The 57671-nt window shown below is 49.8% G+C and carries 53 protein-coding genes and 1 pseudogene (1 of these 54 only partly in view); 30 read left to right on the top strand and 24 right to left on the bottom strand.

The features are described 5' to 3' along the window. Positions 1–519: 519 nt before the first annotated feature. Positions 520–1533, bottom strand: a pseudogene (locus H6F93_RS33865) (TIR domain-containing protein); the annotation flags it as partial. A 527-nt stretch (positions 1534–2060) separates the two neighbouring features. Here H6F93_RS33865 and H6F93_RS34550 point away from each other — a divergent pair. Next, complete coding sequence (locus tag H6F93_RS34550) at positions 2061–2189, top strand: hypothetical protein (protein ID WP_277882827.1); 129 nt, start codon at positions 2061–2063, stop codon at positions 2187–2189. A 31-nt stretch (positions 2190–2220) separates the two neighbouring features. Here H6F93_RS34550 and H6F93_RS05815 read toward each other — a convergent pair whose 3' ends face one another. Beyond that, positions 2221–2694, bottom strand: a complete 474-nt coding sequence (locus H6F93_RS05815) for a hypothetical protein (protein WP_190679671.1) — start codon at positions 2692–2694, stop codon at positions 2221–2223. Between the two features lie 80 nt (positions 2695–2774). Here H6F93_RS05815 and H6F93_RS05810 point away from each other — a divergent pair, with 80 nt between their 5' ends. Next, positions 2775–3188: an acyl-CoA thioesterase gene (locus tag H6F93_RS05810; RefSeq protein ID WP_190646663.1), complete on the top strand. Its 414-nt coding sequence runs from the start codon at positions 2775–2777 to the stop codon at positions 3186–3188. A 73-nt stretch (positions 3189–3261) separates the two neighbouring features. Here H6F93_RS05810 and H6F93_RS05805 read toward each other — a convergent pair whose 3' ends face one another. From H6F93_RS05805 to H6F93_RS05795, 3 genes are all read right to left on the bottom strand, one after another. Continuing rightward, positions 3262–4113, bottom strand: a complete 852-nt coding sequence (locus tag H6F93_RS05805; protein WP_190679670.1) for a YwqG family protein — start codon at positions 4111–4113, stop codon at positions 3262–3264. Positions 4114–4261: 148 nt separating this feature from the next. Next, positions 4262–6142: an ATP-dependent zinc metalloprotease FtsH4 gene (gene ftsH4 / locus H6F93_RS05800; RefSeq protein WP_190679669.1), complete on the bottom strand. Its 1881-nt coding sequence runs from the start codon at positions 6140–6142 to the stop codon at positions 4262–4264. Between the two features lie 440 nt (positions 6143–6582). Further along, complete coding sequence (locus H6F93_RS05795; protein ID WP_190679668.1) at positions 6583–6774, bottom strand: DUF2949 domain-containing protein; 192 nt, start codon at positions 6772–6774, stop codon at positions 6583–6585. A 520-nt stretch (positions 6775–7294) separates the two neighbouring features. On the opposite strand from H6F93_RS05795, the gene H6F93_RS05790 reads away from it, so the two are divergent. Further along, a complete protein-coding gene (locus H6F93_RS05790) occupies positions 7295–7780 on the top strand; it encodes an orange carotenoid protein N-terminal domain-containing protein (RefSeq protein ID WP_190646667.1) in 486 nt (161 codons plus the stop codon). Between the two features lie 141 nt (positions 7781–7921). Here H6F93_RS05790 and H6F93_RS05785 read toward each other — a convergent pair whose 3' ends face one another. Continuing rightward, positions 7922–9124, bottom strand: coding sequence for a sensor histidine kinase (locus H6F93_RS05785; protein ID WP_190646668.1), 1203 nt, complete (start codon positions 9122–9124; stop codon positions 7922–7924). 436 nt (positions 9125–9560) lie between these two features. On the opposite strand from H6F93_RS05785, the gene hbs reads away from it, so the two are divergent. The 3 genes from hbs to H6F93_RS05770 all read left to right on the top strand — a co-directional run bounded on the left by hbs (position 9561) and on the right by H6F93_RS05770 (position 12579). After that, a complete protein-coding gene (gene hbs, locus H6F93_RS05780) occupies positions 9561–9842 on the top strand; it encodes a non-specific DNA-binding protein Hbs (RefSeq protein ID WP_190646669.1) in 282 nt (93 codons plus the stop codon). 49 nt (positions 9843–9891) lie between these two features. After that, entirely contained in the window at positions 9892–11028 is a 1137-nt protein-coding gene (gene cobD, locus H6F93_RS05775) for a threonine-phosphate decarboxylase CobD (RefSeq protein ID WP_524537902.1), read from the top strand. 123 nt (positions 11029–11151) lie between these two features. After that, the gene (locus H6F93_RS05770) at positions 11152–12579 is read left to right on the top strand and encodes a dihydrolipoyl dehydrogenase family protein (protein ID WP_190679666.1); all 1428 of its coding nucleotides are present in this window, start codon (positions 11152–11154) and stop codon (positions 12577–12579) included. Here H6F93_RS05770 and dcd read toward each other — a convergent pair. Further along, positions 12576–13172 (bottom strand): dCTP deaminase, encoded by a 597-nt coding sequence (gene dcd / locus H6F93_RS05765; protein ID WP_190679665.1) that lies wholly within the window; start codon positions 13170–13172, stop codon positions 12576–12578. The genes H6F93_RS05770 and dcd overlap by 4 nt on opposite strands. 45 nt (positions 13173–13217) lie before the next feature. Continuing rightward, entirely contained in the window at positions 13218–13751 is a 534-nt protein-coding gene (locus tag H6F93_RS05760; RefSeq protein WP_190679664.1) for a P-loop NTPase family protein, read from the bottom strand. A gap of 306 nt (positions 13752–14057) precedes the next feature. On the opposite strand from H6F93_RS05760, the gene rph reads away from it, so the two are divergent. Continuing rightward, the gene (gene rph / locus H6F93_RS05755; protein ID WP_524537901.1) at positions 14058–14870 is read left to right on the top strand and encodes a ribonuclease PH; all 813 of its coding nucleotides are present in this window, start codon (positions 14058–14060) and stop codon (positions 14868–14870) included. A 5-nt stretch (positions 14871–14875) separates the two neighbouring features. Here rph and H6F93_RS05750 read toward each other — a convergent pair whose 3' ends face one another. The 3 genes from H6F93_RS05750 to H6F93_RS05740 all read right to left on the bottom strand — a co-directional run bounded on the left by H6F93_RS05750 (position 14876) and on the right by H6F93_RS05740 (position 16912). Next, a complete protein-coding gene (locus H6F93_RS05750) occupies positions 14876–16084 on the bottom strand; it encodes an AI-2E family transporter (protein ID WP_190679662.1) in 1209 nt (402 codons plus the stop codon). Positions 16085–16114: 30 nt separating this feature from the next. Next, positions 16115–16468, bottom strand: coding sequence for a DUF3593 domain-containing protein (locus H6F93_RS05745; protein WP_190679661.1), 354 nt, complete (start codon positions 16466–16468; stop codon positions 16115–16117). Between the two features lie 105 nt (positions 16469–16573). After that, the gene (locus H6F93_RS05740; RefSeq protein ID WP_190679660.1) at positions 16574–16912 is read right to left on the bottom strand and encodes a DUF2499 domain-containing protein; all 339 of its coding nucleotides are present in this window, start codon (positions 16910–16912) and stop codon (positions 16574–16576) included. A 117-nt stretch (positions 16913–17029) separates the two neighbouring features. Between H6F93_RS05740 and csaB the strand changes: the two genes are divergently transcribed. Further along, on the top strand, positions 17030–18067 hold the full coding sequence (gene csaB, locus H6F93_RS05735) for a polysaccharide pyruvyl transferase CsaB (RefSeq protein ID WP_190679659.1): 1038 nt from the start codon (positions 17030–17032) through the stop codon (positions 18065–18067). 6 nt (positions 18068–18073) lie between these two features. Here csaB and H6F93_RS05730 read toward each other — a convergent pair whose 3' ends face one another. Genes H6F93_RS05730 through H6F93_RS05725 form a run of 3 tightly spaced genes read right to left on the bottom strand, consistent with a single transcriptional unit; the run spans position 18074 to position 22773 of the window. Then, complete coding sequence (locus H6F93_RS05730; protein ID WP_347277248.1) at positions 18074–18715, bottom strand: Uma2 family endonuclease; 642 nt, start codon at positions 18713–18715, stop codon at positions 18074–18076. Continuing rightward, positions 18643–19059 (bottom strand): Uma2 family endonuclease, encoded by a 417-nt coding sequence (locus H6F93_RS35045; RefSeq protein WP_347277247.1) that lies wholly within the window; start codon positions 19057–19059, stop codon positions 18643–18645. The genes H6F93_RS05730 and H6F93_RS35045 overlap by 73 nt, the downstream gene beginning before the upstream one ends. Positions 19060–19110: 51 nt before the next feature. Beyond that, the gene (locus H6F93_RS05725; protein ID WP_190679658.1) at positions 19111–22773 is read right to left on the bottom strand and encodes a WD40 domain-containing protein; all 3663 of its coding nucleotides are present in this window, start codon (positions 22771–22773) and stop codon (positions 19111–19113) included. A gap of 388 nt (positions 22774–23161) precedes the next feature. Here H6F93_RS05725 and H6F93_RS05720 point away from each other — a divergent pair, with 388 nt between their 5' ends. Further along, positions 23162–23866, top strand: coding sequence for a hypothetical protein (locus tag H6F93_RS05720; protein WP_190679657.1), 705 nt, complete (start codon positions 23162–23164; stop codon positions 23864–23866). Between the two features lie 341 nt (positions 23867–24207). Here the strand turns inward: H6F93_RS05720 and H6F93_RS05715 are convergent, their stop codons facing one another. Both H6F93_RS05715 and psbN read right to left on the bottom strand, forming a co-directional pair. Continuing rightward, a complete protein-coding gene (locus tag H6F93_RS05715; RefSeq protein WP_190679656.1) occupies positions 24208–24447 on the bottom strand; it encodes a type II toxin-antitoxin system RelN family antitoxin in 240 nt (79 codons plus the stop codon). Between the two features lie 618 nt (positions 24448–25065). Continuing rightward, positions 25066–25197: a photosystem II reaction center protein PsbN gene (gene psbN, locus H6F93_RS05710; RefSeq protein ID WP_190646682.1), complete on the bottom strand. Its 132-nt coding sequence runs from the start codon at positions 25195–25197 to the stop codon at positions 25066–25068. A 75-nt stretch (positions 25198–25272) separates the two neighbouring features. On the opposite strand from psbN, the gene psbH reads away from it, so the two are divergent. From psbH to H6F93_RS05685, 5 genes are all read left to right on the top strand, one after another. Next, a complete protein-coding gene (gene psbH, locus H6F93_RS05705) occupies positions 25273–25476 on the top strand; it encodes a photosystem II reaction center phosphoprotein PsbH (protein ID WP_190646683.1) in 204 nt (67 codons plus the stop codon). Positions 25477–25631: 155 nt separating this feature from the next. Further along, the gene (locus H6F93_RS05700) at positions 25632–25982 is read left to right on the top strand and encodes a TatA/E family twin arginine-targeting protein translocase (protein ID WP_190679655.1); all 351 of its coding nucleotides are present in this window, start codon (positions 25632–25634) and stop codon (positions 25980–25982) included. 57 nt (positions 25983–26039) lie between these two features. Beyond that, the gene (pth, locus tag H6F93_RS05695) at positions 26040–26684 is read left to right on the top strand and encodes an aminoacyl-tRNA hydrolase (RefSeq protein WP_190679654.1); all 645 of its coding nucleotides are present in this window, start codon (positions 26040–26042) and stop codon (positions 26682–26684) included. Between the two features lie 182 nt (positions 26685–26866). Then, positions 26867–27178 (top strand): hypothetical protein, encoded by a 312-nt coding sequence (locus H6F93_RS05690; RefSeq protein ID WP_190646686.1) that lies wholly within the window; start codon positions 26867–26869, stop codon positions 27176–27178. 31 nt (positions 27179–27209) lie between these two features. After that, complete coding sequence (locus H6F93_RS05685; protein ID WP_190646687.1) at positions 27210–27473, top strand: DUF3146 family protein; 264 nt, start codon at positions 27210–27212, stop codon at positions 27471–27473. A gap of 4 nt (positions 27474–27477) precedes the next feature. Here the strand turns inward: H6F93_RS05685 and H6F93_RS05680 are convergent, their stop codons facing one another. The 3 genes from H6F93_RS05680 to ntcA form a co-directional block, all read right to left on the bottom strand. Then, positions 27478–27912: a pre-16S rRNA-processing nuclease YqgF gene (locus tag H6F93_RS05680; RefSeq protein ID WP_190679653.1), complete on the bottom strand. Its 435-nt coding sequence runs from the start codon at positions 27910–27912 to the stop codon at positions 27478–27480. A gap of 48 nt (positions 27913–27960) precedes the next feature. After that, positions 27961–29442, bottom strand: a complete 1482-nt coding sequence (locus tag H6F93_RS05675) for a DUF3084 family protein (protein ID WP_190679652.1) — start codon at positions 29440–29442, stop codon at positions 27961–27963. Positions 29443–29511: 69 nt separating this feature from the next. After that, complete coding sequence (gene ntcA, locus H6F93_RS05670) at positions 29512–30186, bottom strand: global nitrogen regulator NtcA (protein ID WP_190646690.1); 675 nt, start codon at positions 30184–30186, stop codon at positions 29512–29514. Between the two features lie 379 nt (positions 30187–30565). Between ntcA and fabI the strand changes: the two genes are divergently transcribed. The 5 genes from fabI to nei all read left to right on the top strand — a co-directional run bounded on the left by fabI (position 30566) and on the right by nei (position 34189). Continuing rightward, positions 30566–31342, top strand: coding sequence for an enoyl-ACP reductase FabI (gene fabI / locus H6F93_RS05665; RefSeq protein WP_190679651.1), 777 nt, complete (start codon positions 30566–30568; stop codon positions 31340–31342). Between the two features lie 176 nt (positions 31343–31518). Continuing rightward, positions 31519–32520: a PspA/IM30 family protein gene (locus H6F93_RS33860; protein WP_242043319.1), complete on the top strand. Its 1002-nt coding sequence runs from the start codon at positions 31519–31521 to the stop codon at positions 32518–32520. A gap of 3 nt (positions 32521–32523) precedes the next feature. Further along, a complete protein-coding gene (locus tag H6F93_RS34545; protein WP_277882826.1) occupies positions 32524–32646 on the top strand; it encodes a hypothetical protein in 123 nt (40 codons plus the stop codon). A gap of 67 nt (positions 32647–32713) precedes the next feature. Further along, complete coding sequence (hisB, locus tag H6F93_RS05655) at positions 32714–33364, top strand: imidazoleglycerol-phosphate dehydratase HisB (RefSeq protein ID WP_190679650.1); 651 nt, start codon at positions 32714–32716, stop codon at positions 33362–33364. Continuing rightward, on the top strand, positions 33365–34189 hold the full coding sequence (nei, locus tag H6F93_RS05650) for an endonuclease VIII (protein ID WP_190679649.1): 825 nt from the start codon (positions 33365–33367) through the stop codon (positions 34187–34189). A 5-nt stretch (positions 34190–34194) separates the two neighbouring features. Here the strand turns inward: nei and H6F93_RS05645 are convergent, their stop codons facing one another. Beyond that, positions 34195–35079: a M48 family metalloprotease gene (locus tag H6F93_RS05645; RefSeq protein ID WP_190679648.1), complete on the bottom strand. Its 885-nt coding sequence runs from the start codon at positions 35077–35079 to the stop codon at positions 34195–34197. 193 nt (positions 35080–35272) lie between these two features. Here H6F93_RS05645 and H6F93_RS05640 point away from each other — a divergent pair, with 193 nt between their 5' ends. From H6F93_RS05640 to H6F93_RS05630, 3 genes are all read left to right on the top strand, one after another. Further along, positions 35273–35911 (top strand): DUF1294 domain-containing protein, encoded by a 639-nt coding sequence (locus H6F93_RS05640; RefSeq protein ID WP_190679647.1) that lies wholly within the window; start codon positions 35273–35275, stop codon positions 35909–35911. A 22-nt stretch (positions 35912–35933) separates the two neighbouring features. Then, positions 35934–37364 carry a cobyrinic acid a,c-diamide synthase CobB gene (locus tag H6F93_RS05635; protein WP_190679646.1) on the top strand — a complete coding sequence of 477 codons (1431 nt, stop codon included), beginning with the start codon at positions 35934–35936 and terminating at the stop codon, positions 37362–37364. A gap of 271 nt (positions 37365–37635) precedes the next feature. Further along, positions 37636–37806, top strand: coding sequence for a QAALIT motif small membrane protein (locus tag H6F93_RS05630; RefSeq protein WP_190646697.1), 171 nt, complete (start codon positions 37636–37638; stop codon positions 37804–37806). A 187-nt stretch (positions 37807–37993) separates the two neighbouring features. Here the strand turns inward: H6F93_RS05630 and H6F93_RS05625 are convergent, their stop codons facing one another. Continuing rightward, entirely contained in the window at positions 37994–39340 is a 1347-nt protein-coding gene (locus tag H6F93_RS05625) for a tetratricopeptide repeat protein (RefSeq protein WP_190679645.1), read from the bottom strand. A gap of 286 nt (positions 39341–39626) precedes the next feature. Between H6F93_RS05625 and purD the strand changes: the two genes are divergently transcribed. The 5 genes from purD to H6F93_RS05600 all read left to right on the top strand — a co-directional run bounded on the left by purD (position 39627) and on the right by H6F93_RS05600 (position 48276). Continuing rightward, positions 39627–40916, top strand: a complete 1290-nt coding sequence (gene purD / locus H6F93_RS05620) for a phosphoribosylamine--glycine ligase (RefSeq protein ID WP_190646699.1) — start codon at positions 39627–39629, stop codon at positions 40914–40916. A 69-nt stretch (positions 40917–40985) separates the two neighbouring features. Continuing rightward, positions 40986–42986, top strand: coding sequence for a two-component system sensor histidine kinase NblS (gene nblS / locus H6F93_RS05615; protein ID WP_524537900.1), 2001 nt, complete (start codon positions 40986–40988; stop codon positions 42984–42986). Positions 42987–43084: 98 nt separating this feature from the next. After that, positions 43085–45556, top strand: coding sequence for a PAS domain-containing sensor histidine kinase (locus tag H6F93_RS05610; protein ID WP_199313502.1), 2472 nt, complete (start codon positions 43085–43087; stop codon positions 45554–45556). After that, positions 45553–45990, top strand: a complete 438-nt coding sequence (locus H6F93_RS05605) for a response regulator (RefSeq protein ID WP_190679644.1) — start codon at positions 45553–45555, stop codon at positions 45988–45990. Before H6F93_RS05610 ends, H6F93_RS05605 begins: the two co-directional genes overlap by 4 nt. 84 nt (positions 45991–46074) lie before the next feature. Next, positions 46075–48276 carry a response regulator gene (locus tag H6F93_RS05600; RefSeq protein ID WP_190679643.1) on the top strand — a complete coding sequence of 734 codons (2202 nt, stop codon included), beginning with the start codon at positions 46075–46077 and terminating at the stop codon, positions 48274–48276. Between the two features lie 29 nt (positions 48277–48305). Here the strand turns inward: H6F93_RS05600 and H6F93_RS05595 are convergent, their stop codons facing one another. Next, positions 48306–48719: a hypothetical protein gene (locus tag H6F93_RS05595; protein WP_190679642.1), complete on the bottom strand. Its 414-nt coding sequence runs from the start codon at positions 48717–48719 to the stop codon at positions 48306–48308. Between the two features lie 504 nt (positions 48720–49223). Here H6F93_RS05595 and H6F93_RS05590 point away from each other — a divergent pair. The 3 genes from H6F93_RS05590 to H6F93_RS05580 all read left to right on the top strand — a co-directional run bounded on the left by H6F93_RS05590 (position 49224) and on the right by H6F93_RS05580 (position 54945). Next, on the top strand, positions 49224–52646 hold the full coding sequence (locus H6F93_RS05590) for a M14 family zinc carboxypeptidase (RefSeq protein ID WP_190679641.1): 3423 nt from the start codon (positions 49224–49226) through the stop codon (positions 52644–52646). Positions 52647–52869: 223 nt separating this feature from the next. Next, complete coding sequence (locus H6F93_RS05585) at positions 52870–53841, top strand: LysR family transcriptional regulator (RefSeq protein ID WP_190679640.1); 972 nt, start codon at positions 52870–52872, stop codon at positions 53839–53841. A gap of 39 nt (positions 53842–53880) precedes the next feature. After that, entirely contained in the window at positions 53881–54945 is a 1065-nt protein-coding gene (locus H6F93_RS05580) for an anthranilate phosphoribosyltransferase family protein (RefSeq protein ID WP_190679639.1), read from the top strand. Between the two features lie 136 nt (positions 54946–55081). On the opposite strand, the gene H6F93_RS05575 is transcribed toward H6F93_RS05580, so the two are convergent. Further along, positions 55082–57199, bottom strand: coding sequence for a cation:proton antiporter domain-containing protein (locus H6F93_RS05575; RefSeq protein WP_190679638.1), 2118 nt, complete (start codon positions 57197–57199; stop codon positions 55082–55084). A 95-nt stretch (positions 57200–57294) separates the two neighbouring features. Next, positions 57295–57671 carry the 3' portion of an HAS-barrel domain-containing protein gene (locus H6F93_RS05570; RefSeq protein ID WP_190679637.1) on the bottom strand. It continues 301 nt past the right edge of the window, so 377 of the gene's 678 nt are visible here — the last part of the coding sequence; its start codon lies beyond the right edge, outside the window; its stop codon occupies positions 57295–57297.

The raw sequence follows: 57671 nt of genomic DNA, 5'->3' as shown, positions 1-57671 counted from the left end.
GGTTTGTTTCATCTCGTCTGCCTCTGTCCGCTGCTCTCGCTTTGCCGCAAAAAACTCGCGCAGCAGTTGGTGTAGCTGGTAGGTGCCCTGCCCGATTCGCTCCAGCAGATGCAGGTTGAGCAGCGACCCATCCCGCCAATCTTCCACGTCCTCGGCATCTTCCTCCGGGTAACACGCTTCTACTAACGTCCAGGGAATTTCTGCCAGGGCAAATAGACTCAGTAACTTGGCTAACCGTCGGGCTGGCTCGTCCAAAACCTCCCAACTCAACTCAAAGGCAGCGGTTACACCTAGAGATGCGGTCATTTCTGGGGCAGTATCTTTCAGTGCCTTCGCCTCCAGCCGTTTATCCTGCAAGCGTTGCCATAAGGTTTCCAATGATGTGTCGGGTTTTCGCGCCAGATAGCGCCCGACTAGCTCTAAGCCCAGCGGCAAATAGCCCAACCACTGACAAAGCTGCTTTTCTAGATCTGCAATCGCTTCAGGAAAACGGGGATCTCTGCCTTCCTTACCCTGAGTAGCAAATGCCCGCAGCAACTCGATCGCCTTCTGCTCTGACAACACCTTGATCTCAAAGTTTTGTACGGGCGATTGCAGCTTTAACCGCGTCGTCACCAAGACTCGAAACTGCGATCGCTGAGGCGGCAGCACAGAGGCAATATCCCCATACTGCTGCACGTCATCAAACACAATCAGCGTCTCTCCGGGGTGCCAGTTGCGCCAACAGTGTGACACCTGTTCTGCTAATTTCAGATCTTCTGAAATCGTTAGCCCCAACTGCGATCGCGCAAACAGCACAATCTGGGTACTCAGGTCTTCCCGTGCCCTCAGCCAGCAAATTCCACCGGGATAGGTACCCCTGTCTCGCTGTTGCAAGGCATATTGGGTGGCGAGTTCGGTCTTGCCAATCCCACCCATGCCGGAGACAGCAGAAATGGCGGTTAACGCTTTCGTTTGCATTTGAGCGTGCAACCGCTCTAGCTCGTCGTCCCGACCGATAAAGATGGTGCTTGCTATCGGTAGGTTAGACGGAATGTTAGGCGGAAACACAGGTTTTGGGCGGTGCGAAGCAGTTCCGAAGGAATCGCCCCCTGATGCCGCACTCCCTGGGAAACGCGGCTTTTGATCGGGCTTGGCGCGGTCTTGAGAGAGCGATCGCAGCAACACATTCTGCGCCTCTGCCTCTGCCACATCCACCAGATCGATATAAACAATAGGACGTAATAATCCCGACAACTGACATTCCTTTACCCGCACCGGAATCAGCAATCCCTTCTCGCCCGTTGGGTCTTGAACAAATGCTGCTGCCCATTCCGGTGCTGTAAACGCCGAATTCAAGTAAGTTTCTGATAGGACAGCGATCGTGCGTTCTGCCTCCGATGCTGCCTTTTGCATATCCAGCACAAAGTTTCCGCCTGCGCGAAAATCCTATGCCTGAATCACCGTCGAATATCCTGCTTCCTCTAGCATCCAGGCAATCCATTCTGCCCAGGCGCGATCGTGACGGTTATAGCTAACAAAAAAATCCTTCATGGGGCAGGCACAGAGGGATTAAGGTCTGGGGTGAGGCAGGATCTTGTTGATCTCTAGCATCAAGCTGCTTCTGCAAAAACTTGAATTTTTGGCAAAAAAATATGCAAATGGGCGGGTTGCTATCTCTTTTCTACTCTGGCAAAGTAACTTTTTCCGCTAATCTTTGGTATTTGTGCGAAAGACTCCAGCATTTGCCTTTGCGGGTTAGTAGGTTAGGTGAAGCGAACGCGTAACTCAACAAGCCCTAATCAAGCGTTGGGTTGCGCTCTGCTTCACCCAACCTACGGTGCTGTTTAAGTTGGTTTTACAGCACTCTCAACCAAGACGGATTGCAATAGATCTCCCTTCCAACCGCATCAGTTCTGTTTTAAGTGCGATCATTTTCACTTCAAGCAGGAACAGTCTTATTTGAAACAGGAACGTTCCGACTTTAAGTTGAACCATTCTCATTTGAAACAAGATGATTGCTGTTTCAAATGAGAATGTTCCTGTTTCAAACGAGAATCGTCTCACTTCAAACGAGATGAATGGCTCTTAAAACAAAAACGTTCCTATTTGCGGTAGGAACGTTCCTGATCAGTGTTGAATTGGATAACTTTCAGACTGTACGAGCAGGTTTAGAGGGGCGATCGCCAACTCTACAAAGATATCCGTAAGCCCGCTCCTACGCGACACTCAAACTTTTTATCACACGCTTGTAGATTGCGGCTTGGTCTTTTTTGCTTTGCGGGCAAAGCGTTGTCCCATTTCATCCACTACTGTCTCTAGCCCTGCCCCCTGCACACTGGCTTTGGCGTAGTTATACACCTGCAATGCGGCTGAATAGGCTTCACTGCCCACCGTTGTATACGTATCATCCAGCAATTCCTGGAGCTGCGTTACTGCCATCACAATCGCATACATCGCCTCAAACAGCTGCACATCTTTTCGCATCTCCTCCAGGTTAAATGACCTGGGCAAAAAGTCTGGATTCTGGGTTGCGACCTCCAATGCCTTGCTGACAAACGCTCGGCTCTTATCGCCCATCTTGGGGAGAGCTTTACGCTCCTCCACTGTCAAATCAACCAAAAACGGCAGCTTCTCCTTTAAAGTGGTAATCGCTGCTAATGCGGCATCCCGGTCGGCTTGAGTCAACGTTGCGCTAATTTGGTTTGTTGCCATAGATAGATTCCCCTGGCTAGGTTTACGAACTTCAGTCTGCCCAAATTCATTCCGTACTACCCAATACAGCGCTTCGTTCAATGCAGAAAATTACCTTTGAGCTAGACGTGTACTCCTTTCACATTGATTTTTTAGGTCATGTGAACAACACGGTTTACACCCAGTGGATGGAAATTGGGCGAACAAAGCTGCTAGAAGCGATCGGAATGCCCCTTCACACCATCTTTCAGCAAGGATTTGCACCAGTGTTGGTGCAGACAAATATTACCTATAAGTCACCATTGCTATTAGGCGATCGCGTCCACGTTGAGCTGTGGCTTTCTGAACTGCGAAATGCTTCTGCGGTGATGCAGATTCATTTCTTTAATCAACACCAAACATTAGCGGCTGAAGGACAGCAAAAAGGATTATTTGTCGATCGCCAAACCATGCGACCCAGAAGGCTTCAGCCAGAAGAACGAGCTTTGTTTTTGCCTTATCTCATAGAGCAATAAAAAAGCCTTATCTTATACAGGCTCCGTAGGATGCGTTACGCTACCGCTAACGCATCGCTCATCTACTTAAATCTCAGGTACACTGAAGAACCATCCAAACGTTCTCGAACCACTGGGACGCTAAATCCGATTCTGTAATCCAGAAGTACAAACACCCTACAGATCCCCACATCCAACCAGGATCATCATCACTATCAAATTGAAATAGCAGTGTCCATTGCGATGCTTTAGATTCTAGTTCAGGAACGCAGGGGTTTTGATGCCACTCTGGATTACCCAGATCAACTCCATTAGAAGCCAACTGGCATTCGAGTTGCATTTCGCCTTGAACTTCCTGTGGATGACCGAGAAGTTGATGCCCGTAGTCCTGCACGCCCTCAGTGGAGCCAAAAGCCCAATATAATTCGTGCTCCTCATCAGTGAGATTTAAAGGTTTAATGTATAACGTTTCCCATCCAGGGAATGTTAGTCCGTTGTCAGTAGAGATCTTGCACGGCTTGTATCGAGCATAATCAGGAATCGATGCTGGGTAAGAAGCTCGATGTAGCAATTGATTCGGGAAGAGATAAACGCGCCAACTGCCTTTATCCTTCAAGTTAAAACCCCACGTCCTTTGCTCACAATCGTAAAAGAAAGATAGCAGACCGCTTGAGGGAAGCGGGGACACAATGGAATTCTTTGCGATCGCAGCAAGGTTGATTTGCCCCAGAAATGAGAGCGGTTGATTGTCCCATTCGGGCCACAAAAAGTCTTTCGGCACGTCGGGAAGCCCACCAAACTTCGATGCGCCAACAGGGATTTCATCATCGTCACTCGGCGTAGTACGAAACCTGATGCAGGGACGAGCGAGTCGGGCGATATCACCAGCAACACGGGCAAGTCCAGCATCAACGAGTTTTTGCCATATTTGCTCACGGTCGATCATGGCTTACACGTTGATAGAAAAGGTAAGGGCAGGGGTTTAGGCTTTCTCACCTTACCATTGACCTGTTTTTGCAACACAACCTCTCATACATCAATAAAAAAGGGGGCACACGTGCCCCCTTTTACCCTATGTTTTGTGTACTTTAGCCCTACACGTGAATCGCTTCTTGAATTGGAGTCGGTGACTTCACCTGAGCTAGCAATTCATGTAGCTCCGTACCCTCAATCACTTCCGTGTCGAGCAGCTTGGCGGTGATCGCCTCCAACAGTTCCCGATTCTGGTTTAGGACATCGAGTGCGTGCTGGTGAGCGTTTTCTACAATTTCCTTCACCTCACGGTCAATCGCTTCGGCGGTTTGCTCACTCATTGCGCGACGAGGATTCGGCGCACCGTTATCCAAAAACATTCCCTGCTGACGCTCATAGGCAAGTGGCCCTAACACCTTACTCATGCCGTAGGTCATCACCATCCGCTCTGCCAGGTCAGTGGCGCGTTGCAGGTCATTGGATGCGCCAGTAGTAATGCTGCCAAAGATGACTTCCTCAGCAGAACGTCCACCCAGCATCGTAGCAATCTGCCCGCGCAGTTCTGCCTCGTCCATTAAGAAGCGATCTTCAGTGGGTAGTTGCAAGGTGTAACCCAGAGCAGCCATACCGCGTGGGATGATCGAGATCTTTTCGACGCGACCACTTCCGGGCATCAGTGCGCCAACGAGAGCGTGACCGACTTCGTGATAAGCCACAATCTTTTTCTCTTTTTCGTTGAGCACGCGGCTCTTTTTCTCCAGACCCGCAACAACTCGCTCGATCGCCTCGGCAAAGTCTTCCTGGGCGACGGTTTCACTGCCGCGACGGGCTGCTAGTAGAGCCGCTTCGTTTACCAAGTTGGCTAGGTCGGCTCCAGCAAAACCGGGAGTACGAGTGGCGATCGCTTTCAAATCAATATCCGGTCCCAATTTCACTTTTTGAGAATGGATGTTGAGAATTTCTTGCCGTCCTGATAGGTCGGGGCGATCAACTAATACTTGGCGGTCAAACCGTCCGGGACGGAGCAGCGCTGGGTCAAGCGTTTCGGGGCGGTTGGTAGCTGCTAGCACGATCACCGTTGCATCGCCTGCCGCAAAGCCATCCATCTCGGTCAACAACTGGTTGAGCGTTTGCTCTCGCTCATCATTGCCGCCATAAAAACCACCTGAGTTACGAGACTTACCAATCGCATCCAACTCATCAATAAACACGATGCAAGGAGCTTGCTTTTTCGCCTGCTCAAACAGGTCACGCACCCGTGAAGAACCTACCCCAACAAACAGTTCCACGAACTCAGAACCAGAGATACTGAAGAAAGGAACGCCTGCCTCTCCGGCAACCGCTTTGGCTAACAGCGTCTTACCTGTACCAGGAGGTCCAACGAGTAGCACGCCTTTGGGAATGCGGGCTCCGATTTGGGTGTAGCGCTTGGGTGTTTTAAGGAAGTCAACGATTTCAACCAGTTCGGTTTTTGCTTCCTCAACGCCTGCCACATCCGCAAACGTGATCTTGTCAGACTCACCTTCTACATATACTTTTGCTTTACTCTTACCAATCGAGAGTGCACCCTGCGGGCCACCGCCGCCTCGGTTGAGAAAGAATTGCCAGATTCCTACAAAAATCAGCGGCGGAATTACCCAACCTAAAATGCTGGTAAACCAACTGTTTCGAGGGGGTGGCGTAGCGGCAAATTCAACGCCTTTTGCCTCTAACAGCTTAGGCAACTCTAGGTCAAAAATGGGTGTGGTAGACAACACCTGTCCGGGCTGATCAGCATCTGTTTTCAGCTGATAGCGAATCTCATTTTGCCCCACCGAAGCGCGAGCAACTTCCTGATCCTGCACCTGATGAATGAATAGGCTGTAGGGTACTTGGGGAACGCGCGGGCCAAACAAGCTAGGGAAAAAGATGTTGACCAGCAAAAATACCCCTGACAGCAGCAGGAGAATGTTGCCAATTTGGCGAGAACGAGGAGGCTGAGATTGGTCTTTTTTAATGGGCATATAAATCTAGTTGCTCCTTTTTATGCTCTTTTCTTAAAGAGCTTGGATGGAAAGAAGGCGATCGCAAGTTTTCTAACACTTGCATCACACCTAACTTCACATAACTCAATCATTCTAAGATGAATGCCTAGGCAGCAGGCTAGACGCGTATGGGCGGATTTCCGGCTATCCAGGTTCTAAGCCGGAAGATACATTTTGTCAGAATGCACCGCACGCACGATTAGGTGAGTGGCGATAAAAACCACTACCCGAACAAAACCCACCTTCGCAAGTTCCAATCTTCAATTCTGCGTATGTAAGCTTTGCTGCGATTGCTACGAAGGATACTTCTAGGACGAGTTCCAACGCATTCTTACAGGACTGTGACCAAAGGGTTGCCCTCAGAAGCAATATGTGAGGTGAGGTGATTGACGATTTCCTTAGAGTGCGCCGCTCAAGAATTAAGCCGTCTCCATCCAGTCAAAGATCTTATCCAGCTGTTCCAGGGTGATCAGCCCGTACTGCCACAACACCATCGGCAAGAAACTCACGCCCTGGTCGTGGTGACGCAAGCCTACAGCGATTGCATCAGCAGGAACTGCCAGGTCTTCACGCAGAAAATTGATGAGCCGAGTCTGATGTGATGAGTCCATCGCTTGTTAATCGTCCTTTTGTATAAAAGAAATGTAACAAAGTTTATTAATTTATGTGAACGCTTCTCAGCTTGTATTCTCAGGATTATAGCGGCAAGGCTGAAGAATTTGGAATCTGACTTTAGTCCAGGGGCGATCGCTGATTACTGGCAGTTACAGGGCAAACGGCTATCTAGTTAGAGCAATGCCAGCAAAATAGTTTCCCTATTCAATGCCAAGACTATAGTCAAAGCGTCTTTCTTAAGAATGAGAATTAAATGAGAAGTTAAACTGAGCCGAAACTCGTTTTGCTCTTAAGTTCGGTAGTGTACATCACTATATAGCAGCAGATTTAAATTCCATCTTCTTTGCGTCAAGGCTTACAAAACTGCTACAAAGCTAAACTAATCTCAAACTTTGGTCACTTCACCATCTATGCCCATAGGAGAGTTAACCATCCTTAAAATCTCGTTACGTTGTTGTTCAGGTGAAGACACCTATGACGAATTTGACGAATTTGACGAATTTGAGTAACCCTTTTATGACATTTACCAACATCAAGAACAACCAAAAGGAAGCTGTGCAAGCATTCCAGCAGTTTAATATAGACGAGCAGCTTGCCCTTCTCTGGTATCTTTACAAGGACATTGGCAACCAGATTTCGCCAGAGCCAAACGACAACTCGACCGGTTCTCCGATTGCCGGAAGCTGGGTCAATCAGATTAAGCAAGCTCCTAAGGAAGAACAGCTTCAAATTCAGCGAGACATTGCTTCTCGCAAAGATACTGAATACAGCCACCAATATGGTGCTCTAGATTCCAGCACCAAGCTGTTTTTCTGGTATGCGCTGGCACAAAGCATGGATGAAGGTTCTGTTATTCAAGTGCCTTCTGACTACAACCTACCCGAACAGGCGCAAGGCTTCCTGGAGCAACTGAAGCCGCTCAGCCTGGAGGACAAGATTACCTTTGCGAAGAGTGTTGTATTGCCAATGGGTAGTGGTTCACCCCAAAGCACCCAAATCTAAGAGAAAGGTGCGCTAGCAGTAGGGTAAGCACCCCTTTGCTTTACCCATCTAATCTCACTAAACTCCTGTAACGGGCAAAGATAATTGCCCTTCGTCCATCCCGTTTTTGAGGCGATCGCCCTTTTTATATAGGCGATCGCCTCAATTCTTAAGAGGCAACTCTAAAGGAAATTTAACGGTAAAGGTAGAGCCAACATCTGGCTGAGAGACAACTTCAAGTTGACCGGACAACAGTTTGACCAATCGGGAAACGATCGCCAGTCCTAACCCAGTACTATCTGGAACCTTTTCCCGATCGCCCAAGCTGCCCTGAAAATAGGGCTCGAAAATTCGCTTTTGGTCTTCGGGGCTAATCCCAATGCCGCTGTCTGTAATGGCGATCGCCCACATCTGGTCTGAAACCATCTCACAAGTTAACTGCACCGATCCCTTCGCGTCGGTGTAGCGAATGGCGTTACTCAATAAATTAGTGGTAATTTGCTGAAGCCTTAGTGGATCGGTTACTACTTGGGTGGGAGCGCGATCGCAGTCCACTTGTAGCTGTAAGTTTTTGGCGTTAGCCAGGGTTTCAACCATTTCCACCACCGACCGAATTAAAGGCCGAACTTCAATCTCAGTCACCTGAAGCTGCATTTGTCCAGCTTCGTAGCGCGAAATTTCTAACGCATCATTAATCAGACGCAAAAGCTGCCGTCCTCCCGTAAGGACACGCTCAATACTTTCTAGATTAGGAACCGCATCTCGCAATCCAGGGTTCTGGCGATGTTGACGCAGAAACAAATCAGAGTAGCCGATGATTGAAGTCAGAGGAGTTTTTAGCTCGTGGGCAAGATGAGACAAGTTCGTTTTGCTAGCTCGAACCAGTCGCGTCAGTTCCTGATTGGTTAACCGAAGCTCATTTTGCAACTGCTCTAATTCTTGCAGTCGTCCTTGCGTGTAGCTATCAAAGCAGCGGGCGATCGCCTCATCAATCACCATATCAATCAGCCGCACAGCCCGCAGCATCTCTCTAGGTGAACCTTGCAACAAATCTGTTTCTAGCGCTGAGAATAGAATCGATCGCAAAAGCCGATATTCTCGCGCAATTTCTGACGGCTCAAATCCTTGCTCTGCCCTCACTACCCCGTGTTCTAGACTCGCGTCAACCAGCGTTTGTACATCACTCACCTCAGACTGAGATAGCATCGTTGCCATTGCTTCTAGCACTCTAGGAAGACTATCTCGCACTGCCTTATGAGTTAGCTCACGGGTTGTTTCAATCTGCTCATCCTGATAGACCGCTTTGATCCAGTCCTCTACAATGCCATCAATTTTTGGGCTGAGCAGTTTGCCGAAATCTGTCATTGGGTTAAATATCAAGTAACCCTTTAACTGTTAGTGCAGATCGTCAAATTAAACTACCGTCTAGGGTGTGAAATTTACGAGTTGAGGGTGCTTATTGTGCAGGTTTACTATTTGTCATCTATGGAGAATTGCTAATCCGAAATGAATAACTAATCACCTCTGCAATGAGTAAATTGACTCATTTAAGCTCATTAATTACCCTTAAGTTTCTAATTTTTTGGATGAAATTGCTTAAAAAGTGCCCAAATCTATATAAATTAAAGGTTTTACCGTTCCATATCGCTCAACTTGACCTTAGAATAAAGCATTGAAAATTCGAGTCTGCGGGAGTTTCAGCGGTTTTGCCTCAACTTTCCACTCGATTTTCTACTCTCAGATCTCAATTTGAGTTCTGGAATACCTTATCTACTCAGCTCATAGCTCCAAGGAGATTCCCATGAACAAGGGCGAATTAGTTGATTCCGTGGCTGAAAAAGCCAATGTAACCAAAAAACAAGCCGATGCCGTTTTGACTGCTGCCATCGATTCCATCATGGAAGCGGTTTCTAAGGGTGAAAAGGTAACGCTGGTTGGTTTTGGTTCATTTGAACCACGTGAACGCAAAGCCCGTGAGGGTCGCAATCCCAAAACAGGCGAGGCGATGGAAATTCCAGCGACGAAAGTGCCTGCTTTTTCTGCTGGCAAGCTGTTTAAAGAGAAGGTCGCTCCCCCAAAATAGAACCGTTCCTGCGAGGGCTTCTCGCAACCATGTCCGTGCAAAAATATCCGTGCAGGTATCTTCAGTGCGACCTCGACATGGGGGAAATTTAACTTGGGCAGCATCGCTGGCAGGTTGTTCCCCCTCTATGATTCTCGATTTTTCTGCAAGTATTAATCCGCTGGGACCTCCTCACTCAGCGATCGCCGCCATACATAATCATTTAGGCGATCTGCGAAACTATCCCGACCCCAATTATCAAGAGTTGCGACAGGCGTTGAGTCAGTTTCATCGCCTGTCGCCTGATTGGATTTTGCCGGGAAATGGCTCTGCGGAGTTGCTCACCTGGGCAAGCCGCGAGCTAGCAGAACTGGATGCAACCTACCTCCTCACTCCAGCGTTTGGAGATTACCTCCGATCGCTTAAAGCCTTTAATACGAAAATTGTTCGCTGTCCACTAAACCTGGATACCTCATCAGCAACGACCTTTGTAGAAGTTTCCGTAGAAGCTTCTGCAAAGGTCGTTTCGTCATTTCAGCCTCAAGTTTTACCTCAAATTTTGTCAAATTTGCCCTCTCAGCCAGCCCAAATAGGTCTGCTGTTAAACAATCCACACAATCCAACAGGTTGGCTATTTTCAAGCAAAGAGATTTTGCCTTATTTAGAACAGTTTGCGCTAGTGGTTGTGGACGAAGCATTCATGGATTTTCTGCCACCTGACCAGCAGCAAAGCCTGATCGAATGGGTGTCAGATTATCCTAATCTGGTCATTTTGCGATCGCTCACTAAGTTTTACAGCTTGCCAGGACTGCGAATTGGTTATGCGATCGCCCACCCCGATCGCCTCCAGCGCTGGCAACAGTGGCGCGATCCCTGGTCAGTTAACACCCTAGCGGCGGCAGCAGCAGTTGCCGTTCTGCAAGATACTACCTTTCAGCAGCAAACCTGGGACTGGTTGGCAGAAGCGCGATCGCAGCTCTTTCAAGGGCTTTCAGACCTGGCTGGTTTGTCTCCGCTTGCAGGTGCAGCAAATTATTTACTGGTGCAATCCGACCATTCCGTCATGCAGCTTCAGCAACAACTGTTAAAGCAAAGCCGTATCCTGATTCGAGACTGTATGAGTTTCCCCGAGTTGGGCGATCGCTACTTCCGCGTCGCCGTCCGCACTTTGCCCGAAAACCAACAACTGTTAGAAGCGCTGAAGTAGGTTGGGTGAAGCAAAGCGGAACCCAACACAACCTTCTATTGTTGACTTATATCTTTGGGTTTCGTACCCTCAACCCAACTTACTTGGGAAACCCTAGTCCCTAGCCCCAGTTCCCTCTTGTCTATGCCTCCTGATTACAACCTGGTTATCATCGGCGGAACTGCGGCTGCGCGTTATGCTGCCCTAACTGCAGGTCGCCTCAAAGCTCGTGTCGCCCTAGTAGAACCTGAATTCTTAGGGAATCAAATCCTGCGCCATCAAACCCTAGTCCATGTTGGGCAAGTTGCTCAGCAGATGCGTCAAGTTGAACAGTGGGGACTGTCTGGAGGAAATTTTGATGCACCCGTGCAGTGGTCAGCCTCACTTCAGTGGGCGCAGTGGGTGACAGAGGTGCAGGACGAAGGAGAGCGATCGCTTCCCATTCTGGCGGCTTCTGGCGTAGATGTGATTGTAGGTACGGGTGAGTTTATCCGTCGTCCACACTTAGCGTTTGGGGTAAATGGGCGATCGTTGCGATCGCGCACCTATCTGATTGCAACAGCCTCTTGTCCTGTAATCCCCAATATTGATGGACTAGATACCACCCAACCCTGTACTCCAGAGACTTTTTGGCTTACCCCTCCGCCATCACCTGCACATATTGTGATTCTGGGTGGCACACCCAGCGGACTGGAGTTGGCTCAAACCCTGGTGCGGTTTGGCTATCAGGTGACACTGATCGTCAAAACCTTATTGCCCCACGAAGACGCTGAGGTTGCTCACCTGATGCAAGCCCATTTGGAGTCAGAAGGCGTGCAGATTCTCAGTCAAACTCAGGTGACTCAGGTAAAGCAACTGGATGATAAGAAATGGGTGCAGGCAGGCGATCGCGCCCTGGAAGCTGACGAAGTCATAGTTGCGACGCGACAACAGCCTCAACTTGATTCACTTAACTTAGAAGCTGCTGGGGTGAAGTTTACGGCAAAGGGGATTCCAGTTAACAACAGACTGCAAACATCGAATTCCCGCATTTACGCCTGTGGTGAAGCGTTGGGTGGTTACCCGTTTCCGCATTTAGGACAGTATGAAGCGGTGATCGCCCTCAAAAATGCACTCTTCTTTCCTTCCACCAAAACAGACTACCGAACCATTCCCTGGGCAATCTTCACTGACCCCGAACTGGCACGAGTGGGACTAACCGAAGCGCAAGTGATTCAACAGTTTGGGGACCAGTTTGATAAGAACGTGATCGTGCTGCGACAGACTTTCAAAACGTTAGCAAAGGCTCAGATTTGTGGTGCAACAACAGGCTTCTGCAAACTGATTGTGCATCGCAATGGCAGAATTTTAGGCGCACATCTGATTGGCGCAAACGTAAGTGAAATTGTCGGGGCGATCGCCCTCGCCATTCGCCAAAACCTGCACATTAAAGCGCTAGCAACCCTGCCGACAATTTCTCCAACCTGGTCAGAGATCGTGCAGCAGACCGCGATGGAATGGGAAAGGAAGTGGGGCGATCGCCACCCCTTCCAACAGAACCTATTAGAAAGCTGGTTCAACTTCCGCCGTTAAACTCTTGCCAGCGTCACCATTTCCGACTGATCCTGATACTTACCCCGACGCGTCTCGTAGCTGACCTCACAGGGTTCTCCCTCCAAAAACAGGAGTTGCACAATTCCCTCATTCGCATAAATCCGACAGTCCGCACTAGAGGAATTAGAAAACTCCAGCGTCAAATGTCCGCGCCATGCCGCCTCTGCGGGAGTTAGGTTCGCAATGATGCCACAGCGCGCATAGGTACTCTTGCCAATGCAAACGACCGTAATGTTGTCAGGAATTTGCAGCCGTTCTAGCGCCACTCCTAACCCGTAAGAATGGGCAGGCAGAATAAAAAACTCACCACTGGAATCATTGTGCAGTCGAGCGGGTTCTAAATTATCGGGATTGAAATGCTTGGGATCGACAACCGTACCGGGAATGTGGCGGAAAATGCGAAACTCTGTCGGGGACAGGCGGATGTCATAACCGTAAGAAGAAAGCCCATAGCTAATCACCGGACGCATTGCCGTTGATTCTAAACTGATGCCTCGAATTAGACTTGGCTCAAATGGGGCAATCATGCCCTGAGCCGCCATCTGAGCAATCCAGGTGTCATTCTTAATCATGATTTTTTAGGAATAGAGAATAATAAGGGCAACTTTGAGTTGGGCTTAGGGGCGATCGCTTCGCCTTAACTCGGTAATCTGGTCAGCCACATTTCGGATGGATTCAGACACTTCTGGCCCAGTCAAAATTACGTCTACATGACACGGACGATTTTCTAAAAACGCTAAAACTTCCGTTTCTGGAATCAGCCCAAAATTGATCGCCAAACTTAATTCATCCAGCACCACCAGCGAGTATTTGCCCTCTGCAACAACACTCTGGGTGTAGCGCCAAAGGTCAAGCAAAGCTAGCATTTCAGTGTCTTCAATCTCAGCGGTGTCAATGCAGCGAGGCAAATCACAGCGCAGCCAGTCCAGGTTTTGCCCCAGCTTTACCGGATGCTCATGCCCCTGTCCAATGCCGCCTTTGAGAAACTGCACTACCAAGACAGTTCTTCCCTGACCGGCAATGCCTAATGCTTGCGCCATCACGTTTGTGAAGAAACTGCGGTAGGGAGATGTAAAAACTTGAATCAATCCCCCAATGGTGTAGGAATGGCGATTAGAACCAGTAGCTTGGGTTTCGAGTTGGGAAACCATAGGAAATCACTCTAGCGAATCGGGTTTTGACGGGTCGTAAAGCGTTGGTTGGTACTGGATTAGTACAAGGATACGTTACTCAGAAGCATACGGCTTTTGCCTGAATAAATCCAGATAGAAAAAACAAAATGTAGCGTCATCTCCCTGATTTTTCCCTCTATCAAACACTACAGATGTACAGCCGTCAACTGATCAAGAGCTACTTGCTGAATGTGATTAGAATGTGTTTGAGAAGCAAAACTCCCTAAGGGCGTAGCATTCGGCAGACAATCTTTGGAATAGAGCAAGCATTATTGCCCGAATGCTATGCCCCTACACGACCCTATCTCTTCGCCTAACTCTCAACCCCAATCCCCAAAACGCTGTATCCTTCTGAGGAGAAGAGGCACAGATGAGGCAATCACAATGTGGCAGCGTCCTGATGGTCGGCAACCTGACCAACTGCGTCCGGTTCGGTTTGAGCGACAGTTTACTCGCTTTGCGGCTGGTTCGGTTTTAACGCACTGTGGTGATACTCAAGTGCTGTGTACGGTCACGGTTCAACCTGGAGTACCAAAATTCCTAGCAGGAACTGGGCAGGGATGGCTTACCGCAGAGTATCGAATGTTGCCGGGAGCCACGCCGCAGCGCCAAGAACGAGAGTTTATGAAACTGTCGGGACGGACGCAGGAAATTCAACGCTTGATCGGGCGCAGTTTGCGATCGGCGATTGATATGAAGGCGTTGGGTGAACGCACGCTGATTGTGGATGCTGACGTATTGCAGGCAGATGCCGGAACGCGCACAACTGCAATTACGGGTGGCTATGTAGCAGTGAGTGACGCGTTGCAAAAACTGATAGAGCGGGGAGAATTGGAGCGATCGCCCCTGCATCATCAGGTTGCTGCTGTTTCCATTGGTCTAATTGAAGAAGTTCCTCTCCTAGACCTCAACTACCCCGAAGATGTCGCTGCAACCGTTGATTTTAATGTTGTTTTAAATCAAGATCTGAGTCTAATCGAGTTACAGGGAACTGCTGAGGAAGGTAGCTTTACTCGTGTTCAGCTTAACCAGATGATGGACTTAGCCGAAAAAGGCATTCAGGAATTGTTGGAGTTGCAGCGTCAGGCACTTCAATAAGCTCACTAGATAGGGGGTGCGGGTGGAGCGTTTTCAGAATTGTTGGAGGCGATCGCCTGCCCATCTTTGGATGCAACGGAACCTTCCGAGGAATCTGTAAAGGGGAAATCTCTCTTAACGGGGTCTACGAGCGGCAATGTCGCTAAACCTTCTGTTGCTCCCACAGGTATCCACTGAGGTTTCTTATCCCATTTGTCTAAGACGTCTTTGATTAATACTTCCTCAATCCAGGTTTTGGCGACAACCGTTAGCGGTAAAGCGAGTAACAGCCCCAAAAAGCCAAAGAAGCTAGCAAAGAAAATTTGAGCGACCAGAGTGGCGGCAGGCAAAAGTGAGACTTGCTGCGCCATTACAGTAGGGGTGAGCCAATAGCTCTCAATCTGCTGAATCACCAGATAAAGAATGAGCACAGCAATAGCCTTCCAGGGTGCATCGAGCAGGGCGATCGTCAGTGGAAAGACTACGCTCAGCGTTGGTCCAATATTGGGAATGAAATTGAGAAGTCCCGCTAACAGGGCATGGGCTAGCACCAGTTGAATTTGTAGTATCCACAGTCCAACGCCGCTAAGGGCAGCAATGAAGAGAGAATTAATCAAAATTCCAGCCAGCCAGTTTCCTAAACAAACCTCACATTTCACTAAAATTTCGTCTGCCCGTCGTCGATAAAATGAGGGAAAAAGCTGCAAAAACGCCTGTCGATAGGAGATTGGGTCTGCCAGAAACATAATTGTCAGAACGATCACCAGCAAAAATTGCAGTACTGCCGTGAGTGAGTTTGAGAAGAATGCAAAGAAGTTTTCGAGCAGATTCCTGAACAGTGGTTGCAGTTCTCGCGTCAGGTTGGAGGGTGTGGGTAGCTCTAATTCTGGCAGCCAAGTGGGTTGCTGATTGATCAGCCCTTCCATCCCTTCTATCCATTCCAGCGCTTCAGTCAAGGCTCTAGGCAGCAAATCAACCAGTCGCAAAAACTGATTCAGGAAGGGGGGCACAATCAAAACGACAAACAGGATGTTGACTAGCAACAGTAACCCTAGCGTCAGCGGTACTGCTATGCTGCGACGCATTCCGGCTCTCTTAAACCGCTGCACCAGACTATTGAGCGCAGTTGCCAGCACCACGGCTGTAAACACCAGCAGCAGTATTTGACGAATTTCCCAGAGGATCATGAGGGCGATCGCCAAACATAGAAAGCCGAGCCACTGACCCAATTTCACAGAGCTAGCTCCTAAAAATTGAAATTACACTTATCCCATATCAGCAACACCTGTATCTGTCTGATTCTCGGAATCTTTTTTTGATTGATTCGCGATAGCCTGCTGCTTTTGCTGAATTGCTTGCCGAAATCCTAGCAGAACCAAAACGTTTGAGAGTGTTAGGAAAACTTCTGCCCCACCGTGCAAAAAGTCCACGTTTGCCAGAGATTCCCCATAAGCAACTTGAGCATAGATGCCAATCGGAATAGTTACTGCAACGAACACAAGCGTCATGTAAAACCCAATTAGGGCAAGGCGTGGCGTTTGGCCAGAACGGGTCAGAAACCAGAGGAAGCCAAGGTAAGGAAAGAGGGAGAGGGCGAAGAGAGTTTCTTTGGAAGGCATGGGAGGAGGGAAGGGGGTTAGGGACTGGCTGTCGCTTTAGAGGTTTATTTTTGTGCGTTCAATACACAAAAATAAACCTCTTCAATTAATTAAATTAATTGGAGGTTATTCGTCTTTTGTTGGAAGAAGGGGCGGTTCCTGCGGAGTTGCGCGGGGCGCTAATCGCCAGATCCACCAGGCAGCAAGGCAGAGTGTAATGTTGCCCACGACGGTCATAGCGGCTTGCAGAGTGACTATCCACTCTAGCTCAGGCGCATTGTCAAACAAGTGCCAGGTGCAGGCACACATAGCACTAACCAGGGCAGGCAGCATTCCAAACGACAAAGCTCGCCATGCCTGATTTTGCGTGACTTCTGCATACGTCCAGATCAGCCAAATTGCGGCGATCCATTCGATCACACTTGAGATGTGAATAATCCAGGTGGGGATAGAGAGAGCGTGCATATTAGAGTTGAGAGGCTGTTTTAGAAGTTGATTGTTCGTCAGCTTAGAGTACGAAAAATCAACCCTTTCAATCAGGTATTGTAAAGGGTATGTTGTTCAGGATGGTTGGAACGGCGAATGCGGGCGGTTTTATGCGGTTACTATGGCAAGGGCAATGGGGGAGATGAGGCACTTTTAGCGGCTTTGCTGCAAATGTTACCTGCCCACATAGAGCCGTTTGTGCTGTCGGGCAATCCGACCGAAACGACACGACGCTATGGAGTAGCAGCGGGCGATCGCATGTCTTCCTCAGTCTTTCAAGTCTTAAGGCGATCGGATGCTTTCATCTGGGGCGGCGGCAGTCTGATGCAGGATGCAACCAGTGCCCTTAGTCCGGTTTACTACGCAGGACTGATGGGTTTGGCACGACGGATGGGACTCAAGACGATCGCCTGGGCCCAGGGAATCGGCCCGTTAAATCGTGCTTCAACACGTTGCTTAGCAGAAAAGGCTTTTACGGGTTGTGCGGCGGTGAGTGTGCGCGATCGCGCTTCTGCTAAATTGCTGATGGACTGGAAGATTCCCTGTACACTGGCACCTGATCCGGTTTGGGCACTAGAGCCTAAGTCCGTTCCGGGTTTATGGGATTTGCCTGCTCCTAGAGTCGCAGTAGTGTTGCGTCCTCATCCAGAGTTGACTCCAGCCCGACTCCAGGTGTTGACCCGTGCTCTGGCTGATTTTCAAGAGGCGACTCAAACCTGTTTGCTGCTGATTCCATTTCAGCCTGAGCAAGACTTGGCGATCGCCCAGGCGATTCAACCCCAGCTACCTGGCTCCAGCCACATTTTGACGCTCGAAGATCCGCAGCAGTTGCGAGGCGTGTTTGAAGGAGTGGAAATGGCGATCGCCATGCGCTTTCATGGACTCATCATGGCAGCGGCAGCTGAGTGTCGCTGTTTCGCAATTAGCTATGACCCCAAAGTGAGCCAGCTTATGCAGGACTTAGACCTTCCTGGCTGGACACTTGACCAAATTCCCAACGATCCGAGTCAAATCTGCCAAACCTGGCTAGAACTGTACGCCAACGGTGACCCACTCTCTGCTGACCAACTCCACTCCCTTCGAGACAGAGCCTTAATGCACCAAGACCTGTTGCACCAAGCTTTGAGATTTTAAGGAATTTTAAGGCTCAGGATTATCAAGCGCCCGCACTTGTTCCTCTGTTAATCCTGCAATAGCAATCACTTGCTCAAGTTCCATGCCGGTTGCTAGCAGATTGCGGGCAGTCTGGAGTAATTGGGACTGAACTTGTTCCTTAGCGGCGCGTTCCTGTTCTTTTTCAAGCCGTTCCTGCTCTCTAGCAGCACGTTCCCGTTCTTTTTCAAGCCGTTCCTGTTCTTTCTCAAACTGTTCCTGTTCGGTGTCGGTCAGCAACCAGTTGCCTTCGCGATCGCACCAGCGCAACCAGGAGTCCGGCACACCCTCAAACTCACCTTGCCAAATTCCTAAGCCAATCTCCAGATCATCTAGCCAGATGAATGGAGCCACTTCACCAACGGGTTGCTCCTGGTACTGTCCACCCTCTAGCTTGAAGTAACGCAATTGTCTAGTGTAACGACTGTAGACGATGTAGTGCGGGACTCGTAAATACTGCTCGTATACCTCTAGCTTGCCAAGAGGTCTTATGTTTTGGGAGGACTCTCCGTTCAATTCAGGTGAGGTTGCAGTTGTAACGGCACTATGAAACCGACCTAGAGCGTCAGCCTCGGTGCCAGGAGACAAAAACTCAACGATGACACAGAGGGAAACCTGCCTTCTTGCCACACTACATAGCTGCGGCGCAAGTCCTGGCCTTCATAAAGACAAGACACACCAACCACCAGAAACCAGTCTGGGCGTTTTTGCCACAGGGGGTGAGCGACATCGTAATAGAGGTTAAGGTCGGAGGCGGTGAAGCAGTTTTCGCGGCCGTAGCGACTGAGGCGTAGAGTGCGGCTGAGCAGTTGCGGTTGCAGGTCGTGAAACTCGTCGGGCAAACCAGGCTCCTCTGGATCTTCGCTGGGCAAATCATACATGGTGGGCAGGGTTTCGCGGGGCGATCGCGGCGGGTCAGTTTGCTCAACTCGTCTTGCCCGACCTTCAGCCGTTAGGTTATCGAGAATGGACATAACCCTTCCTGGTGACACGATGTTAGTTCTAATTTACATAACGACCAGCAATCAAAACTCTACTGCCCCTAATGCTCTCAAAGTCGCTCTCTGGGCAGCGGTTAGTCCAGTTGTGCCTGTGATGTTCATGGCTTCATAAGGACGTTCGGCCCTGAGCGTTTTAAGACAGTCTCCGGTTTTGACTTGCCAAAGTTTGATTGTTTCGTCTTCGCTGCCGGAGACAAGATACTGTCCGCCGGGACTGAAGGCGATCGCATTCACGGCCTTTCTATGCCCCTGCAACTGATTCAGGCATTCAGTCTGACTAATATCCCACAGCTTAATCATCTGGTCATTGCCACTACTAGCGAGAATGGGGGGCTCAGAATTAGGGCTGAAGGCGACAACCTGTACCCAACCCGCTTCCTGGGAAATGGTGCGAGTGCATTCCCCCGTGCTGACATCCCACAGTCGAATAGTTTGATCGTCGCTGCTGCTGGCGACGGTGTTGCCGTCCGGGCTAAAGGCAACCGATAGAACAATTTTGGTGTGTCCCTCCAGCACGGTTAGACATTCGCCTGTATTCACATCCCATAGCCGAACGGTTTGGTCATCGCTGCCGGTTACCAGAAGCTTACCGTCGGGACTAAAGGCAACAGAAAAGAGCCAGCTTGTGTGTCCCCGTAACGTCTTAAGGCATTGTCCGGTGCTGGTTTCCCAGAGTTTGACCGTGCGATCGCCACTGGCACTTGCGAGAAGCTGACCATCTGGGCTAAAGGCAACTAGGCGCACCTGTCGCGTGTGTCCCCGCAAAGTAGCACGGCAACGTCCAGTTCTCACCTGCCACAGTTTAATAGTTTGGTCGTCGCTACCGCTGGCGATAAGCTGTCCATTAGGACTAAAGGCAACCGACCAGATGCGTCCGGTGTGTCCCCGCAATTCCTTAAAACATTTCTCAGTCTGCAAATCCCACAATCGCACTGCCCGATCCTCACCGCCACTAGCAAGGGAATTTCCGTCAGGGGCAAAGGCGACCGACCAGATCCAGTTGTTGTGTCCTTGAAAGCTGCGGAGGCACTGCCCGCTGTGAACTTCCCAAAGGCGAATGGTTTGGTCATCGCTGCCGCTCGCTAGCGTCTGGCTATCAGGACTAAATGCGACTGACCAGACCCGACTGCTATGTCCCTGAAAGGTTCTGAGAAATTGGCGGGTGTGGGCTTCCCAAAGTTTGATGGTTTGGTCGTCACTGGCGATCGCCACCAGCTCTCCATCAGGACTAAATGCGACTGACCAGATGCGGCTGTCGTGGGGCGCAATGTGCAGACATTCTCCCGTGCTGACCTGCCAGAAGCGCACCGACTGATCATCACCAGCCGTCACTAAAAGTTGACCATCGGGGCTAAACACAACGGATCGGATGCGGTTTGTATGTCCTTCCAGGAGGAGACATTTCTCTGTTTCTACATCCCACAGCCGCACGATTTGATCTACGCCGCCACTAGCGAAGTGTTTAGCATCCGGGCTAAAAGCAACTGACCAGACCCCGCCCAAGTGTCCCTCAAAGGTGTTGAGACAGTCACCTGTGTTAACATCCCATAGTTTTACTGTCTGGTCTTCACTGCCGCTGATCAGGGTTTGACCATCGGGGCTGAAAGCGGACGACCAAACCCAACCCGTATGTCCCTGTAAGTCTTGAAAGCATTGTCCCGTAGCCGAATCCCACAGCCGCACGGTTTTGTCTTTGCTGCTGCTGGCGATCGCCTCCCCATCAGGGCTAAAGGTAATCGACCAAACCCACTCGGTGTGCTCCCGACAGGTATAAAGCTGTCTGCCGTCTGCCACCTGCCACACCCGAATTTCGCCATCTTCATCGCTGGTAGCCAGGAGAGTTCCATCGGGGCTAAAGGCAACTGACAGAATGCTACCCAGCGTTTGAGCAAATACAGATTTCGCCAGATCCGCGTCGGTAAAATCAACCCGGTGCAGGCTCATATCGGCTAGATAGGCGTGCCACACTCTGATTTGAGCAAAATCGAAGTCCGTCAAATCGGTCTTAAGCTGCCGATACAGGTTAATCAGGTTGCCGCCACCATAGCCGCTTTGGTCAGCCAATTCTTGCAGCTTTTCCAAGACCCGATTTAGCTTTTGCTCAACGTCTGGCTTCGTCCGCAGTCGGGACATGAGTTGATTGACAATCGGCTCTAAAATAATCCGAATCTGGCTTTCCCGAATATAGTCTTTGGTTGAAGCTTTGAGCAGCGCGTGAGTGATAAACAGTGAGAGCTTTTCGGTGAGAATCTCCTGGCAAGTTTGCTCAACCAGATTTTCAGTCACATACTCCATGACAACGGGCTGTTGCGTGTAACTGTTGGACTGGCGATCGCCTGGTGTAGAGGTTGCTTTTTCAATTAGCGATCGCCGCCGCAGTGAGCCAATCGCCTCAATTAACTGTGTTCTAGTGACAGGTACTAACAGATCTTCCTGCAAATCGGCGAAAGCAACGGGTTCCCGGTCGATCGCCAGCCAATACATCATTTCCCGCTCTAAGTCTGACAGGCGGCTAAATTGCTGGTCTAGCAGGGTGCGAATATCATCAAAGACAGCAGTACCTTGTGCCAAAAATTCGGCAATGCTGCCATCAAATAGGTCTTGAATCGTGGTAGCGACAATCTTTAGCGCCAGTGGATTCCCAGCGTAGCGATTGGTGAGTGCTTCTAATTCAGCTTCAGAACCAACAAACTCACCTTTTGCTTTGAGAATTTCCTGTCCGTCAGTTCCCCGTAAGCCAATCAGATTCAGCGATCGCACGGGTAATGTATCACCTTCCAAAGAGACAAATTCCCTCGGCTTTTCTCGACTGGTGATCACCAGACAGCTTTGGTGAGTCACTTCTCCCACTCGCCGCAGCAAGTCTCCATAGCCCTCATAGCCTTCGCGATAATATCCGGCATAGTCGCCGCCACGCAAAATCGTTTCGGCATTATCCAATACCAATAAGCAACGGTGAGTGCGGAAATAGTGAATCAGCCGAGTAATTCTAGCGCTGAGTTCTTTAGATAAGTTGGCTTCAGTTTCCTGGTCGTTGGAGAAGATACGGATTAGGTCAGCGAGGATATCTTCTACTGAGGGAGCATTGCGGAGCGATCGCCAAATCACAAACTCAAACGGGTTATAGGGAGATGTCTCTGTTATCCCTGCACCCTCGACGATCTCTTGTGCCAGCTTCACTGACAGAGACGTTTTGCCAATGCCGCCCATCCCCAACATGGCAATTAGGCGACAAGGTTGACTAGTCTGAGTGCCCAAAATCCACTGCTTTAACGTATCTAGCTCTTCTGCCCGACCGTAAAAGGTGGAAACGTCGATCGCTTCTCCCCAGTCGCAATGGGGAGAAAAGGGGCTGGGCGTTAGGGGCGGGGGGTTAAGGGGAGAAGGGGTTGAGGGTACGGGGGTGGAATCGGTAGGTTCTGGGGTAGGTGGGAGGCGGTGTAGGTTTCTTCTGAAAACGGACTGGAGGTTGCTTTTGCTGACTTTTTCACCCAGAGATTCTGATAGAAGCTGCCACAGTTTGGAGCCGACATCCTTGATATAGCCAGGGTCATATCCTGCCGAATCGGCAATTTCAGCATAGGTCTGCCCTTCCCAGCAGCAGCGAAAGACGATTTCTTGAACGTCGTTTAGGCGCTCTTGCTGTAAGGCTGTATCTAAAATAGCCAGTGCTTCCTCAACGGTCATCGTGACTTGCCTTACTTCGATCTCTTGTTCACTTCATTAAACCACCCTGCAAACTGAACGGCTCCGATGCCAGTTATACAAGCGCTTTAAGCTTTTCACCTGTTGGAAGAGAGCGGTAGATTAATCCCGGTGTAACGTATCAGTTTCTGCAACTGCAGAGCAACGTTCTCTTTAACAGTAGAAGATAAATTTTGTACTCGAATCACCTTTTAAGGTCTGAATGGCGCAAAAACGACTAAGTTGTGTGTCATTCATCATCCTTAAAGTGGTTTTGGCAAAAGGGGACGGAATTGCGCTTTGGCTAGATGAAGAACCTCTAAGGACAGCCCAACTAATTTGCTCGATTGTTAAGGACTCTCTTACTGTTATTAGGAAAGTAGCTTTCCAGATGAAAATTCTTGCCTTCTTCCTGCCCTTGGCTGCAATGTCTTTCGCTGCGTTGGGAATGGCTGCCTATACCGAACTGCAAATGGAACCTCAGCCTTTGCCACTAGAGGTAACTCCTTCTACAAAGCCTAATGAGGCGATCGCCCAATCCCAACTTTCCGAAACAACGACCACTCCATCCGATACCTTAAGTTGGTCTGCCGTTTTGGGAGAAACCTCCGCTCCAGAAGGCTGGCAGGTCACTCCTTGTGAAAATCCAACCTTGCTATGCGTTTATGAGAATGGCGAAATCCTTGGTACCGTCATCCTGTTTAGCCAACCTGGTGCTGGCTCAGAGTTTGAACCAATGCTGGTTGAATCTCAAGGGGAACCCATAGCTGCACTTAGAGCATGGACTGAGTCCCAATACAATTCAACTGAGCGCGATCGCACACTCAATGACAGCACCATCAGCTTTGTGGCTGAAACACCGGAAGAGGTAACGGTTGGTAGCCTGCCCGGACTACACTACGGCTACACCATCACCCATGCCAACGGAGTTTTGATCGATCAGGTTTTAGGATATGTTGCGACAGATGGCACGACGCTTTATGCGATCGTCACAGGCGTGGTCAGCCGTTCCCCTGCTGGATCATTCTCCAGTGATGAAGCGGCTCAACAGTTTGCTCCCCATCTTGCTGAAATTGTGGCAGGTCTGAAGCTGTGATCGCTCATTGCTCATATTCGGTGATGATACTCCAGATATCCTCTGCAACATCGACTTGTTCAGATTTTGTGTAGAGGGTCAGCAAAATAATTCCCGTTGCAGTTTTGACGTAGTAAGTTAAACGATAACCACCGCTTTTACCCTTTTGAGTGTTGCTATTTCGGACTCTTAACTTGAAGACTGCATAGTTAATTCCAGGTATTTGATCTCCTGGTAACTCTCCTTGCTCAAGTCGTTCAATGATAGGTTGTATATCATTCCGAATATTGCGATATTTCTTAGCAAGGGCGCGTAAATTTCGGTTGAATGTTGGTGAAGCTTCAACTTAAATCAAAGGTCGATCAGTCACCTTCAAGTTCTTCCCAAAGTTGAGCAACTGGAATAGTTTGCCCAGACATAGCTTCGTGCCAAGATTGGCGGAAATTGGCTAAAACTTTTGCTTGAGATTGATTATCTAGAGAATTCTCTTCTGGAATTAAAACAATCACTTCTACACGGCTGTTCTTATCCACATTGAGGGGATGGTCTAAGTTCAGTTGCCCCTGTTCATTGATCGTTGCCATGACTTTAAGTGCTTTCATTGCTACTCCAAGAAGGTTTAAGTAGAAACTAAAGTGAACATGGACTACAAATCTCGATTTCTGACTTCATTGTGCGCAATCTGAAGTTGTTTTACGATCGCACCGTCTGCTAAATCACGGCAGAATTTGCTAGTAAAGCTGAGCTACGAGGGAAGCGATCGCCTTCTCACCTCATCCAAAATCTGTTTTACATAGAGCTATCTGTTTAAGGGATAGAACAAAGTAAATTTGCTCCTGGTTGAAGTAAGTACAAGATAGAACCTATTCCCAGGATGGAGCAAAAGTGGCTCTGGAGGTGGAACAAAGAAGCTCAGCGTTAGATTGCTCTACCGTAGAGTTGAACCAAGCCAGTCAGAAATAAAAGAATCTATTTCGGCAGTAGAATAAAACGAATCAGAATAAAGATTACTCTGTGGCTAGTATGGCTTGAACTGAATGAAGCGCAACTCTGCTGTGGATTAAGCTGAGTCCGTTCGACAAACTAAATTCGACCCAGGATTGCTGGGTCGAACCGTAGTCATATTAATTTGAGCAAGATGACGGGCATCACGCTAGCAAACTCAAGGAAGTACTGGAGTTTGCGTTTGGTTACAAACGCTCGTCTTACTTAAGCGCTTTCTAATCTTCGTGATCTTCAAATGGATCGCCAAGTTCTTTGGAAGGGGGCCCAAACGAGGTATAAATAGAAAAGCCTGTAACGGCTAGCAAGAAAACACCAATAGAAATGCTAAAAACTGTTGCGGGTTCCATAAGCGATCAATTATGAGTAGTATTCTCTTATAATATTACGGATCGTTAAATATTGAGATTTATCGCAGGTCACTCATGGCACAACAGACTCGGTTGGGAAATCTCCTCAAGCCTCTAAACTCTGAATACGGTAAGGTTGCTCCCGGTTGGGGAACGACACCACTGATGGCTGTCTTTATGGGTTTATTTTTCGTGTTTTTGCTGATCATTCTGCAAATTTACAATTCTTCCTTGCTGCTCGAAGGTCTGGACGTAGACTGGAGCACGCTAGGCAAATAGCTTTCAGCAAATTGCTTACAAGTTTTCCTTTGGTTGTGGATATTGGATGAATACCTGCCCCGGCTCGTCCGGGGTTTTTTGTTCGCCCTATACTAAAAAGTTGAGTCTGTCGTTAGAGGGGCGATCGCCCACCCGCAGTTTTAGGAGGAAGCAGCATGAATGTTTTTGGAATTGGTCTACCAGAAATGGCGCTGATTATGGTCGTTGCCCTGCTGGTTTTTGGTCCCAAGAAGCTACCAGAGATCGGTCGTAGTTTGGGCAAAGCGATTCGAGGCTTCCAGGAAGCTTCTAAAGAATTTGAAAACGAATTTAAGAAAGAAGCGGAGCGGCTGGAAAAGACAGTAAGTCAACCAATGGAGGCTAAGCTAGAAACTCCGTCTTCGCGCAAGGCGCTAGCACCCACCCCAACTGAAGCTAAAACTGAGTCCGAAGTCGCTGAAGCAGTTGAAGTCGCTGAAGCGGTTGAAGCTGAAGCAAGTGCCGATGAGAAAGTTACTCAAAGTTAGGAATTAGGGACTGGGTAAGAGGTAGTGGGCGATCGCCAGCAGTGACAGACACTTCAAATGACAGACACTTCTGCGGCTCCTGAGTTAGTGATTCCACAGTTAATTGTGGGGTTGGGCAATCCGGGAGCAAAGTACGACAAAACTCGGCACAACATTGGCTTTGAGGCGATCGACTTGCTGGCGCGATCGTGGGGTATTAGCATGTCCGAAAATCGTAAGTTCCAGGCAGTTTTTGGCGAAGGACGAGGTCCGCACGGCGAAAAAATTCGATTGCTGAAGCCGCTAACCTACATGAATCTTTCAGGGCAGTCAATTCGGGCAGCAACCGATTGGTTTAAGCTGCCGCCAGAATCGGTGCTGGTCATCTACGATGATATGGATCTAGCAGTGGGCAAAATTCGGCTGCGGCTCTCTGGCTCAGCAGGTGGGCAAAAGGGTATGAAGTCAGCGATCGCTCACTTGGGTACGCAAAACTTTCCTCGCCTCCGCATTGGCATCGATAGCCCCAAAAACTTTGCTTCCTCTGACAAAGACACCGTTTCTCATGTGTTAGGGCAATTTTCTAAAGCAGAAGCGCAAATTATGTCAGAGGTACTACAGATGGTCTTATCATCTGTCGAGCTAAGCCTAAAGCAGGGAATTTCCAAAGCGATGAGCCTCTATAACAGTCGCTCTGTTGCTGCTGACAATAGCCTTGCATAACTTGCTAAAGGCCAAAGACTTTACTCATTTCTGCCTTAAGGCTGTTAGCTTAATCCTAAGACCTTCGCTAGATTCACTCTAAGCTTGCGTTGATACTCAGGCTGGAAATGCTGCGATTCAAAGATTCTAGGAAAGTCTAGAGCTAAATTTCTCCGGTTTTTGATTAGCCGAAAAAGCACTTTATGTTCAACGACTTTGGTTTAGAATCCCAACATGCTAGCTCACCAGAACCCACTCCAATCTTGTTTCAAAAAGTAGTTGATAAGTGTCATGTACTGTTGCCTGACACGCCACGACCAACCAGCGCCATTATTTTTGAAGACCAGTTTTATGTGTTTGTCAAATTCTTCCCAACCGTAGAAGCGGCTCGGCGAGGAGCCCAACGCATGACTGACCGAGGCAATACGGTTGTGCTTACTAGAATTCCAAAAGGACTGGTGCTATGGGTACTCGAACCTGAAGCACAACCGGTAGGAACATCCTCCATTCAATAGGAAATAGCTCAAGTAGGAAATAGAAGTAACTGTGAGTTCCAAGCGTCTACCTGAAACGACTGCCTATGTCCGCATCACTCACCAGTCTTGGCAACAGGGCAGAATTGAAGGTGAGGTGACAGCAAGTGATTATCAGTGGCAGTTTCAGTGGCGCTTTAACCGAGGAGAGCTATCCGTTGAGCCTTCTCTGGGCAGAGCGCTGATTCAAGAACCACTAGGTCGCTTCCTAGAAAAATGTGACTACCAGCTTGAGCCAGGTGGGGATTATTCGTTTACGATTCGGGCAGAGATTTAACCGCCTAAGCCGTCAACCTGCCCAAATAGCGCTCGATTAAGAGAATCGCTACAATGTCGTCGATTGGGCGGGGGAGGGTACGAATACCCTGTGGTAGAAGGCGAGATAAACCTTTGGGTGGATACATTTGCCAGTAGCGATCGCGAGCTTCCAGGGTGCTAAACCGCTCATCTACCATGACGATTCGCAGGGGTTCTGACAAACTGCTACCGAGCTTTTGCTTCCACTCTTTAGAACTGGTTTGATCGCCCATCACTAGAATCGAAATCGGAAACTGTTGGCGTAACGATTGAATGGTGGCGAGCGCCTCCTCTGCGGGGATCACCTCACAATAGAAGAGGCTGCGGTCTAGCCCCATGACTGCTACACCACACTTTTGGCGACCGGGATCAAAACCCAAAATAGCTGGCTGACTGGAGTCAAAGAACGGGGATACCATGCGGTTTGAAGAATAAAACCTGCGAGAATTCATTCAGTTGAACTGTTCCTAATTATTCCGATCTGAATTGTTCCGGTCTAAATTGCTTGGGTTAGGGGCAGGCTGTTCCAGTCTGGGCGGCTGCGAATCAGGTTGTTGTGGAACGAATAAGGGCGATGATTGCTCTGTCCCAAATAAAACCTGACCGTCTCGAACTGCAACTAGCTCTAACCTAACTGGACCCGCAGTATAGGTGATGTCTGAGGCGATCGCCTGGATCTCAACAGGTTGATTGTATTGCTTTACCTGCCGCAGAAAGTTGATCAAAGTTTGAGTTCGACCATCTGCAATTTGAGGGATATCGAGCAATATGCCTGCCTGCCTGGCCCGAAACTGGGAGGCCGCTGCCAATAGCCTAATTCGGTCAAGCAGTTCTTCGTCCGTGGCAGCGGATGGATTGACAGAAACGGACGCTACAATTTCTCCATCTAAAAATACAACCTGATTGGGGGTGGCAGCCGCAAACACCTGAATACAGGATTCCCCAGCTACGACACACGGTTCTCCCACGACATAGTTGCCTGCCGAAAGAATCCGCACAACGTATTCCTGTCCATCCCGAATTTGACTGACTAAACGCTCAACCTCAGCATTTGTAATATCGATGACTTGCTGATCTAAGTTATCTGCATCAGGTAAGATTTCTTGGACTGCGACTCGATTAGCCTCTAGCAATAGTTGATAAATTACCTGAGGCGCGACAGCCGGATCAACAATGCGAAAGGCACGAGATACAAGAGCTTGATTCCGCAGGAGAGCAACGTTGCCCTGGCGTAAGCCTTGAAACTCTCGCTCAAGAGATTGCACCTCTCGAACGAGGAATGTTCTTTGGGCTTCGAGTTGACGCAGCAGTTCTTCCCGTTCGGCAATCGCCTGATCCCGCAGCGCTAATTCTTCTTCTCGCTGTCGAATTAACTGCTGCCGCCCAACCTGAAGCTCCCGAATTTCTGACCGGAGGCTATTTGCCTGCTGTGTGACCCGACCCAGTTGAACACGGGCCTGCTCAAAACTAGAACGGATCTGACCCAGTTGGCGCTGAGTTTGGTTAAGTTGGTTTTGAGCCTGGTTAAGTTGAGCAGCGGTTCCGGCTTGACGAGCGACCGCCGCTTCCAAATCCCGATTAATCTGTCGCAGTCGCCTCCGGGCAGCCATTTGTTGCTCAATTGCCTGATCTCGTTGAGTCTCAATTTGCTGCTTTTCCTCGCTCACCTCTTCCAGGTCTTGGCGGGCAGTAGTTAAGTTCTCTTGAATTTCTTCATAGTCGAAAATACCGCGACGAAGCTGCTCACTCAAGGCAAACAGGAGCGCAAAAGTAGAAGCAGAAATAACGCTACCTGTGAGAACGGTAACAATCGTTGCAGTCTGTCGGGGGCGCAGGTTAAACAGGGTCAGCCGAGCTTTACCCACCCGCATCCCAAGGCGATCGCCCACCGTGGCGATCACCCCCCCCAGTACTAAAATTGCTGCAATCAGGACTAACTGAGCGGTCATCGCTGGTTAGAAACAGTCCAGATACAGCCTACTGCATTCTGAACGAGGTGAACGAGTCGATGCGTTGACTTAAGTAAATTGCTGGCTAAGGGCAACAGGATTATGAACGGTAATTTTCTTTTTGTGGATAGATATCATCTTATCTTGCCGCAGGTCACCTAGCAGACGAGTTACTGTCACGCGGGTAGAACCAATTGCCTCGGCGATCGCCTGATGCGACAACTTCAGGTCAATCGTGATCCCATCCGGGCTGGGCATGCCAAAGTCGCGGCAAAGAATCAGCAGGAAACTCACCAGCCGAGAACCCATATCTCGGTGTGCCAGCGTTTCGATCATCATCTCGGTTTGCAGAATCCGAGATGAAAGTCCCTGGAGCATCAGCATCGACAGCTCAGGGTTATCTTTCAGCGCCTTCTCAACCTGCTCAATTGGAACCGAAAGCAAATCAACAGGTGTAAAAGCAACGGCGTGGTAAAACCGATCAGAGCGATGTCCCGTGATTAGAGACAATACGCCAAACACGCTGTTTTCTCGCAGCAGAGCAACCGTAATTTCCTCTCCAGCCTCGTAGACTCTGGACAGCTTCACGGCTCCTTTGAGCAAAAAATAGACGCGCTCAGCGGGATCACCCGGAAAGAAAATAGTCTTACTTCGATCAAACGACTCCACCACAGGCGGAAAAGCCCCGCCACTCAGCTGCCGAAATACATTCGCTAGCGGTGGTCTATCTTGCGTCACTACCATACCCTCGCCCTACCCACTGTCGTATAGACTGAATCAGGTCATGCATAGATCCCCTGCTTCCTGTGAGAGATCTCTGACTTTAGAACACTAAAACTTAACTGCGAGACTGTTTTTTGTACACGACGATACAAAATCTGCCAACCTGTATCGAAAGTCCCTCAGTAAATCCACATAACTTTGCGTCGGTAGCGCTGAACTTGTTCAAAATTAAGCCAGGTTTGAGCTTTGATGAAGGGACTCGAAAGGCTTGTGTTATCTGCGATACAAGGCGATCGCCCTAAAGTGAAACGACCACACCAAAACGAATCCTCTATCCTTAGATCCTAGTTTTCCAGTATTCTCCTAGTTGCGCCTAAATAAAGATTTTTCACAGATTCTCATGCTGAACTTGACTGGCAAAAACGCTCTCGTCACAGGCATCGCCAACAACCGCTCGATCGCCTGGGGAATCGCCCAACAGCTTCATCAAGCTGGAGCCAACCTGGGCGTGACCTTTCTGCCCGACGAAAAGGGACGGTATGAAAAGAAAGTGGCAGAACTGGTAGAGCCGCTCCAACCCAGCTTGTTCTTGCCTTGCGACGTGCAGAACGATGAGCAGATCGAGTCGACCTTTAAAACCGTTGGGGAGAAATGGGGCAAGCTCGACATTTTGATTCACTGCCTCGCCTTTGCCAACAAAGATGACCTGACCGGCGGCTTCAGCAAAACTAGCCGCGATGGATTCAACCTGGCGATGGACGTTAGCGCCTACTCACTGGTGCAGCTTAGCCGCGCCGCTAGCCCCCTTATGACCGAAGGCGGCAGCATCATCACGTTGACCTATCTGGGCGGTGTTCGCGTCATTCCCAACTACAACGTTATGGGAATCGCCAAAGCAGCTCTGGAAATGAATGTCCGCTATCTCGCCGCAGAACTCGGACCCCAAAACATTCGCGTAAATGCCATCTCTGCTGGCCCAATCCGCACCCTGGCTTCTTCAGCCGTTGGTGGAATTCTAGACATGATTCACCACGTTGAAGAAATTGCCCCCCTACGCCGCACCGTCACCCAAACCGAAGTCGGCAATACGGCTGCTTTCCTCGCAAGCGACCTCTCCAGCGGCATTACGGGTCAGGTTCTCTACGTTGATTCTGGCTACGCCATCATGGGAATGTAGGCTAACAAAGTTTGTTAGACCTTGAATTTCTTGTATTGGGTGGAGCTTCAGACTGAAAAGAATCTGAAGATTAAAAGAACTTGCGTAATCTCCACTAAACGTTCAAAGTTAGTTGCGCTTAGTCTTGGAGTGTTGTTGGCAGGTGCCAGCAAAAACACGATGAGGCATAGAGCATTATGGGGCAGTTATTCGATCGTGTTAGCCGAGTAGTTCGAGCTAATCGGAACTCCAATGAAGGGGATTGCAAGAAAATTTACCTGAACGAGGGAACTACCCTAACTGCTGGAGGAGCAGTTACAGGTGCTTCTATTGGCAAGGTTGGAATATTAGCAGGTGGGACAGGCTACAGTCTTGGTGCCGTTCCACTTGCTGCCGTTGGTGCGTTAACGGGTGCAGCCCTTTATGAAGCATTGCGATCGCTTCTTGAAAATGATGCTTCCTCTGCCAATGCTGCGGCAATTGGAGCAGCAGCAGGTGCAGCAACATCAGCAGCGATTGGAGGCGTAGGTGTAGCCATTAGTGGAAGTGCGATCGGTGTTGGCATGGCCTCAATGGCAGCAGGTGGAGCCGTAGTTGGACTGGGTTTAGTGGGCTTAAATCGTCTGCTTCAGCAAGGCATCGATCCCGAGAAGCTTTTGGATAGTGCGATCGAGCAGATGGAAGCAGATTCGAAGAAAGCACGCCAAGCAATCGCCCATGTAATGGCTAGCCAAAGGCAACTTCAACAGCAGTACGAAAAGGCGCAACTTGAAGTCAATAAATGGCAACAACGGGCACAACTTGCCCTGAAAAAAGGAGACGAGTATCTGGCAGGGGAGGCTCTGAGCCGCAAGAAGATGCACTCCGGGATTCTCAGCAGTCTTGAAGCTCAACTCGATCAAGAACCCGCCTCCGTTAAAAACCTGAAGCGAAATCTGACCCTTTTAGAAGCCAAAATCTCTGAGGCAAAAGCGATGCGAACCAACTTGAAGGCGCAGATCGCGGCCGCTATGGCAAATGGGCGACTACATACCAGTGGTGCAATGGGGGCATTTGAGCGAATGGAGGAGAAAGTGCTGCAACTGGAGGCACGTTCGCAGGCAGCAGCAGAACTTGCCGGAACTGATCTGGAGAGTCAATTTGCAGCGCTAGAGTTAGGCATTGATGTAGATGATGAACTGGCAGCAATGAAAGCATAGCTAATGGGGTCTGCTCGGACATCCCAATTGCAGTCTCCCAGTTCTGAAGCCTCAAATGCTCCTTCCAACTGTGCAGTGATTGACGATGAACTGGAAAAGCTGAAAAGCCAGCTTGATCAGCTTTAAGCTCAAGATACAGGGGATGGCTTTACAATGAATGAGTTTGAATAATTAGCAAACTTGGCTCAGGTTCATGCAAACCCGTAACTCCGCTGCCGCAGAAAAGCGCACGCCTTCTTTCGATTTAGAATTGCCTGCTCGGACAGCCTCCGTTAGCCGAAAAACGGGTGAGACGGACGTACACGTAAGCCTGAACCTGGATGGACAGGGAACTTGTTCGGCAGCAACGGGAATCCCATTTCTGGATCACATGTTGCACCAGATTTCCTCACACGGTTTGATTGATCTGGATGTGCAGGCAACAGGCGACCTGGAAATTGACGACCACCACACCAACGAAGACGTGGGAATCACGCTGGGGCAAGCTTTAGCAAAGGCGTTGGGCGATCGCAAAGGCATTGTCCGCTTCGGGCATTTCCTCGCTCCCCTTGATGAAGCGCTAGTTCAGGTTACGCTAGATTTCTCTGGACGGCCCCACCTCAGCTACGGGTTAGAAATCCCTACAGAGCGAGTTGGCACTTACGATACGCAACTGGTGCGCGAATTTTTTGTAGCGATCGTCAACCATTCTCAAATGACGCTACACATTCGCCAATTGGATGGGATTAATTCTCATCACATCATTGAGGCAACCTTTAAGGCGTTTGCACGGGCGGTGCGAATGGCAGTCGAGGTTGATCCCCGCCGAGCGCATACCATTCCCAGTTCTAAAGGCGTGCTGTAGATGCCGGAAGGGCCAGAAATCAAGCGGGCGGCTGACCAGATTGCAAAAGCAATTGGCGATCGCCCCATTACCGAGATCTTCTTTGCCTTTGAGCGGCTCAAGCCTTACGAACCAAAGCTAGTGGAACGAAAGGTTATATCGGTGACTGCCAAAGGCAAAGCTATGCTAATTGGCTTTGACAACCAACTGAGCATCTATAGCCACAATCAACTTTATGGCAAATGGGTAATCAGAGCTGCCCATTCCTATCCCGCGACAAACCGCCAACTTCGGCTTGCCATCCACAACGAGAAGAAGTCAGCCCTGCTTTACAGTGCTTCTGATATCGAAGTTTTGACCGAGCCTGAGATCCTGATTCATCCGTTTCTGAGCAAATTGGGACTCGATGTCCTGGATGAAGCGACTACGGTTGAGCAGGCGATCGCCCGCCTCCACGACAAACGCTTCTACCGTCGCAGCTTTATTTCTCTATTGCTCGATCAGGGCTTTTTCTGTGGCTTGGGCAACTACCTTCGCAGTGAGGTACTGTTTGTCGCTAAAATCCATCCTACTCGCCGTCCTACCGACTGTTCTTCTGAACAGATTGATGCTCTGGCAGAAGCTGTCCTCTCCGTCAGCCGTCAGTCTTATCAAACAGGCGGGATTACGAATGGACTTAAGCTTGTCGCCCAACTCAAAGCTCAGGGGCAAAAGCGCAACGAATACCGCCATTACGTGTTTAACCGAGCCGACGAGCCCTGCTACATCTGTGGAACAGCGATCGTTAAAGAATTTTCAGGTGGGCGGCGATATTATTACTGTCCCACCTGCCAGCCCTGCGACTAATATTCCTACACCGTAGCAGGTGTCCCTGCAGATTGGGTTTGCTGTGCCATTTCGATCAGACGGCGAATCCGTTCCTCGGTGGGAGGATGAGTCCGAAATAGCGTCTGCAGTCCCTCTGCTGACAGAGGATTGACGATCAGCAAAGGCGACATGGCTGGGTTGCCGTGCATCGGGATTTGGTGTCCGACTTGCTCCAACTTTTCTAACGCACTGGCCAAAGCCGTAGGATTTTGGGTAATTTGAGCTGAACCTAAATCTGCGGCAAATTCACGGGTGCGCGAAATAGCCATCTGAATCAGAGCAGCAGAGAGAGGAGCCAGCACAATCAGGAATAGCAGCCCAATTGGGTTTGCGCCTCGACGGGTATCTCGCGTCACGGGTCCATACAATGCACCGAGGGTGAGGATGCGTCCGACAAACGTGACAGCGCCTCCCAAAGTTCCTGCAACGGCTTGGGTGAGGGTATCGCGGTTGCGAATATGAGTTAGCTCGTGCGCCAAAACGCCCTCTAGCTCCTCAGGAGATAGTAAGTTGAGAATTCCTTGTGTGACAGCAACAGCAGCATGATTGGGATCGCGGCCTGTAGCAAAGGCGTTAGGCGACTCCGTTGGCACCAGAAACACCTTTGGCATGGGAATCTCTGCGCGATCGCTCAGCTTAGCAATCATGTCGTACAAATCAGGTGCTTGCTCACGGGTCATTGGTTGAGCTTGATAAGAAGCTAGGGCTGCCTGGTCAGAAAAATACCAGGAACTTAAGCTGGTGAAAGCGGCGATCGCTAACCCCAAGAACAGTCCTTGCTCGTCACCAACTAAATAATAAGCAACTAAAACAATTAGTCCGCTCAGCAGTCCCAACAGAGCCGCTGTCTTAATTTGATTTCCAAACATACTTCACCTGATTCACGTTGAAAAATTCGTATAGATAAGCTTTAGGATCCCAAACTGGAGTTATCTTTGGGTCTACCAGGTGGGTGAAAGACTCTATATCTGAGGTCAGGACTTATAACAGTAATTGGAATTTGTTGTCATCTGGATCTTGAGCTGGGAAGACTCTGAAATAGTCATAGAATGAGGCTGTTGTATGGAACCTGTTCTTGTTAAAGGGCAACTGAGAACCTGGAAAGATGCTAAAGGTTTTGGTTTCATTCAACCGGCTGATGGAAGTCAAGAAATTTTCTTGCACATTTCCCAAATAAAAGACTCCACTCGCCGCCCGAAAGTAGGTGACACGATTTACTACTATGCTGTAGCTGAAGATGGTAAATTTCGCGCTCACAAAGCTTTTATCTTAGGAGCAAGACGTAAGCCAACTTTGACCGCTCCAAGGAATAAGGCTCTATCCAGTAATGTATCTCTCTCCCCATTTCCAGTATTAGAGACATTGCTGCTGTCGATTTTGCCCCTCGTTGGGTCATTGCACTTTACTTGGGCAACCGCTAATCCGCTTCCACTCATTCTTTACCCTGTGATGAGTCTACTAACTTTCGCTTTATACGCTGACGATAAATCTCGGGCAAAGCGAAGAAGCTGGAGAACACCAGAGAAGACGTTACATTTATGTGAACTAGCAGGTGGATGGTTGGGAGGATTTGTAGCCCAGCGAAGACTCCACCACAAAAGTAGCAAGGAGTCTTATCAGTTTGAGTTTTGGGTGATTGTTGCACTTCACTACATCGCCTGGTTGGGCTGGTTATTTTTTGGCAAGTTCATAACAGCTTGATCTCTAGCAAAGTGAATTATCTATGGCTTTAGCGATCGCTGGAGAACGCAGTGGAGTCGGTAAAACAACGATTACGCTGTCTTTGCTGGCAGTTCTACGGCAACGACAGTTAAGCGTGCAGTCTTTTAAGGTTGGACCGGATTACATTGATCCCATGTTTCACCGCTACGTGACTGGGCGAGCGTGTCGGAACTTAGATCCCGTTTTAACCTCCGAGGCTTATGTGCAGCAGTGTTTTGCCCAACATACCCAAACTGTGGATTATGCGCTGGTAGAAGGCGTGATGGGACTGTTTGACGGTGCAACGGGAGTGGATGACACTGCCAGTACTGCTCACATTGCCCGTTTACTCAACTTACCCGTGCTGTTGGTAATCGATTGCAGCCGCTTGTCGCGCTCTGCCGCAGCGATCGCCCTGGGATATTGCTCCTTTGATCCCCGGCTTCAATTTGCTGGCGTTGTGTTGAATCGAGTCGGTAGCGATCGCCACCTAGAACTGCTTAAAGCCGCCCTAGAACAACTCAACCTTCCTATTCTTGGTGTTTTTCGTCGCCACGATGACATCACCATCCCCGATCGCCACCTGGGACTAGTTCCCACTGCCGAACTGCCAGCCCTGGATAGTCTAATCAAACGTTTAGCAAACTTGGGAGAAACCTGCTTCGACTGGTCGCGCCTCCTTCCCCTCCTCAAAGCTCAAAGCAATTCCCCACTTCCCGAAAGCATCACAGTTTCCAGCCAAAGCCCTATTACCCTCACCCTAAATTCTTCTCCTCAGAGAAAAGGGCTTTCAACCTCCAATCCTCAGCCTCTAACCCGTATCGCGATCGCCTACGATCGCGCTTTCAGCTTCTACTACGCCGACAATTTTGACCTGCTAAAGCAACTAGGTGCAGAGCTAGTATTCTGGAGCCCACTGGCTGATCCCGGTTTGCCAGCAGGGGTGCAAGGGCTTTACCTGGGGGGCGGTTTCCCAGAAGTATTTGCCGCAGAGTTAGCAAACAATCAAGCTGCTCAGCAAAGTGTCAGGCAAGCCATTCAAGCTGGAATGCCAACCTACGCCGAGTGTGGCGGCTTGATGTATTTGTGTGAGCAAATTGTTGATTTTGCGGGACAGTCCTGGAAGATGGTGGGCATCTTGTCAGCGACAGCCAACATGACAGGACGGTTAACCCTGGGTTATCGGCGGGGGATCGCACTGCACGACAGCCCCCTACTGCCAGCAGGATCAGAAACTTGGGGACACGAATTTCATCGTTCAGCCTTAAGTGCCAAATCAGCATTGCCTTTATATCAGCTTCGAGGGTATGATTCCGACAGCTTGATGTATCTAGAAGGGTGGCAATCGCACCAGCTTCATGCTTCTTACATTCACCTGCATTGGGGAGCACACCCCGAAATTCCGGCTCGCTTCTTGACCCGTTGTCTTGAATTTGGTGAACTGCAGAATTAGTTATTTCGGCTTTACACAATCTGAAATGCAGCTTCAGGGTTTGTAGCTTCGAACATATTTCACAAGAAGATATCGATTTAGTAAAACTGGGCGGTTTTAGCAGCGATCGCCTACCTACAGAAAGTATATTTTGGTAAAGCTGTCAAGTTTGAAAATACGGAAAGATCGCCCGTTTATTCACCCTAGTGGAGGAAACAATAGGGTGAGGTGCGGATGCGCTTTCAAGGGCTAAATTTGACAATAGCCCCAATAGGTTGAGGAGGGGAAGGCCATGAGTACAAAACTAATTCAAGCCGCAGCAATCACTTTCTTGTTACATCTGCTGATGGGGGTTAGCGCACCTCGTGTGACTCAGACAACACCAGGAGCTTCAACGTTAGAGCTGACTCCTCATACTGCCGAGTTTCCTAGAGAAGGTGAACAGTTAAGAATACAAAATTAAGAGTTAAAAATGATGAGTTTAAACTCTTAGTTTTTAACTTTAGTAATTTTCAGCTTTTTGATTGCAATCTTTCAAGCTTTGCAGAGACGCAATTCATTTTGTCTCTACAAGAAATTTGCCTAGGATTACTCCCGAAAATGTACGGGTGAACCGTCGTAGTCCCTACTCTTTTTCCTGATTAATTGCTCTAGTTGGGCTGGGCGGGCTCAGGATTGCTTTGGGCAGGCGGTTGGCTGGCGGCTTCAATCTGCTGGGTAAAGTAACTTTCTCGGTAGCTAAGCTGTCGTGCTAGTTCTAAACCGCGTCGGAAGGCAGCGATCGCCTGATTGGTATTGCCCCGTTCGAGTTGAAGCTGACCAATCTCATCGTAAGCCTGCATGATGCCGTAACTGTTGTAGGACTGCTGCTCTACGTCAATTAGCAGTTGGTAAACCACTAACGCATCATCGGGGCGATCGAGTGAGCGGTAGAGGTCGGCTAATTTTTGCAATGCTTCGCTGGCATAGGCATACTGCTGTCCTGAACGCGCCACCGCAAACGCTTCCTGATAGTTAGTTGCGGCTCGGTCAGGGCGGTTGAGTGCCTGGAAGCTGTCGGCGATCGCAATTTTCAAAGGCGGAATCAGCGCATATTCCTGACGGCCTTGGTAAACGCTGACTAGCTCCTGCTGAGCAGCGATCGCTTCCTCGGGCTGGTTGTTTTCCTGGTAGATGTAAGCCAACTGCTGCAAATATTCCACTTCGCGGGGGCGATCGCCTCTGGCGCGAGCAAGGGTCAGTAGCTCCTGGTAAGCTATTGCTGCCGCAGTATAGTCAAACCAGGCAAGGTGCAGTTCTCCCAGTGCTGTTAGGGTATCTTGTTCGGTGGCTGCATCGCCCTGCTGCCGAGCCCGGATCAAAATCTGGTCATATAGCGTTACAGCTGGGTCAATTGCCCGCATTGTCTGGTAAGCCTGGGCAATTCTGAGCAACAAATCAAAATCGGGTGGCGTTTCAGCCTGCACTTCTTGTTCGATCTGTTGCAAGCGTTCGGTAATTAGCCGAGTTTCCGTCGTCTGGTTTTCTCGCCAAGCAATTTCTCCAACCCGACTGAGAGAGTCTACTTCTTCCTCGACTCCCAAGACCCGCCGCAGTCGCAGTTCTCGATTCAAGATTTCAAAGGCTCCTGCTGGGTTTCCGGCAGCAAGCTCTTGCTCAGCCTGCACGCGCAATTCGTCCAGGGCAGTTGCCAAAACTCGCCGCTCTTGAGGGCTGAGAGGGCGATCGATAATCAGTTGGGGAAACAGGGGATCAGATTCGTCAATCTCTAGGGGATTGGGCGGAAACTGTTCTTCCTCTTGTTCTTCTTGCTCTTGCTCTTGTTCTTCCTGTTCCTGGTTTTCTTCCTCTTGGGCGATCGCAGCTTGGGGAGCAAAAGAACGGAATTCCAGTGCTCCGAGAAGGGCGATCGCCAGCGGTAAGGCACTCAAATATTTGTAAGGAAGCCGTTTCAGAGAATCTATCTGAAATTTGCGTCGAGCAATACGCAACCCCATATCCCTCCTGAGAGAACGACTTAATTTAACTGCTGGCAGCGAAAAAAGCCTGTTAGAAACCCACCGCACCATAGCTTACCTACCGCACCATCCAGCCGCATCACACATTAGTTTAAACATTCATGTTTGGAATTTACACAAGTGCGCTACGCTACTATAGCGGTTTTCAACTGTATTCAGAGTGATGGGTTAAGCGGTGCTAACCTTAATGCAATTCGATACAGTTTTGTTAGCAACAATCTGTTGACATTCCGTTGACACTACTTAGATACCAACAGGGGATAGTGTGAAGGTTTTGGTGGTTGGCAATGGAGGGCGTGAACATGCCCTCGCCTGGAAGCTCTTGCAGTCTGCACGAGTTCAGGAAATCTTTTGTGTTCCCGGTAATGGTGGCACCGCTCGGATGGAACGCTGCCGTAATCTGGCAATGTCAGTTACTGCATTTGAAGGCATCGCGCGTTTTGCTCTGGTCAACAACATTGGTCTAATTGTGGTTGGGCCAGAGGTGCCGCTAGCCGCTGGGATCACGGACTACTTGAAAGAGCAAGGGCTAACGGTGTTTGGCCCGACGCAGGCAGGCGCACAGATTGAGTCAAGCAAAGCCTGGGCCAAAGAGCTTATGCGAGAAGCGGGCATTCCAACGGCTGAGTCGGCTGTGTTCACAGATGTGCGAAGTGCGATCGCCTATATCGCTTCTCGACCTGTGCCGATTGTCGTGAAAGCCGATGGACTGGCCGCAGGCAAAGGCGTGACCGTTGCCGAAACAACCCAAGAGGCAGTCGAAGCGATTGAGGCAGCCTTTGGCGGACAGTTTGGTGAGGCGGGTCAGCGCATCGTGATTGAGGAATTTCTCACGGGGCAAGAAGCGTCTGTCCTGGCCGTCACAGACGGTTTGACGATTCGGGCTTTACTACCCGCTCAAGATCACAAACGCATTGGTGAAGGTGATACGGGTGCAAATACAGGCGGCATGGGAGCCTATGCCCCTACCCCAATCGTCACACCTGCTTTGATGAACCGAATTCAGCGAGAAATTTTAGAACCGGCGATCGCCACCCTTAACCATCGTGGGATCGACTACCGAGGTGTGCTCTACGCTGGACTGATCATTACGCCAGCAGGCGACCCCAAAGTGATTGAATTTAACTGTCGCTTTGGTGATCCTGAAACACAAGCTGTTTTGCCGCTGCTCGAAACTCCTCTGGAAACCCTGATGCTAGCCTGCGCCCAACAGCGTCTTGCTCAGCTTCCACCCCTGACCTGGAAGCCTGGAGCTTCTGCCTGTGTCGTGATTGCGGCAGAAGGGTATCCCGATACTTACAAAAAAGGTAGCCCCGTTACAGGCATTGAAGCCGCAGAAGAGTCTGGGGCAGTGGTTTTCCATGCGGGCACTAAGCTCAAACAGCAGCAGCTTGTTGCGGATGGAGGACGCGTCTTAGGCGTAACCGCAGTAGGGGACAGCTTGGAAGAGGCGATCGCCAAAGCCTATCGAGCGGTTGACTGCATTGAATTCGACGCAATGTACACCCGCCGCGACATTGGGCACCGGGTCCTCACCGCCAATCCTTACCTTTAAGAACATGTAACAATCTAATAAAGAACGTAAACAATACAAACAGATTATGATGGTAAGTCTCTAGATGTCTTGCCGATCTATCGCTTCGATGGTTTTACCTTGCTAGCCTTCCTCAACAAGATTAGAGAAATCATTGCCCGCTGGTGGTCTGATTTTACGCTTCAGACTCGTCTCATGGCAGCGGCAACCCTAGTCGTGTCGCTGATTATGAGTGGACTCACCTTCTGGGCAGTCAACTCGATCCAGCAAGATGCTCGACTCAACGATACCCGCTTTGGGCGTGACCTGGGGCTGCTGCTAGCAGCCAATGTGTCCCCCCTAATCGGGGACGACAACCGCACCGAGCTAGCCCGATTTTCCCATCGCTTCTACAGCAGCACCTCAAGTGTGCGCTACATGCTCTATGCCGATGAGGATGGCAACATCTTTTTTGGCATTCCCTTCTCTGAGTCAGAGGTGCAAAACTCTCTGTCTATTCGGCGGCAGATGAAGCTGCCTGACAACTATGCCAGAAACATTGACTACCCCATGGTGAGACAGCACCTCACTCCCGATGGTGAAGTCACTGATGTGTTTGTGCCGCTCAATCACAACGGCAAGTACTTGGGCGTGTTGGCGATCGGCATTAACCCCAACCCCACGATTGTCACTTCTTCTCACCTGACACGAGATGTGACGATTGCCGTTTTTGTTTCGATCTGGGTGATGGTGATCTTGGGTGCCGTTTCCAACGCTTTGATGATTACCCAGCCCATTAAAGAACTGCTGGTCGGGGTGAAAAATATTGCCGCTGGCAACTTCAGGCAACGGATTGACCTGCCATTGGGTGGAGAGTTAGGAGAACTGATCCTCAGCTTCAACGAGATGGCGGAGCGGCTAGAGAGCTACGAAGAGCAAAACATTGAAGAACTGACTGCTGAAAAAGCCAAGCTAGAAACCCTGGTTACCACGATCGCTGATGGAGCCGTTCTACTTGACAACAACATGCACGTCATTCTCGTCAACCCAACTGCCCAACGGCTCTTTGGCTGGGAAGGCAATGAACAGGTGATTGGCGAAAACGTCCTGCAGCACTTGCCCGAAACGGTCAAAGCTCAATTAGCTCGACCGCTGTACGAAATTGCCGCAAGTGAATCCTTGGTTGAAAACCTTCGCGATCGCGAAGGCACCGAATTTCGCATTACCGTTCCTGGCGCAACCAACCGGACGGTGCGAATTTTGCTTACCACCGTGCTAGACCAGGCGCGAGAAAACGTTCGAGGACTGGCAATCACTGTCCAGGACATTACCCGCGAAGTAGAGCTAAATGAAGCAAAGAGCCAGTTTATCAGCAACGTTTCCCACGAACTGCGAACACCGCTGTTTAACATCAAATCTTTTATCGAAACGCTACATGAGTATGGCGAAGATCTGAGTGAGCCAGAACGTCGCGAGTTCTTGGAAACCGCTAACCGGGAAACCGATCGCCTGACTCGTCTGGTCAATGATGTGCTAGACCTCTCGCGTCTAGAGTCCAACAAACGCTATCACTTTGAAGCGGTCGAGCTAACCCAACCGATCGAGCAAACCCTTCGAACCTATCAGCTAAATGCCAAGGACAAGGGCATTGAACTGATCCAGGAGATTGCGCCGAATCTGCCACCTGTTCTGGGCAACTATGATTTGCTACTTCAGGTGTTAGCCAATCTAGTTGGCAACGGACTCAAATTTACTAAATCTGGAGGACGGGTTGCGATTCGAGCCTATCCACTAGCGACAGAACAAAGCTCGGCGTCACCGCTTGTACGAATCGAAATTTCTGATACTGGCATCGGGATTGACCCAGAAGATCAGGAAGCTATTTTCGATCGCTTTTTCCGAGTTGAAAACCGCGTGCATACCCTTGAAGGCACTGGATTAGGACTGTCCATCGTCAGAAACATCATTGAAAAGCACCATAGCTCAGTCCGCTTAATTAGCGAAGTGGGAGTTGGTACGACCTTTTGGTTTGACCTGGCAGTGTACCAAGATGCCCCCCTTCCAGACATGCTCCCGCAAGGGGAAGCAGCCTTAAGCGGAACGGGAATATGAGTCTCAGGTGAAATGTGCGACTGGGTAAATTGATTTAGACTCTATTGGGTTTGTGCAAAGGGGTGCAATTTCCTTACCCAGAAAATTGTTTGCCAAGAATGAAGCTGTCTCGTTGGATTTCCTACGGATTTGCGATCGCCCTGACCGCTGCTTCCCTCATTTTGGTGTCAATGCTGCGATCGCCCGTTGCTCCCATAGCGCTACAGGTGTTGGCAGGGGCGATCGCTTTGGGACTAATCGTTTTGGCAGTGAGTTCACTCTATGCTAAAGTCTACGCTGCCCGTCGCAAAGCCGAGATTAGCCTGAAAAAGCTTCAAGCCAGCGAAGCCCGTTATCGTCGCCTGCTAGAAACCGCCTATGAAGGCATTTGGGTGATTGATACTAACTGCACCACGGAGTACGTTAATCCTCGAATGGCAGAGATGCTGGGCTACCGAGTCGAGGAAATCATTGACTCTTCCATCTTTAAATTTATGGATGAAGCTGCCCAACGCGAACTTCAGTGGGAGATGAAGCACCATCCAACGGGCATTCGCGGGCAGTATGACTTGCGCTTTCGGCACAAAGACGGCTCAATCGTGTGGACAATTACTTCTGCCAACCCAATTTTTAGCGATGGGGGACTATTTCGCGGCACGCTGGCAATGGTAACCGATGTGAGCGATCGCAAACAGTTAAAGGAAACCCTGCACGATCGCGAAGCCCGCATTAGCCGCTTGATCGACTCCAACATCATTGGCATCATCTTTGCCAACTTTCAGGGCGAAATCAGCGAGGCAAATGATGCATTCCTCAACATGCTGGGCTACACCCAGGTAGATTTGCAGAGCGGCAACCTGAATTGGCTGGACATCACGCCCTCTGAATATTTACCGCAGGACGAGGAGATGATAGAACAAATCTCCACGACTAAAGCCTGCCCGCCATTTGAGAAAGAATATCTGCACAAAGACGGCAGCCGCGTTCCGGTGCTGGTTGGAGCGGCGCTGTTGCCTAATCCGGAAGAGGGCACGGTTTGCTACGTGCTTGACCTGAGCGATCGCAAACGTCTGGAAAACGAACTCAGCCGTCGTGAAGCAAAAATTAAGCGGCTGGTAGACTCCAACATTATCGGCGTGATCACCGCTAATCTTAATGGTTCTGTGCTTGAAGCGAACGACGCATTTTTGCAAATCATTGGCTACACCCGAGAAGACCTGAATCAGGGCAAGATTCGCTGGAATGAAATGACTCCGCCAGAGTACCAGCAGGCTACGGAACAGTCTCAACATGAATTAAGAACGCTAGGATTTTGTCACTCCTTTGAGAAGGAATACATTCGCAAAGATGGCAGTAGGGTTCCAATCGTGATCGGTTCTGCTCTGCTGGACGGTAGCCCCGATACGATGATCGGATTTGTGCTAGATGTGAGCGATCGCAAACAAGCAGAAGCCGCCCTCCGGGAAAGTGAAGCCCGCTTTCGCTATATGGCAGACACCGCTCCCGTCTTGATTTGGATGTCGGGTCCAGATAAACTCTGCAACTATTTCAACCAGCCCTGGCTCAACTTCACGGGACGTACCCTCGCCCAAGAGATGGGCAATGGCTGGACTGAGAACATTCACCCAGACGATTTTGAACGCTGTCTACACACGTACACCACTTCCTTTGATGCCCGCCAAGAATTTAAGGCGGAATATCGGCTGCGGCGGTTTGATGGTGAATATCGCTGGCTGCTAGACATTGGTGTGCCTCGATTTACGCCAGATGGAGAGTTTTTGGGCTACATCGGCTCCTGTATCGACATTGGCGATCGCAAACAAGCAGAAGTCGAAATGCAGCAAATTAACGACCTGTTAGAACATCGCGTTAGAGAGCGCACTGCCCAGCTCGAAACCGCTAATCAGGAGCTAGAAGCCTTCTCCTACTCTGTTTCCCACGATTTACGCGCACCTTTACGTCATATCAACGGTTTTGTCAGCCTGCTGCAAAAGCAGGCTGCTCCGGTCTTAGATCCTGAAAGTCAGCGCTACCTGGATGTCATCGCAGACACGACCAAACGGGCGGGCACGATGGTAGACGACTTGCTCACCTTCTCGCGAATGGGTCGAGCAGAAATGCGCTACACCACGGTCAAATTCAATGAATTAATTCGAGATGTCAGACAGGACTTGGAACCAGAAACAGCAGAACGAGAAATTATCTGGCAAATTCACCCCATTCCTAATGTGCAGGGTGACCCAGCCATGCTGCGCCAGGTGATCTACAACTTGGTCGAAAATGCCATTAAATATACCCAGGGACGTACCCAAGCTGAGATCGAAATCGGCACTATAGGAGACGAGCAAGAAGTAGTCATCTTCGTCCGTGACAACGGACTTGGATTTGACATGCGCTATGCTCACAAGCTCTTTGGCGTGTTTCAGCGATTACACAGCGAACCCGAAATCCAGGGAACTGGAATTGGGCTAGCAAACGTCCGACGCGTCATTCACCGACACGGCGGTCGAACCTGGGCAGAAAGTGAATTAGATAAAGGATCTACCTTCTACTTCTCACTGCCGCTCCGGCCTCGAAGGGGTGAGGAATGACTGAGCTAAGACGCATCTTGCTAGTTGAAGATAGCCACCACGATGTTGAACTGACCCTTTCTGCGCTAGCCGAGAACCATCTGGCAAATGAGGTTGTTGTGGTGCGTGATGGCGAAGAAGCATTGGACTATCTCTACCGTCGAGGCCTATTCAAACTCAGGATGGAGGGTAATCCTGCAGTTGTGTTGCTTGACCTCAAGCTACCCAAGGTAGATGGACTAGAGGTGTTGGCGCAGTTAAAGTCTGACTCAGCCTTACGGATGGTTCCGGTGGTGATGTTGACCTCCTCCCGTGAAGAGCAGGACCTGGTTTCTAGCTACAACTTGGGCGTTAATGCCTATGTCGTAAAACCCGTTGATTTTCATGAATTTGTCGATGCAATCCGAGAAGTTGGGCTATTTTGGGCAGTCGTCAATCAACCGCCACCGGGTTAAACCCGCCACTGGAGCAAGTAAAACCTAAGGCATGAAAATCTTCGGACAGACAATGACCTGCAAAATTAGCCCGTGAGGATAACGATGATGCAACCGCTACATGTTCTTCTTCTGGAAGATAGTTTGTTGGATGCAGAGTTGATCCAGGCAAATTTGACCACTAACTGGCCGGAATGCAAGCTGACTCGTGTGGAAAATCGGACGGACTTTCTAACGGTGCTAGAAAATGACACATTTGACCTGATTCTGTCAGATTACTCGCTGCCCACATTTGATGGACTCACCGCTTTAGAAATTGTCCGCGATCGCTACCCAGAGGTACCCTTCATTTTTGTGTCTGCCAATCTGGGTGAAGAAGTGGCGATCGAAACCTTGAGAAATGGTGCGACGGATTACGTCCTCAAGCAACGGCTAGAACGCCTTGCGCCAGTAGCAGAAAGAGCCGTCCGAGAAGCCAGAGAGCGAATTGAGCGCAAATGGGTTGAGCAAGAACGGGCGCAACTGCTGACTCGTCAGCGCCAATACACCAGTCGCCTGCGGAAGCTAGCACAAGCCTCAATCGCGATTAATTCCCTCCTTTCGATTGATCAAACGCTGAAGCTAATTACCGAGCAAGCTAGAGAAATCATTGAAGCGCACCAGGCTGTCACCAGCATGACAGTAGACGGCAATTGGACACAGGCAATCAGCGCCATGTCGTTATCTGATAAATACGCTCAATGGCGGGACTACGAAGAACCACCAAACGGCTCTGGGATTTATTCCTGGGTTTGCCGCATGAATCGCCCGATGCGAATGACGCAAGCGGAGCTAGAGGCTCATCCAAACTGGCGCGCGTTTGGCACGGAGTCCGACCGTCACCCCCCCCTGCGGGGCTGGTTGGCTGTGCCTTTAATTAGCCGTCAGGGCAATAACATTGGCTTGATTCAGCTTTCGGATAAGTATGAAGGTGAGTTTACCGAGGAAGATGAAGCGCTCTTGGTGCAGTTGGCGCAGGTCGCGGCAGTGGCGATCGACAATGCCCGACTTTACCTGCAATCCCAGGAGACAAATCGGATTAAGGATGAATTTTTGGCGACGCTTTCCCATGAGTTGCGATCGCCCCTCAACCCCATCCTGGGCTGGTCTAGACTGCTCCAAACAAAACGATTTGACGAAGCAACGCTAACACGTGCCCTGCAAACCATTGAGCGAAATGCCAAACTGCAAACGCACCTGATCGAAGACTTGCTAGACATTTCGCGCATTATTCAGGGCAAGCTGACGCTAAAAGTTAGCCCTGTCAATCTGATTTCGATTGTTGAAGCGGCGATCGACACCATGCGTCCTGCGGCTGAAGCCAAGTCGATTCCCCTCAAAGTATTGCTAGAACCTTCAGCGCCCTCAACTGGTACAGCGATTGAACCCGACTGGAAGACGGTCGATGCTAACCCGATCTATGCTCGGTTTCAAACGATAGGCGACCCCAATCGGCTTCAGCAAATTATCTGGAACCTGCTGTCTAACGCAATCAAGTTCACGCCTCAAGGTGGGCAAGTCGAAATTCGTCTATCGCTGGTTGAACCTGAAACCAGCCCCGAGAACGGACTGTCTAAAGCTTCTGTTCATGCCCAATACGCTGAGATTGCCGTCAGCGATACAGGTAAGGGAATTAAGCCTGAATTTTTGCCCTTTATTTTTGACTATTTTCGTCAAGCGGACGCCTCAATTACTCGGGTGTATGGGGGCTTGGGTTTGGGGTTGGCGATCGTGCGCCACTTGACCGAGCTACATGGTGGCACGATCTGTGCTGAGAGTCTGGGAGAAGGACAAGGTGCCACTTTTACGATTCGTTTGCCGCTGTTGGTAGCTCAACCAGATGCACAAGAACGCAGTTCTTCTGGTTCTGCAATCAATCTCAAGGGCATCCAAGCGGTGGTAGTAGACGATGAGGTCGATACCCGTGAAATCATCACACTGATTCTAGAAGGGTATGGCACTCATGTGATTGCAACCGCATCGGTGAGCGAAGCGTTAGAGGCAGTTGAGCAATTTAATCCAGATATTTTAGTGAGTGACATTGGAATGCCGCTCGAAGACGGCTATGCCCTCATTCGCAAAGTCAGAGAGTTAGAGCCAGATCGAGGCGGCATGATTCCAGCGATCGCCCTCACCGCCTATGCTCGTCCTGAGGATCAACATCAGTCCCTTACAGCAGGCTTTCAGCTACATGTGCCCAAACCTGTAGAGCCAGAGAAATTAGCCAAAGCCGTAGCAGATTTGGTAGGACGTGCCCCCGCTAGATAATTTTCCCTTTCCCAAAAATCACAAAAATCTTAACGCCAAAAGAACTGGATGCAGGTTCGTAGTGTGGCGCGATCGCGTTCTCTTAGCTCCTGTTCAACCTGACTGTATTGGCTCAGGTCAAGCATCTCCTCCTGAAAATCTTGTCTTGAAGCCGGATCGTAAGGTGGAAAAACGCGGGTTGCATTCACGATTCGATTTCCTTCTACAAACCCTCTAAAGCAACTGCGATTAGCGCCCATTTGGAGACCAATCACTGTCCGTCCGGCTTTGCGAAACAAGATAGATCGGCTGGACGTTTCAGAAGCGTGAATTGCTTCGTAGTGGTATTCACCCGTTGGCAAATTTTCAAGGGATAGAGCAGGGTTTGCATTGCTCATTAAAGGAACTGTCAGCACAGGAACCAGTAGGAACAGAGATACAGCGAATCGAACCGGAATCTTCATAAGTAGAGGATCTGCAGAAGATCTGTGGAGATCATAAAGAATGAGAAAAATGTATCACAAGCTACATTTTGCCATATCGCTTCGAGAGATCTTGTATAACTGCGTCACTACATGTATAACGCTTGTCATTTGAAAGCAACAGCTAAAAGTAGTTTGCTCTTCGTTGCCTTGTCAGGAACCTATCCTATTTAAGATAAACAGCTATTTCAGGCGATCGCCCACGCCATCTGTTGATGATTTTCCTATTAAAGATTGACCTTCTGTCATTTATGGATTTATCGCCAACTGAATAGCTCTTTGTTCTAATCCGCAAGCTATCAAGAGCAGTTGCTTACAGTTACTTAATTGTATTCATTCCCGTTTAGCCCCAAATTCCATAAGCTTTCACATCAAACCGCCTCGTCTCAATCACCTAATCATCCAGGCTAGGCAAAACGCTGTCAGGTAAGTGACTCATTCACACTCGCTCAGTCGTTCACGTTCCTATTAAATATTTTTTCTACCGTGCAAAATTTAATTCTTGCTCACACTGTTTCTACTGCCAAAAATTCAACCTTAGCTCCCCTGAGCAGTTCCGTTTCAGCTGCATCCAGCCAGCAACTTGTCTTTATTGATGCGGCTGTACAAGATTATGGGCACCTTGGAGCAGGGGTAACCCCAGGTGCAGAAGTGATTGTCCTTCATCCTCATGAAGATGGGGTGACACAAATCAGTCTCGCTTTGGCAGGGCGCACCCAGATCTCCAGCATTCACCTTGTGGCTCACGGTAGTCCTGGCAGTTTGCAGGTCGGTAACGCCAAGCTCAGCCACGAAACCTTGGCGCAATACCAAGCCCAGTTGCAGCAGTGGCGCAATGCGTTGGGCGACCGCGCCGAGCTGCTGATCTACGGCTGTCGAGTTGCCGATACCGCAGCGGGAATGGCGTTCATTCAATTGCTAAAGTCTTTGATTGGCGTTGAAGTTGCTGCTTCCACCACCCCAGTTGGCAATTCTGCTCACGGTGGAAACTGGGATCTGGACGTAAAGACAGGTGGAATGTCGGCTGCTCTGGCTTTTTCGAGTGAGGCGATCGCCACCCATCCCGCGATTTTAGAAGAACCTGAAACCTATTTTGCCGAGGATTTCTCAGGCGCAAGTGGCGCAACCCCACCTCCAGGCTGGACGGTCAATGTGATTGAGGGGAATCCCGAAACAGATCTCTGGCGCTTTGATAACCCTGGTAATCGCAATGAAATTAATGAGCCTTTGAACCCAAATTTTGACAATCCAGTCGCAGTCTATGACAGCGATTTTCTCTCCGATGATGATGTAGCCGAAAATATTACGCTCGAATCTCCTGTTTTTGATGTTTCGGACGCTGAGGCTGTCATTCTGCAGTTTGACCAGGTGTATGGTGGAATCGCTGCGGGGATCAATGCCAGTGAAGTGTTTGTCGAAGCTTACAACGGCACAGAGTGGCAATCCGTTTATTCCTCTAACACGGGCGATTACGACATCAACACGCCGACCGTCGATTTGACTGAGGCGCTAGGCGGTTCATCAGAGGCGCAGGTTCGCTTCCGATTTGATGGCAACTGGTCTTATCTGTGGGCTGTCGACAATGTCAGAATTACCGACAACCTGGTAGCGGGTGTAACCACGCCTAGCGGACTGGTAGCCGTGAGCGAGAGCAATGTTCCCGATCCGCTTGATTTTCAATTTGCCTTGCAGAGCCGCCCGACTTCGGATGTGACTTTGAGCTTCACGGTAGATGGTGATCAGCTTCAGCCGATCCGGTCGATCACGTTTACAGAAGACAACTGGTTTGTTCCCCAGACTTCCGTTGTGGAGGCGATCGCCGACGACCTTATCGAGGGTGAAGACCAATCAACCACCGTCAGCGTCACCCTCACCAGTGACGACCCCAACTACAACGGTCTGGTGGTAGAAGACGTTCCGGTAGAAATCACAGAAACGACGATTCCGGGCTATACCAGCTATCGCACCGTTGAGAAAACTTACGCTGATCTGTCAGAACTAGCAACGCTGAATCCAAATCTTGCAAGTTGGGTAGACATCGGCGACAGCTACGATAAAGTTACTCCCGGCGGCTCAGCAGGCTACGACATTTTTTCCCTGGAGATCAGCAACAAAAACAGCAATCTACAAGAAGAAAAACCCGTCTTCTTTGTCCAGGGTGCTATTCATGCGCGGGAATATTCCACCACAGAATCTGTCACTCGCTTTGCCGAACAGCTCATCGCTAACTACGGCACCGATCCTGACACCACTTGGATTCTAGACAACTTTGAAGTTCGTGTGGTGCCCATCGTCAACCCCGACGGACGCAAGTTTGCTGAACAAGGTTATTCCTGGCGCAAGAACACCAACCCTGGTGACGGCACAGCAGAATTTCCTAACTACGGCGTTGACCTAAACCGCAACTACGACTCTAAGTGGGGAGAAATTGGAGAAGAAGCGGCAAGCACTGACCCCGCTGATTTGACCTATCAAGGAACGGCTCCTTTCTCGGAACCAGAGAGTCAGGCGTTGCGGGATTATTTACTGGAAACTTTCCCAGACACAAAAGGCCCTGGCGACTTTGACCCTGCTTCAGAAGACACATCAGGTGTCTACATTGACGTTCACAGCTTTGGCGATCTGATTCTCTACCCGTTTGGCTGGACGGATGAACCCGCTCCTAACCAAGAAGCACTGCGAAATCTGGGACTAAAGTTTGGTTATTTTACAGGGCTGGTCGATCAGGCTTATGACGTTTCGCAGGCGATCGGGCTTTATCCCACAAGCGGAACAACGGACGACTGGGTTTACAGCACGCTAGGAGTTCCGGGCTACACCTTTGAATTAGGCTCCGCTTTCTTCCAAAACACCGAAGAATTCGAGAACGTCATTGTTAAAGAGATCATTCCTGCCTTTTTCTACGCTGCAAAATCAGCCCGATCGCCTTACAAAACTGCGGGAAGCCCAGATGTGACTGGCATACAGCTTGATCTCAGTCAGGTGCTTGCAGGAGCAGCAGTAGAGCTTTCTGCAACGGCGGATTCGACTCGTAAAGGAGACGGGATTACTGGAACCACACCCGATGATCTCGAGATTCCAGAACCTGAAATCGTTGGTGGTGCCCGTTATTCGATTGGCTTACCTTCCTGGACAAAAGAAACGGAGACGTTTGAGTTATTTGCGGCAGACGGCGCATTTGACGAAGCAGTCGAAGAACTAAAAGGCACTATCGATACGACTGGTTTAGGGGTGGGTCGTCTCACGATCTTTGTGGAAAGTGCTGATGCAGACGGCAACTATGGCGTTCCTACGGCGGTCTTCCTGGACGTATTAGAAGCTCCTGGTGCCAATACCACTGTCTTTGACGGAGATGCAGAGGCTAACCAATACGTAGGAGGCAACGGCAGTGACACAATCTACGGTCGGGGTGGCAATGATCTGATCGCGGGTGGTCGGGGTGATGACCTGATCATTGGCGGCAATGGTGATGACTTGCTGCGCGGTGATGCCAACACCTCGTCCTCTGGTGGTGGTCAGGGTGGTGATGATGTCATCTATGGCGGCAGAGGCAACGATCGCATCAGCGGCAAACGTGGCAACGACAAGCTGTATGGCGATGCAGGCGATGATGTGCTGTACGGCGATGCCGGAGACGACCTCCTCTGGAGCGGTGCAGGCAGCGATCGCCTTTACGGTGGTGCAGGCAGCGATACCTTTGCGATCGGCGTAGGAGGTGGCACAGACTACATTCAAGGCTTTGAGGTCGGCAAAGACCTGATTGGTCTAGTTGGCACACTCAGCTTTGGTCAGTTGTCTGTCACCCAAGAGCGCAAGAATACCTTGATCAAGTACGGCGATAATGTGTTTGCCGTGCTTAATCAGGTCAGTGCAAGTGCCTTGAGTGAGTCCACGTTTGTTCCGGTTTAGTCTTGAAGGCTGATCAATCCCCAAGCATCAGATGGGCAAAGCTATACTTGCCCATCTGATCACGAGGAGCACTAGTGGATGGGTAGGGGCGATCGTATCTCCTCATTCACTAGTGCTCCTTGCTAGGGGAATCGCGATAATGTGCATTAGCCTACCAAACAGGATTCTGAGATCCGCTAAGGTCGTGCTATCGAGAATAAAGTGTGATCTTAGCTACATCTCCATGCGTCTAGAGCAGTTGAAGGCTTTTTTAGCAGTAGCAGAGACGGGCAACTTTCAGCAGGCTGCCCGTCTCTGTGGTGTAACTCAGTCTACGATTAGCCGTCAGGTTCAAAGCCTGGAAGCAGATTTGGGTCTGCCGCTATTTCATCGGACTGCTCAGGCAAAGTTAACGTTGGCAGGCGATCGCTTCCTCCCTCGCGCCCGCAAAATCTGTCAAGAGTGGCAAAATGCGACTCAAGAGCTAACAGACCTGCGCGAAGGCAAACAGCCAGAACTATGCATTGCCGCAATCCATTCCGTCTGTGCTTACTATTTGCCGCCTGTGCTTCAGCGCTTTTGTCAAGATTATCCAGATGTGCAGTTGCGCGTTACCTCTCTGGGCAGCGATCGCGCCCTTAAAGTCTTAAAAGATGGACTGGTAGACGTGGCGATCGTGATGAATAATCGTTTCCTAACCGCAACACCGGAGATGGTCACGGATGTTCTTTATAATGAGCCAGTCGAGATTTTGATGGCGGCTGAGCATCCCCTAACTCAGTACGAACAGGTGCCCTGGACTGAGCTAGTACGCTATCCCCAGGTCGTATTTAAGGATGGCTATGGAATGCAGCGGTTGGTGCAGGAGCAGTTCCAGCGCCAGGGTGCAGTGTTAAATGCTGTATTAGAACTGAACACACTGGATGCTTTTCGGGGAATAGTGCGTCAGGGAGAACTGATTGCCCTGCTGCCTAAAGCTGCTATCCTAGATGCCCAACTAGACACGACATTAGCAGTTCGCCCAACTGAGGCTCCAGTTTTAATTCGGCAGGTCGTTTTGGTGACAACTCAAGATCGGTTGCAAATTCCTCCTATTCAGCGCTTTCGGGAACTGGTGCATCAGTTATTTGCTCCAGAGAACGATACAGCAAAACTGCCTCAGACGAATGCCGATACCTCACCATCCGCTGCCCATTGCCAGATTCGGCACTCCTGATCAATGAGATAACCTTATATTTTTACCAGGGCTAGGACGATGAGCGATGCGTTCAGGGAGTTATTAAAAAGAGTCGGCAGCGGTACCCACACAAGCAGGAATTTGACACGTTGGGAAGCAGCTGAGGCAACCCGGATGATGTTGACCCAGGAAGCGACTCCCGCTCAGATTGGCGCATTTATGATCTCTCATCGGATTAAGCGACCCACGGGCGAAGAGCTAGCCGGTATTCTAGATACCTACGATCAGCTTGGGCCCAAGCTGCAACCGATCGCCTCTACCCACCCAGTAACGGTTCTGGGAATTCCTTATGATGGGCGATCGCGCACCGCACCGCTCAGCCCCATCACAGCTCTAATATTGGCTGCAGCAGATTGTCCGGTAATTATGCATGGGGGCGATCGAATGCCGACCAAACACGGCATTCCCCTGATTGAGGTTTGGCGAGGGCTGGGGGTTAACTGGGCGCTGCCGCTTGACCAGGCTCAAACTGTTTTAGAACAAACCGGACTGGGGTTTGTTTACCTGCCCTATCACTTTCCGCTAGCGCAGGGCTTAGTTCCCTATCGCGATCAAATTGGCAAACGTCCACCTCTGGCAACGGTTGAGCTAATCTGGTCACCCTATGCCGGAAATGCTCATATCGTTGCGGGATTTGTCCATCCGCCTACCGAGACCATGTTTACAGAAACCTTTGCACTGCGAGGAGTCAACCAGTTTGCCACCGTCAAAGGGTTAGAAGGAAGCTGTGACCTGCCTCGCGATCGCACTGCCATCATTGGCATCGGTCAACCTGACAGTCAGGCTCCTCTAGAGCGTCTACTGCTGTCCTGTCGGGATTATGACCTGGCTGGCAAAGACGTTCCTCTAACTACCACCACGCAACTGCTTGAGGACATTCAATCCGTTTTGCAAGGACAACCCGGCGAGATGATGCAGTCTGTAATCTGGAATGGCGGCTTTTATCTCTGGCGCTGCGGTGCTAGCCCTGATCTGCAGTCCGGTTTGGCTCAAGCAGAACTGCTCCTCACGTCTGGACAAGCCCACGCAAAATTGCAGCAGTTGAAAGCGTCCGTCAACGCATTTGTCGCAGTTCCCAGTTAGAGTGCTAGTTCCATTTCTCTCTAACAGAGGGCTACAGATGGAAGGACACTCCGCGACGCGGAGTGTCCTTCCATCTGTAGCCCTAATTCTTGAAATTGGTATTATTTCAACAACCAAAAGACTACAGAAAAACTATCTATCCCTCAATTGCAGGCTCCGGCGGACCAGAAAGGTTAGCTACTGGAATACCAGAGTTGCTACCAAACAACACAGTACTGCTCTGACGCTGAGGTTCCCCTAACATCACTAGAGAACAGGTCAGTTGCTTCACAACTTGAGTTGTGACATCGCTGATTGCAAGTTCACCCACGCTAATCCGTCGACGCAGCGATCGGATCACCACCAGATCATAAGATTTGGACTCCTGCAAAATTGCGCCAACAACATCGTCGTTGGGGACAATGCGAATTTCAGAATTGCTATTCGGAGAGCATTTAGCCAATAGCAGCCTTAACTGTGACTCCATCCAGGTAACTCGATTGGGAGAAGCATGGCGATCGCATACATGCAGCAGTGTCACCTGGGCCTGATTTTCGTCCGCCAAAATTTCAGCAAACCGCACCATTCTCACCGCTTGCTGAGTCAGGTTTTCAATTGGTACCAGGATGCGTCGAATATTAGTGGGTGAATCGAGTAAACGTGTCACCGCAACCGGGCAGTGAGAAGCCCAAAGGACGCTATCAATCACGTTGCCAAACAATCTCGCCCGCAATCCGGTTGTTCTTCCCCAACCCATGATGATCAGGTTTGCGTCTTCCTCGCGGCTGGCCCGACTAATTCCTTGAGCAATGCTGTCATCAATCCGCAGCAGAGATTCAGCTTCTACCCCAAACCCCCGACTCATCTCGGTGGCTCGCTCCAGCAACAAATCACTTCCCTGCAACGCTTTCCTTAGCTCAGGTGCATCCATGTGGGCGTGAGCAGCCGTGATCGAGAGCGGCACAACTTTACCTGACTCATGCTTAACCAACAGAGCTGCCATCTCAATTAAGTAACGCTCAGTTTGGGGGTTGTAAACTGGCACAACTACAGTCAAAGCCCGACTGGGCGAAGCTTCTCCCCAGATAGCAGCGGAACTTCCAGGTTCCAGATTGCCCTCCACGGGAATCAATCCAGCAGCACTACGAGCAGTAATCAGCGGACCTAGAGTTGCTGTCACCAGCATCAACACAATTACTGCGTTTAACACGTCTTCGGTTAGCAGTCCTGCCCTCACTCCCACTAACGTAGCTGCCAGTGTTGCAGCCACCTGAGGCATCGACAGCGACCACATCGTGATCATTTCACGGGTGCTATAGCGATAAGCTAGCTTGGCGAAAAAGGCAGCTAGAAACTTGCTGCTAATCAACCCCACCACAATCGCTATGGTCAGCCAAATTGCACCAAGACTGCTGATAAAAGCAGGAATATCAACCAATAAACCCAAGTCAATAAAGAAAATCGGTACAAACAGCACTGTGCCGACAAACAGTACTTTTTCTTTGACCGGGCCTTCCCCAACTGCACTGTTGACGGCTAAACCTGCCAAAAACGCTCCAACGATTTTTTCGACCCCAATCACCTCTGCACCAACTGCGGCAACAAAGACTGCCAGGAGAATAAATAGAAATTGGTTGCCTTCTTCATCGCCAGACCGACGGAAGAACTCTTTACCCAGCCAGTTAAATCCAAACAAGACGAGGGCAGAATAAATCGCAATCGACAGCAGCAACCTAACCAGGCTAAAGGTGTCAAAATCCCCCCCATGAATACCAATACAAACCGCCAAAACCAGCAGCGCCCCAATATCAGTGAAAATAGTCGCCCCAATGGTAACGGTCACAGCTTCATTCGTGACCACCCCCATGCGGCTGACGATGGGGTAAGCCAGCAGCGTATGAGAGGCAAATAAAGAACCAATCAGAATTGCCGGATTCCATCCAAAGTCAAAAAACCGTCCTACGATCGTGCCAAAGATTAAAGGCACGATAAATGTTAGAAAACCAAAGCCAGCCGAGCGATGTTTGGTCGCTTGAAACTGCTCAATGTCAACTTCTAACCCTGACATAAACAGCAGGTAAATTAACCCAATGTCAGAAAGTAGCCGGATGGTTTCAGACTCTGTCTGAAATAGGTTCAAGCCATTTGGCCCCAACACGACTCCTGCGGCTAACAAACCTACCAGTCCGGGCAGCCGCAGCCGCTCGAAAAAGATGGGGACAATCAAAATCACTGCCAGCAGGATGGCAAAGGAAACAACTGGTTCTATATGCATAGGCTTGGGACAAGTCCTCTAAGGTAGATGACGAACAGGGGGATAACAATCCACGCCAGAATAACCGAGTTAGGTATGGATAGTGAGGTTGAGGCTTAGAGGTAGATTTGGTCAAGGATGACGCGTAGCCGATCGTAGTCATCTTTAAGCAAGATGCTGAGCGATCGCCCTGCCTGCACTAGCCAAGTGCGATCGCCCTGTCGCAACTGATAAATTTCTCGTATGGCTGCGGCAGCAAGGCTCTCAACTGGAGCATTTCTCACCTGAAGCAGCGTTCGCAAAAAATCTAGCTTTTCACTAAAACGAATCACCTCTTCCGGATCGCAGTAGTAAACCGCTTGGTGAATTTGGGGTGGGCGGGGCGGCAGGTGTTGGTGAATGGTGTCACTCAACTGATTGCCATTTCGGTGTCCGTTGGTAGGTGTGCGACGCGGTTGAAAGCCAGCGATCGCCGCCCGAAACTCAGTCTTGA

Origin of the sequence: Leptolyngbya sp. FACHB-671 (assembly GCF_014695745.1) — a bacterium.
In the GTDB taxonomy this organism is placed as follows: Bacteria; Cyanobacteriota; Cyanobacteriia; order Elainellales; family Elainellaceae; genus JAAUTN01.
This window is presented reverse-complemented; position numbering and strand designations above follow the sequence as displayed.

Coding starts and splice junctions, on each gene's coding strand:
- H6F93_RS33860 (WP_242043319.1), top strand. CDS start 31,519: ATGGGGCAGTTATTCGATCGTGTTAGCCGAGTAGTTCGAGCTAATCGG.
- fabI (WP_190679651.1), top strand. CDS start 30,566: ATGCTGAACTTGACTGGCAAAAACGCTCTCGTCACAGGCATCGCCAAC.
- H6F93_RS05815 (WP_190679671.1), bottom strand. CDS start 2,694: ATGGCAACAAACCAAATTAGCGCAACGTTGACTCAAGCCGACCGGGAT.
- H6F93_RS05700 (WP_190679655.1), top strand. CDS start 25,632: ATGAATGTTTTTGGAATTGGTCTACCAGAAATGGCGCTGATTATGGTC.
- H6F93_RS05575 (WP_190679638.1), bottom strand. CDS start 57,199: ATGCATATAGAACCAGTTGTTTCCTTTGCCATCCTGCTGGCAGTGATT.
- H6F93_RS05785 (WP_190646668.1), bottom strand. CDS start 9,124: ATGACAGATTTCGGCAAACTGCTCAGCCCAAAAATTGATGGCATTGTA.
- H6F93_RS05745 (WP_190679661.1), bottom strand. CDS start 16,468: ATGCCTTCCAAAGAAACTCTCTTCGCCCTCTCCCTCTTTCCTTACCTT.
- psbN (WP_190646682.1), bottom strand. CDS start 25,197: ATGGAACCCGCAACAGTTTTTAGCATTTCTATTGGTGTTTTCTTGCTA.
- H6F93_RS05795 (WP_190679668.1), bottom strand. CDS start 6,774: ATGGACTCATCACATCAGACTCGGCTCATCAATTTTCTGCGTGAAGAC.
- H6F93_RS05630 (WP_190646697.1), top strand. CDS start 37,636: ATGAGTACAAAACTAATTCAAGCCGCAGCAATCACTTTCTTGTTACAT.
- rph (WP_524537901.1), top strand. CDS start 14,058: ATGCCCCTACACGACCCTATCTCTTCGCCTAACTCTCAACCCCAATCC.
- dcd (WP_190679665.1), bottom strand. CDS start 13,172: ATGATTAAGAATGACACCTGGATTGCTCAGATGGCGGCTCAGGGCATG.
- H6F93_RS05580 (WP_190679639.1), top strand. CDS start 53,881: ATGAGCGATGCGTTCAGGGAGTTATTAAAAAGAGTCGGCAGCGGTACC.
- H6F93_RS05605 (WP_190679644.1), top strand. CDS start 45,553: ATGACTGAGCTAAGACGCATCTTGCTAGTTGAAGATAGCCACCACGAT.
- H6F93_RS05625 (WP_190679645.1), bottom strand. CDS start 39,340: ATGGGGTTGCGTATTGCTCGACGCAAATTTCAGATAGATTCTCTGAAA.
- ftsH4 (WP_190679669.1), bottom strand. CDS start 6,142: ATGCCCATTAAAAAAGACCAATCTCAGCCTCCTCGTTCTCGCCAAATT.
- H6F93_RS34545 (WP_277882826.1), top strand. CDS start 32,524: ATGGGGTCTGCTCGGACATCCCAATTGCAGTCTCCCAGTTCTGAAGCC.
- pth (WP_190679654.1), top strand. CDS start 26,040: ATGACAGACACTTCTGCGGCTCCTGAGTTAGTGATTCCACAGTTAATT.
- H6F93_RS05810 (WP_190646663.1), top strand. CDS start 2,775: ATGCAGAAAATTACCTTTGAGCTAGACGTGTACTCCTTTCACATTGAT.
- H6F93_RS05715 (WP_190679656.1), bottom strand. CDS start 24,447: ATGAAAGCACTTAAAGTCATGGCAACGATCAATGAACAGGGGCAACTG.
- H6F93_RS05770 (WP_190679666.1), top strand. CDS start 11,152: ATGCCTCCTGATTACAACCTGGTTATCATCGGCGGAACTGCGGCTGCG.
- H6F93_RS05740 (WP_190679660.1), bottom strand. CDS start 16,912: ATGCACGCTCTCTCTATCCCCACCTGGATTATTCACATCTCAAGTGTG.
- H6F93_RS05610 (WP_199313502.1), top strand. CDS start 43,085: ATGAAGCTGTCTCGTTGGATTTCCTACGGATTTGCGATCGCCCTGACC.
- hisB (WP_190679650.1), top strand. CDS start 32,714: ATGCAAACCCGTAACTCCGCTGCCGCAGAAAAGCGCACGCCTTCTTTC.
- H6F93_RS05645 (WP_190679648.1), bottom strand. CDS start 35,079: ATGTTTGGAAATCAAATTAAGACAGCGGCTCTGTTGGGACTGCTGAGC.
- H6F93_RS35045 (WP_347277247.1), bottom strand. CDS start 19,059: ATGTCCATTCTCGATAACCTAACGGCTGAAGGTCGGGCAAGACGAGTT.
- H6F93_RS05675 (WP_190679652.1), bottom strand. CDS start 29,442: ATGACCGCTCAGTTAGTCCTGATTGCAGCAATTTTAGTACTGGGGGGG.
- hbs (WP_190646669.1), top strand. CDS start 9,561: ATGAACAAGGGCGAATTAGTTGATTCCGTGGCTGAAAAAGCCAATGTA.
- nei (WP_190679649.1), top strand. CDS start 33,365: ATGCCGGAAGGGCCAGAAATCAAGCGGGCGGCTGACCAGATTGCAAAA.
- H6F93_RS05635 (WP_190679646.1), top strand. CDS start 35,934: ATGGCTTTAGCGATCGCTGGAGAACGCAGTGGAGTCGGTAAAACAACG.
- ntcA (WP_190646690.1), bottom strand. CDS start 30,186: ATGGTAGTGACGCAAGATAGACCACCGCTAGCGAATGTATTTCGGCAG.
- H6F93_RS05720 (WP_190679657.1), top strand. CDS start 23,162: ATGAAAATTCTTGCCTTCTTCCTGCCCTTGGCTGCAATGTCTTTCGCT.
- H6F93_RS05640 (WP_190679647.1), top strand. CDS start 35,273: ATGGAACCTGTTCTTGTTAAAGGGCAACTGAGAACCTGGAAAGATGCT.
- H6F93_RS05595 (WP_190679642.1), bottom strand. CDS start 48,719: ATGAAGATTCCGGTTCGATTCGCTGTATCTCTGTTCCTACTGGTTCCT.
- H6F93_RS05760 (WP_190679664.1), bottom strand. CDS start 13,751: ATGGTTTCCCAACTCGAAACCCAAGCTACTGGTTCTAATCGCCATTCC.
- H6F93_RS05725 (WP_190679658.1), bottom strand. CDS start 22,773: ATGACCGTTGAGGAAGCACTGGCTATTTTAGATACAGCCTTACAGCAA.
- H6F93_RS05680 (WP_190679653.1), bottom strand. CDS start 27,912: ATGGTATCCCCGTTCTTTGACTCCAGTCAGCCAGCTATTTTGGGTTTT.
- H6F93_RS05805 (WP_190679670.1), bottom strand. CDS start 4,113: ATGATCGACCGTGAGCAAATATGGCAAAAACTCGTTGATGCTGGACTT.
- csaB (WP_190679659.1), top strand. CDS start 17,030: ATGCGGGCGGTTTTATGCGGTTACTATGGCAAGGGCAATGGGGGAGAT.
- H6F93_RS05585 (WP_190679640.1), top strand. CDS start 52,870: ATGCGTCTAGAGCAGTTGAAGGCTTTTTTAGCAGTAGCAGAGACGGGC.
- H6F93_RS34550 (WP_277882827.1), top strand. CDS start 2,061: ATGGCTCTTAAAACAAAAACGTTCCTATTTGCGGTAGGAACGTTCCTG.
- psbH (WP_190646683.1), top strand. CDS start 25,273: ATGGCACAACAGACTCGGTTGGGAAATCTCCTCAAGCCTCTAAACTCT.
- H6F93_RS05790 (WP_190646667.1), top strand. CDS start 7,295: ATGACATTTACCAACATCAAGAACAACCAAAAGGAAGCTGTGCAAGCA.
- H6F93_RS05690 (WP_190646686.1), top strand. CDS start 26,867: ATGTTCAACGACTTTGGTTTAGAATCCCAACATGCTAGCTCACCAGAA.
- H6F93_RS05600 (WP_190679643.1), top strand. CDS start 46,075: ATGATGCAACCGCTACATGTTCTTCTTCTGGAAGATAGTTTGTTGGAT.